Annotated in this window: 41 protein-coding genes (1 of these 41 cut by a window edge); 20 read left to right on the top strand and 21 right to left on the bottom strand. The window is 36.5% G+C overall.

The window, feature by feature from the left end; all coding sequences use genetic code 11:
• From AC0L3Q_RS16355 to AC0L3Q_RS16345, 3 genes are all read left to right on the top strand, one after another.
• Positions 1–342, top strand: partial view of a DUF885 domain-containing protein gene (locus AC0L3Q_RS16355; RefSeq protein WP_473281076.1) — the 3' end only. Its footprint begins 1,506 nt before the window's first position; only the last 342 of its 1,848 coding nucleotides appear in the window; its start codon lies beyond the left edge, outside the window; the stop codon is at positions 340–342.
• A gap of 352 nt (positions 343–694) precedes the next feature.
• On the top strand, positions 695–4,405 hold the full coding sequence (locus AC0L3Q_RS16350) for an amino acid adenylation domain-containing protein (RefSeq protein ID WP_473281074.1): 3,711 nt from the start codon (positions 695–697) through the stop codon (positions 4,403–4,405).
• Between the two features lie 216 nt (positions 4,406–4,621).
• Positions 4,622–6,598, top strand: coding sequence for a tetratricopeptide repeat-containing sensor histidine kinase (locus tag AC0L3Q_RS16345; RefSeq protein WP_473281072.1), 1,977 nt, complete (start codon positions 4,622–4,624; stop codon positions 6,596–6,598).
• Positions 6,599–6,615: 17 nt separating this feature from the next.
• Here the strand turns inward: AC0L3Q_RS16345 and AC0L3Q_RS16340 are convergent, their stop codons facing one another.
• The 6 genes from AC0L3Q_RS16340 to AC0L3Q_RS16315 form a co-directional block, all read right to left on the bottom strand.
• Positions 6,616–7,908, bottom strand: a complete 1,293-nt coding sequence (locus tag AC0L3Q_RS16340) for an HlyD family secretion protein (protein ID WP_473281071.1) — start codon at positions 7,906–7,908, stop codon at positions 6,616–6,618.
• Between the two features lies 1 nt (position 7,909).
• Positions 7,910–10,114: a peptidase domain-containing ABC transporter gene (locus tag AC0L3Q_RS16335; RefSeq protein ID WP_473281069.1), complete on the bottom strand. Its 2,205-nt coding sequence runs from the start codon at positions 10,112–10,114 to the stop codon at positions 7,910–7,912.
• Positions 10,115–10,322: 208 nt separating this feature from the next.
• Positions 10,323–11,774: an alpha-amylase gene (locus tag AC0L3Q_RS16330; RefSeq protein ID WP_473281067.1), complete on the bottom strand. Its 1,452-nt coding sequence runs from the start codon at positions 11,772–11,774 to the stop codon at positions 10,323–10,325.
• 24 nt (positions 11,775–11,798) lie between these two features.
• Positions 11,799–12,947, bottom strand: coding sequence for a SusE domain-containing protein (locus tag AC0L3Q_RS16325; RefSeq protein ID WP_473281065.1), 1,149 nt, complete (start codon positions 12,945–12,947; stop codon positions 11,799–11,801).
• Positions 12,948–12,980: 33 nt separating this feature from the next.
• On the bottom strand, positions 12,981–14,645 hold the full coding sequence (locus tag AC0L3Q_RS16320) for a RagB/SusD family nutrient uptake outer membrane protein (RefSeq protein WP_473281063.1): 1,665 nt from the start codon (positions 14,643–14,645) through the stop codon (positions 12,981–12,983).
• A gap of 12 nt (positions 14,646–14,657) precedes the next feature.
• Positions 14,658–17,582, bottom strand: a complete 2,925-nt coding sequence (locus AC0L3Q_RS16315; protein ID WP_473281061.1) for a SusC/RagA family TonB-linked outer membrane protein — start codon at positions 17,580–17,582, stop codon at positions 14,658–14,660.
• 329 nt (positions 17,583–17,911) lie between these two features.
• Between AC0L3Q_RS16315 and AC0L3Q_RS16310 the strand changes: the two genes are divergently transcribed.
• The 9 genes from AC0L3Q_RS16310 to AC0L3Q_RS16270 all read left to right on the top strand — a co-directional run bounded on the left by AC0L3Q_RS16310 (position 17,912) and on the right by AC0L3Q_RS16270 (position 30,038).
• Positions 17,912–18,952: a LacI family DNA-binding transcriptional regulator gene (locus AC0L3Q_RS16310; protein ID WP_473281060.1), complete on the top strand. Its 1,041-nt coding sequence runs from the start codon at positions 17,912–17,914 to the stop codon at positions 18,950–18,952.
• A gap of 114 nt (positions 18,953–19,066) precedes the next feature.
• On the top strand, positions 19,067–20,419 hold the full coding sequence (locus AC0L3Q_RS16305; protein WP_473281058.1) for an MFS transporter: 1,353 nt from the start codon (positions 19,067–19,069) through the stop codon (positions 20,417–20,419).
• A gap of 12 nt (positions 20,420–20,431) precedes the next feature.
• Positions 20,432–21,094, top strand: a complete 663-nt coding sequence (pgmB, locus tag AC0L3Q_RS16300) for a beta-phosphoglucomutase (RefSeq protein ID WP_473281056.1) — start codon at positions 20,432–20,434, stop codon at positions 21,092–21,094.
• A 15-nt stretch (positions 21,095–21,109) separates the two neighbouring features.
• A complete protein-coding gene (locus AC0L3Q_RS16295) occupies positions 21,110–23,416 on the top strand; it encodes a glycoside hydrolase family 65 protein (protein ID WP_473281054.1) in 2,307 nt (768 codons plus the stop codon).
• 101 nt (positions 23,417–23,517) lie between these two features.
• A complete protein-coding gene (locus tag AC0L3Q_RS16290) occupies positions 23,518–25,374 on the top strand; it encodes a glycoside hydrolase family 13 protein (RefSeq protein WP_473281052.1) in 1,857 nt (618 codons plus the stop codon).
• 167 nt (positions 25,375–25,541) lie between these two features.
• Positions 25,542–26,786 carry an alpha-amylase family glycosyl hydrolase gene (locus AC0L3Q_RS16285; protein WP_473281050.1) on the top strand — a complete coding sequence of 415 codons (1,245 nt, stop codon included), beginning with the start codon at positions 25,542–25,544 and terminating at the stop codon, positions 26,784–26,786.
• Between the two features lie 272 nt (positions 26,787–27,058).
• The gene (gene pfkA, locus AC0L3Q_RS16280) at positions 27,059–28,045 is read left to right on the top strand and encodes a 6-phosphofructokinase (RefSeq protein WP_473281048.1); all 987 of its coding nucleotides are present in this window, start codon (positions 27,059–27,061) and stop codon (positions 28,043–28,045) included.
• 48 nt (positions 28,046–28,093) lie between these two features.
• Entirely contained in the window at positions 28,094–29,095 is a 1,002-nt protein-coding gene (gene gap, locus AC0L3Q_RS16275) for a type I glyceraldehyde-3-phosphate dehydrogenase (RefSeq protein ID WP_473281046.1), read from the top strand.
• Between the two features lie 73 nt (positions 29,096–29,168).
• The gene (locus AC0L3Q_RS16270) at positions 29,169–30,038 is read left to right on the top strand and encodes a BadF/BadG/BcrA/BcrD ATPase family protein (RefSeq protein WP_473281044.1); all 870 of its coding nucleotides are present in this window, start codon (positions 29,169–29,171) and stop codon (positions 30,036–30,038) included.
• Positions 30,039–30,056: 18 nt separating this feature from the next.
• Here the strand turns inward: AC0L3Q_RS16270 and AC0L3Q_RS16265 are convergent, their stop codons facing one another.
• From AC0L3Q_RS16265 to AC0L3Q_RS16245, 5 genes are all read right to left on the bottom strand, one after another.
• Positions 30,057–31,871, bottom strand: a complete 1,815-nt coding sequence (locus AC0L3Q_RS16265) for an ATP-binding protein (RefSeq protein ID WP_473281042.1) — start codon at positions 31,869–31,871, stop codon at positions 30,057–30,059.
• Between the two features lie 7 nt (positions 31,872–31,878).
• Positions 31,879–32,463, bottom strand: a complete 585-nt coding sequence (locus tag AC0L3Q_RS16260; protein ID WP_473281040.1) for a DUF4202 domain-containing protein — start codon at positions 32,461–32,463, stop codon at positions 31,879–31,881.
• 72 nt (positions 32,464–32,535) lie between these two features.
• A complete protein-coding gene (gene nirD, locus AC0L3Q_RS16255) occupies positions 32,536–32,913 on the bottom strand; it encodes a nitrite reductase small subunit NirD (protein WP_473281038.1) in 378 nt (125 codons plus the stop codon).
• A 12-nt stretch (positions 32,914–32,925) separates the two neighbouring features.
• Positions 32,926–35,442 carry a nitrite reductase large subunit NirB gene (nirB, locus tag AC0L3Q_RS16250; protein WP_473281037.1) on the bottom strand — a complete coding sequence of 839 codons (2,517 nt, stop codon included), beginning with the start codon at positions 35,440–35,442 and terminating at the stop codon, positions 32,926–32,928.
• A gap of 163 nt (positions 35,443–35,605) precedes the next feature.
• Complete coding sequence (locus tag AC0L3Q_RS16245) at positions 35,606–36,925, bottom strand: alginate export family protein (protein WP_473281035.1); 1,320 nt, start codon at positions 36,923–36,925, stop codon at positions 35,606–35,608.
• Between the two features lie 252 nt (positions 36,926–37,177).
• On the opposite strand from AC0L3Q_RS16245, the gene AC0L3Q_RS16240 reads away from it, so the two are divergent.
• Positions 37,178–37,867 (top strand): response regulator, encoded by a 690-nt coding sequence (locus AC0L3Q_RS16240; RefSeq protein WP_473281033.1) that lies wholly within the window; start codon positions 37,178–37,180, stop codon positions 37,865–37,867.
• A gap of 11 nt (positions 37,868–37,878) precedes the next feature.
• Here AC0L3Q_RS16240 and AC0L3Q_RS16235 read toward each other — a convergent pair whose 3' ends face one another.
• Positions 37,879–38,706 carry a type IV pili methyl-accepting chemotaxis transducer N-terminal domain-containing protein gene (locus tag AC0L3Q_RS16235; RefSeq protein ID WP_473281031.1) on the bottom strand — a complete coding sequence of 276 codons (828 nt, stop codon included), beginning with the start codon at positions 38,704–38,706 and terminating at the stop codon, positions 37,879–37,881.
• A gap of 380 nt (positions 38,707–39,086) precedes the next feature.
• On the opposite strand from AC0L3Q_RS16235, the gene AC0L3Q_RS16230 reads away from it, so the two are divergent.
• Genes AC0L3Q_RS16230 through AC0L3Q_RS16215 form a run of 4 tightly spaced genes read left to right on the top strand, consistent with a single transcriptional unit; the run spans position 39,087 to position 43,359 of the window.
• Positions 39,087–40,490, top strand: a complete 1,404-nt coding sequence (locus AC0L3Q_RS16230) for a CmpA/NrtA family ABC transporter substrate-binding protein (protein ID WP_473281029.1) — start codon at positions 39,087–39,089, stop codon at positions 40,488–40,490.
• Positions 40,491–40,550: 60 nt separating this feature from the next.
• Entirely contained in the window at positions 40,551–41,648 is a 1,098-nt protein-coding gene (locus tag AC0L3Q_RS16225; RefSeq protein ID WP_473281027.1) for an ABC transporter permease, read from the top strand.
• A gap of 10 nt (positions 41,649–41,658) precedes the next feature.
• Positions 41,659–42,522, top strand: coding sequence for an ABC transporter ATP-binding protein (locus AC0L3Q_RS16220; protein WP_473281025.1), 864 nt, complete (start codon positions 41,659–41,661; stop codon positions 42,520–42,522).
• A gap of 15 nt (positions 42,523–42,537) precedes the next feature.
• A complete protein-coding gene (locus AC0L3Q_RS16215) occupies positions 42,538–43,359 on the top strand; it encodes an ABC transporter ATP-binding protein (protein WP_473281023.1) in 822 nt (273 codons plus the stop codon).
• Positions 43,360–43,664: 305 nt separating this feature from the next.
• Here the strand turns inward: AC0L3Q_RS16215 and AC0L3Q_RS16210 are convergent, their stop codons facing one another.
• The 8 genes from AC0L3Q_RS16210 to AC0L3Q_RS16175 are packed head-to-tail and all read right to left on the bottom strand — an operon-like array spanning position 43,665 to position 50,833.
• Positions 43,665–45,449, bottom strand: a complete 1,785-nt coding sequence (locus AC0L3Q_RS16210) for a cytochrome c biogenesis protein (RefSeq protein WP_473281021.1) — start codon at positions 45,447–45,449, stop codon at positions 43,665–43,667.
• On the bottom strand, positions 45,446–46,849 hold the full coding sequence (locus tag AC0L3Q_RS16205) for a cytochrome c biogenesis ResB family protein (RefSeq protein WP_473281019.1): 1,404 nt from the start codon (positions 46,847–46,849) through the stop codon (positions 45,446–45,448). The genes AC0L3Q_RS16210 and AC0L3Q_RS16205 overlap by 4 nt, the downstream gene beginning before the upstream one ends.
• 5 nt (positions 46,850–46,854) lie before the next feature.
• On the bottom strand, positions 46,855–47,214 hold the full coding sequence (locus AC0L3Q_RS16200) for a hypothetical protein (protein WP_473281017.1): 360 nt from the start codon (positions 47,212–47,214) through the stop codon (positions 46,855–46,857).
• 12 nt (positions 47,215–47,226) lie between these two features.
• Positions 47,227–47,949 (bottom strand): cytochrome c3 family protein, encoded by a 723-nt coding sequence (locus tag AC0L3Q_RS16195; protein ID WP_473281016.1) that lies wholly within the window; start codon positions 47,947–47,949, stop codon positions 47,227–47,229.
• A 5-nt stretch (positions 47,950–47,954) separates the two neighbouring features.
• The gene (locus tag AC0L3Q_RS16190; protein WP_473281014.1) at positions 47,955–48,995 is read right to left on the bottom strand and encodes a 2Fe-2S iron-sulfur cluster-binding protein; all 1,041 of its coding nucleotides are present in this window, start codon (positions 48,993–48,995) and stop codon (positions 47,955–47,957) included.
• A 12-nt stretch (positions 48,996–49,007) separates the two neighbouring features.
• A complete protein-coding gene (locus AC0L3Q_RS16185) occupies positions 49,008–49,490 on the bottom strand; it encodes a hypothetical protein (protein WP_473281012.1) in 483 nt (160 codons plus the stop codon).
• An 8-nt stretch (positions 49,491–49,498) separates the two neighbouring features.
• Positions 49,499–50,353 carry a c-type heme family protein gene (locus AC0L3Q_RS16180; protein ID WP_473281010.1) on the bottom strand — a complete coding sequence of 285 codons (855 nt, stop codon included), beginning with the start codon at positions 50,351–50,353 and terminating at the stop codon, positions 49,499–49,501.
• A gap of 51 nt (positions 50,354–50,404) precedes the next feature.
• Positions 50,405–50,833, bottom strand: coding sequence for a globin family protein (locus AC0L3Q_RS16175; protein ID WP_473281008.1), 429 nt, complete (start codon positions 50,831–50,833; stop codon positions 50,405–50,407).
• Positions 50,834–51,364: 531 nt separating this feature from the next.
• Here AC0L3Q_RS16175 and AC0L3Q_RS16170 point away from each other — a divergent pair.
• The 3 genes from AC0L3Q_RS16170 to AC0L3Q_RS16160 all read left to right on the top strand — a co-directional run bounded on the left by AC0L3Q_RS16170 (position 51,365) and on the right by AC0L3Q_RS16160 (position 57,040).
• Positions 51,365–54,883, top strand: coding sequence for a molybdopterin-dependent oxidoreductase (locus tag AC0L3Q_RS16170; protein ID WP_473281007.1), 3,519 nt, complete (start codon positions 51,365–51,367; stop codon positions 54,881–54,883).
• A gap of 2 nt (positions 54,884–54,885) precedes the next feature.
• The gene (locus AC0L3Q_RS16165; protein WP_473281005.1) at positions 54,886–56,331 is read left to right on the top strand and encodes a rubredoxin; all 1,446 of its coding nucleotides are present in this window, start codon (positions 54,886–54,888) and stop codon (positions 56,329–56,331) included.
• A gap of 379 nt (positions 56,332–56,710) precedes the next feature.
• A complete protein-coding gene (locus tag AC0L3Q_RS16160; RefSeq protein WP_473281003.1) occupies positions 56,711–57,040 on the top strand; it encodes a hypothetical protein in 330 nt (109 codons plus the stop codon).
• A gap of 125 nt (positions 57,041–57,165) precedes the next feature.
• On the opposite strand, the gene AC0L3Q_RS16155 is transcribed toward AC0L3Q_RS16160, so the two are convergent.
• Complete coding sequence (locus AC0L3Q_RS16155) at positions 57,166–57,591, bottom strand: lipocalin family protein (RefSeq protein ID WP_473281001.1); 426 nt, start codon at positions 57,589–57,591, stop codon at positions 57,166–57,168.
• Between the last annotated feature and the right edge of the window lie 80 nt (positions 57,592–57,671).

Raw genomic sequence — 57,671 nt, 5'->3', positions numbered from 1 at the left:
ATGGAACTTTGGAGAGCATGTAGATTAGTTGTAGATACCGGGATTCACGCTAAAAAATGGACGAGAGAAGAAGGGATAAAGTACTATGCTACAAATACTCCTAACGCAGAAAGCGATGCTATCAAAATGGTAGAAAGGCATATTGTAATGCCTAGCCAGGCTACTGCATATAAAATAGGAATGAATAAAATTCTGGAATTGAGAGAAAATGCAAAGAAGGAATTAGGAGAGCAATTTGATATTCGGGAGTTTCACGATGTTGTGCTCACAAATGGAGCAGTTCCGCTTAATGTGCTAGATAATTTGGTAGATGAATGGGTAAAGAGTAAAGAAACAAAATAAGAATACACACAAGAGTGAAATGCTTTGTTGAGAAAGTAGATTGTTTATCAAAACAATCTACTTTTTTTATGCGTAGTTTTTTTGAAACCAAACGTAAAGTAATTTTAATAACAATACTTATGATTGATCTACGATATGTAGTGGTAAAATGTTTCCTATAATTCAACTATAATTGTGAAAGCCTTGTCTTGGTTTTTAAAAAATAAACAATTGAAAATTAGTAATTTATTTTTTTGTCTATTCATTGTCTGTCTCTTTTAAAGACTAGTTGCTACAGGTCTACTTAATGTATACTTCTATTTTGGGATGTGTATCCATGTGCTCTTTATATTTATAAAAACAATATATACCAATGGATAAATTAACTCAATTTTTAAACGAATTATCGACCAATACAGAACAATTGGATCGTTTTAATTCAGGCTCGGATAAGACCGAAATCGCTAGTAATCGACAGCGTATGTTGGACGCAGCAGGAGTGCAACACACAGAAGAAATAATAGGCATGAACCCCGAGGGTTTGCAAAATTTAATGAACAAAAAACTTGCTCAAAAAACTGACGACAATTTAGAAACAACAATTTGTGGTTTGATCGTAAAGCAAATGCTCAAGTATCCAGAACGAATTGCAATTATTGATAGAGAGACAAAAATCAGTTATAAGGAGCTAATGATACGGGCTGGTGAGGTTTCCGGAGAACTCATTAACCGAAAGGTAGCACCAGGATCGCTGGTGGGTGTGTGTATGGACCGGACTTGGGAACTGGTTGCTGCTCTGATTGGAGTAATGCAGGCTGGATGTGCATATGTACCTTTGGATCCGGCATATCCTCAGGATCGCGTTAAATACATGTTGGAGCATTCTCGTGCCGTGGCAACTATTGTAGATAATGAGGTTTCTGCCGAACTATGTAGTAGTGTGCAAGAACAATTGCGAATCAATAAATTAGCCGGACATATCGATCATTCGGTAAGAGCCTCAGGAAACGATTTGGCTTATGTAATTTATACTTCAGGTTCAACAGGGAAACCAAAGGGTGTAGCGGTAGAACATAAAGGTTTTGTTTGTCTTCGTCAATCTATGCGAGAACTATTTAGTGATGAAGAGTTGAAAGGTGTTTTTGCAGGGGCTTCAGTTTGTTTTGATACCTCGGTAATGGAAATTATGGGGACCTTATCCCTGGGGGGAACCATTATTTTAGCCAAAAATGCATTAGAGTTGACCAAACTTCCTGCTGTAGATGAGATCAGAGTTTGCGTAATGGTTGCCTCGGCAATGCAGGCTTTACTAACAACAGAAAAATTACCTAAGGGGTTGAAATGTTTGGTTTTTGGAGGAGAGGCACTCAAGCCTTCACTAGTCGCACAAGTACATCAGCAAAAACCAGATGTACGTGTTTTGAATGCATATGGACCTACCGAGGATACAGTCTATTCTACTATCGCTGAAGTTTCTCCTGGGACTGAAGTAGTCACTATTGGCAAGTCTGTACCTAACTCACGTGCTTACATTCTGGATGAAGCTTTGCAACCTGTTACCACTGGAGTAGCAGGAGAATTGTACCTGGCGGGAACCAAGCTTGCACGCGGTTACCTGTATGATGAAGCGATGACCAAAAAACGATTTATTGACATGGCGCCAAATGATCTGATTTCAGATAATCGCTTATACAAAACGGGAGATTTGTGTCGCTGGACAGAAAATGAAGAGATCGAATTTCTAGGAAGAGTAGATCAACAAGTAAAGATTAGGGGATATAGAATTGAATTGGAAGAAATCGAATCCACACTCGAGTCTATGGAAGGTATTGATGCCGCCGCAGCAGCAGCCGTGGATGGAGGTTTCGGTCAGAAAATACTAGTAGCCTATATAGTAAGCAACGATAAGATAGTAACCGAGGCGGAAGTTAAATCATATGCATCAAAGCGACTTCCAAAGTATATGGTTCCTCAAGTCATAAAATACTTAAAGGCTTTACCACTTTTACCAAATGATAAGCTAGATCGCAAAAAACTAATGAACTTAGAGGAGAAAACTAGTTCCAAAAAAGACTCCACAAATCAAAGCGTTGTTCAAAATTTGATGGATTCAAACAATGAACAAGAAAGGACGATATTGTCAATTGTTCAGAATGAGGTAGCGTCTCTACTGAATTTGGGCGATCCGACACAAGTATCACCGAATGATGCATTTGATAACCTGGGACTCGATTCCTTAACCACATTAGAGTTTAGTAGTAGACTCTCTAATTTACTAGGCCGAGAGTTGTCGGCTACTGCAATTTTTGAGCATTCCACTCCAAATACATTAGTGAATTATATTACTACTATGATGGGAAGTGGTGATGCAAATAGTTCTACAAATGGGTCAAAAACTGTATTTACGGATACATTAGCTAGTTTTCAAACACATATTCGGTCAAGTCACCCTACATTTCAAGCTGCGAAAGCATCGGCTTGGGACGCGACAGATAAAAGTAAGCTGGTTCAAGAAGTCTTACATATGGTCAATAATGATCGCAGAAATCCGTATAGTAAAGTATTACGAACAGGAAGTGCTACCAAAGGTATTGTGGGTGATGCTTATAATGATGAAGAGCAAGAAGCTATTATATGGACAACGAACCTGTATCTCGGCTTGAATCGCGATCAAAAAGTTATGGAGGAAGCTTCTGATGCATTAGCGCGTTTTGGTACCGGAATGGGAACCTCTGCTGCGGCTTCAGGGATGACGAATCAACACTTGGAGTTCGAAACTGAGTTTGCCGATTTGGTTGGCAAACCTAGTGCATGTTTGTTTCCAACAGGGTATACCGCTAATGTTGGAGCAATAGCAGGATTATTAGGAAGAAATGATGTCGTTATTATCGATCAACTCTGTCACGCATCTATTGTAGATGGCGCACGTCTTTGTGGAGCTACGGTTCGAACCTTTCAACATAATAGTGCGTCTGATTTAGAGGAAGTCCTTAAATCTGAAATGTCTCCATATCGTACAATTTTAGTCGTATTAGAAGGTGTATATAGTATGGGAGAAGGGGCCGCACCAGTTGCAGAGATCGTTCGAACAGCAAAGAAATATAATGCACTTGTTCTGGTGGATGAAGCGCATTCTTTTGGTTTTTATGGTGAAAATGGAGCAGGCATTTGTGCAGCTCAAGGTGTTACCGAAGAGGTAGATTTTATTATGACAACACTCAGTAAAGCCTTGGGGAGTCTCGGAGGAGTAGTCGCTGCCAGTCAGGAACACGTTGATCTTTTGAAGTCGTCTTCTAGAGCTTACATCTTTCAGGCCTCAATTAGTCCGGCTGATATGGCTGCTGCCCTTACTGCATTAAGACGTCTTCGTTCTGATGATGCTTTACGAGAACGATTATGGGATACGACCCGTTACATGCGTAAACAATTTGAAGATGCTGGGTATGATTTGGGAACTGGAGACGGACCTATCGTTACTCCGCACTTTAGTGACAAAGATAAACTGTATGCCATCGTACAAAACTTATATCAGCAAGGTGTTCAAACTTCAGCAGTAACGTATCCGATTGTCGAAAGCGGACGTGGCCGTTTGAGACTCATCTGCTCGGCAGCCCATACTCGTGAAGATGTGGATAGAACCCTGGCAGCTCTTATTGAGTCAGAACGCGAAGTAGATGAACAACTTACCATTAAGCAAAATGAAACAAAAGATTCGAACATATCAATGTCTGATATCGAAGCTTGGGCCAATGGATTTTCCTTGTATCTAAAACGATCCACGGCCGTTGTTGCTGCCCCGACGCCAAACCTGACTATATCTGTTAAGACTTCTGAAGCATCTGAGCCAGTTGCAATCTTAATTAAAGATGGACAGATTACAATAAATACAGATGAGGGTTGTGATTTGCCTTCTTGCTCATTGGTTATCACTGATAATGATGCAGTTTTGGTATTACAATCGTCTGATGTACAGGGATTACTTCATTGTATTTGCAAAGGAACCTGTGTTTTGAAGGGACAAGTCGAACCATTTATTTGGTTTATAGGACGAATGGTAGATCATAGAAATAGTACGCAGAACTAGATCAATTAAAAGATTAGTGGTGTTAAATATTTATAAGTGGGTTAAAGGCCTTTCTCTTTGAAAGAAAGGCTTTTAACCAAATTAAAATCTTGTTTTTATGGTAAAACCTCAAAAAAATGAAAGAATAATACTACAAAATTATAAATAATTGTAAAATTTGTGTATTTTGTGGACTAAATATGCTTTTTGTCATATTTAACCCCCAAAATGAACACAATGAAGAAGATAACTTATCTACCAATCTTGTTATGCCTTGCATGCCTATCTGGTTTCGCCCAAAACCAGTGGTCTGCGGTAAACCTTTCCGAAATAGGGAGCGTAAAAGATTCCGTACTCTACGACACAGCCGTCAATAACTTGCAAGAGTTTGTAACTCAAGACCAATTGGATAGAGCACAGCCTCTGGCAGATCAGCTGATTCAGTTAGGTTTTGATATCGACTATAAAAGAGGACTCGCTATGGTGTATCGACAAAAAGGACTGATTAGCGATAAATTATATAGAACTACAGAATCCGAAACTAACTTCGAAAAAGCGTCTAAATACTTTAAAGACATCAATGACCTTAACGGCTTAGCCTCGGTTCGTAATGATAGATTTATTATTGAACAGAGTAAGGGAAACCTAGAGAAGGCTGCTGATTATCTAATGGAAGCGAAGTTATGTAGAGAACAACTTAAAGATAGTATTGGTTTATCTAGTATTTACAACAACTTGGCTATTGTATATAAGGATCTGAAAGATGTCGCTTCTTCGGAAGAGTACTACTTAAAATCTATAGCACTTAGGAAAAAATTAGGATTAGGAGGCCTAGGCTTGGTACTGAACAATTTGGCGTTATTATATACTGAAAATGGTAAGCTTTCTGAAGCTAAAAAATTACTTTCAGAATCGCTTCAAATTAATAAAAAAGAAAAAGACCTTAAACATGAGGCGCAATCCTATAGTATTATGGCTAAAGCTGCTATGTATAGTAAGGAATATGCAACAGCAAAAAAGTACTATGATACAACACTATGTGTGGGAACCCGAGCCAACTATAAGTTGATCGTAACTAATGCGAAGCAGCAATTGGGTATTATTGCTTTGGAGCAGGGAGATTTTGCGAAATCAGAAGCTCTTTTGCAAGAAGCAAGGGGCAAATTTGAAAAAGCTAATATTACAGCGTTAATCTTAAAAAACTATAAATATTCATTCAAACTGGATTCTACCAAAGGTAATCTGTTGGGTGCTTTAGGATGGCAAAAGAAATATCTGGAACTTTCGGATAAGAGAATGTATGACATTGCTGCAAAAAAGATTGAAAAAACAAAGGCACACTATAAAGCTGAACTAGAACAGCTTAAACTAATTGAAGAACAGGAAAAAAGAGAACGAGAAACTGCAGCACAATTGTTTCAATTTCGTTTGATTGCTTATATCGCTAGTGCGGTTGTGTTGGTGGTTCTTATCTTTTTAATTATGATCATAAGAACAAGAAATGAGAGAAAAAGATTAATAGCCAAGCTGGATAATTCCAATCAGGTAAAAAATAAACTGTTTTCAATTATTTCTCACGATCTTAAGAATGAGATTAGTGGCCTGGAAGGTACTTTAAATCTTTTGAAGGAAAATTCGATCAGTGATAAAGAATTTAAAGAGGTGGTTCCGCTTTTGGCAAGTGGTGCTCATCAAACATCTATTTTATTACATAATCTGCTGAATTGGTCAAAGTCTCAATTAAAGGAATTAAACGCTAATCCTACTACTTTTGATATTTCAGAAGTGATTTCGGATAAGTTTACGTTTTTTGAACAAAAAGCCAAGCAAAAGAATATTCAGTTGATCAATAACTTGAATCCAACAAAGATTTATGCCGATCGGGATATGTTTGGTATTGTCGCCCAAAATCTTATTGCTAATGCTATCAAGTTCTGTAACCCGGGAGATTCGATTTCCTTACTTTCGGAAGATAAAGACAATCATTACGAGATTCGATTTAAGGATACTGGGATTGGTATTAATCCACAATTTATTGATAAATTATTTGCTGAAGACACTTTTACCACTCCTGGTACACAAAATGAAACTGGTACAGGTCTGGGATTACGTATTTGTAAGGAATTAATAGAGCTAAATCGAGGTAAAATTGATGTAACCAGCGCTCCGGGAGCAGGGAGTACATTTCTTATTTCGTTACCTAAAGCTGCATAACTATTGCGTGGGAGAAATTATTTATCCATTAAGTTTCTGAATTGATAGAAAAAGCGTTCTATCAATCTTAGATCCTCGGTAACAATTTCTACAACACCTCTCATTTCTTGCCTAAAAGGAATCTCCTTATCATAAGTAGTAATGAGTTTGTCTGGAAGCGCAACGTCAATAAGATATAAGCCATCCTTGTCAGGCAATAGTGAAATATAACTCACTTCACCTTTTAAGGTTCCAAATTCGTCGTCTGGGAAGTTTTCTAATCGAATATTGGCTGTTTGTCCGATTTTGATTTTTCCAGAGTTTTGGGAAGGAGCTTTGATTCTTGCCAGATACGATGATTCTTCTATAGGAACGACTACAAAAACGACATCCCCGGCGGTTACGGTTTGGTTGGGATTACGGTAATTTAGGAATGAAACACGACCATCCATATCCGATTTCAGGACATATTGCAATTCCCAATCTCTTATACTTGTTTTTAATTGATCAAAAGATTGAAGTACTTTCTTAAATAAATTAATTTCTTCCTTTTGTTTGTTGATCTCTGTTCCTCTTGAGTTTTTGGTGGCATTACTAATGTTCTCAGTAATTTGTGATATTTGAACGTCATTGTTTTCATAATCACGTTTTGCTCTCAAATAATCCAGCTCTTTATTTTCATAGGTTTGCTGAGAAATGACTCCTTTTTCATACAATTCTTTTTGTCGCTCTACGTCTTTCTTCTTAAAATCAAGTTCTGCGCCACCTATTTTCTTTTGTGCTTTTAGGCTTTCTAATCTTCTATAAGATTCGGATAAAGCAGCCTCATTGGCAATTACTTCGTAATTAAAAGGTTGATACTGCTTATTTAATTGATATTCAGAATAACTATTTTCAAACAAGGCAAAATTGGTCTCTATATCTCCCAAAAAAAGGAATCGTAATTTATCTATAGGGAAGTAGAAGGATTGATTGTCTAATTTTGTGGTATCAATAATAGATTTTAGGTAAAAAACATCCTTGTAATTGGCTGTACTACGCAATATAGCCAGAGGAGTATCTTTTGGAACAATTTGATTATCCTCTACCAATATGGTTTCTATTTTTCCGTTGATCTTAGCATACTCTTTTTGAGGTGGGATTTGAGTGGTTACAATGGCTTCTGCAGGAATAACATCGGGATATTTGATCAACCAGGATAAAAACAACAAAAGTATCACTAATCCCAGTATAAGCAGATTCCCCCATCGTATCATCCAATGAGGAACCCGAGTTAAAATCTCTTGTACTTCTTCGCTTCTTAATTGTATGTCGTCTAAGTCTTCTGGCATCTTACTTTCCGAGTTCTAATTGATTTTTAACTAAATGATAATAGTTTCCTTTGTTTTTGATCAGTTCTTCATGGTTTCCAACTTCTACTATTTGTCCTTTATCCAGAACCACAATTTGGTGCGCATTCTTTACGGTGCTCAATCGATGGGCAATGACCATTACAGTTTTGTTTTCGAAAAAGGCATCGAGGTTTTCCATAATTACCTTTTCATTATTGGCATCTAGGGCAGAGGTAGCTTCGTCAAAGAATAAAAATTTAGGGTTTTTGTACACGGCACGAGCAATAAATAAACGCTGCTTTTGCCCAGTACTTAATCCAACACCTTCCATACCGATTTTGGTGTTATATGATAGGGGAAGGGATTCTATAAATTCTTGAATATTTGCCACTTTTACCGCATGAGCAAGTTTTTTCTTATCTACATAATCTTCTCCTACAGCAATATTATTGGCGATAGTATCATTAAATACATACCCTTCTTGCATTACCACACCAAAATGATCTCTCCAGGATTTTTGTGAAACTTGTTTTAAATCATAGGGCCCTATAAAAATTTGTCCTTCATCGGGTTCATAGAATTTAAGCAACAGCTTCATCAAAGTCGTTTTTCCGCTACCACTAACTCCAACTACAGCTGTAATCTTGTTGGCCGGGACAGAGAGACTGAGTTTTTCCAAAACAGGTTTATCAGATCCAACATATCTAAAGTCAACTCCCTTTACATTAAAGCTAGAGTTCTCTGGAATTTCTCTAATCTTTTCATCACCTACTTGCTCTTCATCTTCCTTGTTATGGATTTCTCCCAAACGTTCCAAAGAGATCTGAGCATCCTGCAATTCTCTTAAAAAGTTAATCAATTGTGCAATGGGAGCATTTAGCTGACCAACAATTGCAGTGATGGCTAACATCATACCCAGTGTAATTTCTCCATCGATTACAAGTTTGGCCGAAAATACGGTAATAATGATGTTTTTAAGTTCATTAATGAATGATGATCCAACACTTTGGTATTGCTCAAGGGCTAGGTTTTCTATGGATATTTTAAATAACTTGGCCTGAACAAACTCCCAGTTCCATCGTTTTCTCTTTTCAGCATTATGCAGTTTTATTTCCTGCATTCCATTAACGAGTTCAATCACTTTACTTTGCTCTTCACTGATTTGCGAAAATCGCTTGTAATCTAGCTTTTTTCGTTTTTTGAAAAAGATCAGTATCCAGGCAAAGTAAAAAACACTTCCAATTGCAAAAATTCCAAAAATGGATAAACTGTAGTAGATGAGTACAATACTGAACACAATTAGATTTACCATCGAAAACAGCACGTTTAACGAAGACATGGTCAGTATTTGTTCTATTCTTTTGTGATCGTTGATACGCTGCAACAAATCTCCGGTCATTTTTACATCAAAATAGGAGATAGGTAGATTCATCAATTTGATAAAAAAATCAGAAATCAATGAAATATTAATACGAGTACTTAAATGTAATAAGATCCAACTTCGTAGTACTTCGATTAATGTTCTACCAACAAAAAGCGATAACATTGCAATCAATACGAGATATACAAAGTTAAGGTCTTGATTTTTGATACCGACATCAACAATACTTTGTGTTAAGAACGGAGTGATCAGTTGTAATAAACTTCCAGCAGTCAATCCTAAAGCCAACTGAAACAGAAAAGCTTTATATTTGAAAATGTATTTGGATATAAACTTAAAACCGAATTTCTCATCATTTTCATCAACATTATCACTGTAAAAGTTTGGCGTAGGCTCAACGAGTAGGGCTACACCTTCTTCAGTGGTTTCGTCTGCATTGTTTCCAATCCAGGCTCGAATAAATTCTTCCTTTGTGTAAGTAATCAAACCATGAGCAGGATCGGATACGTAAATCGTCATTCCTCCATTTCTATGGTTTTTGATTTTATAAACAACTACGTAGTGCACTTTGTTCCAATGGACAATACAGGGTAGTGGGACTTCATCTAATTTGATTAAAGATAACTTTACGCCAAGAGATCGAAACCCAATCGCTTCTACTGCTTCACTAAGCCCTAGTAAGGAACTTCCTTCTCGAGTGGTTTCGCTTAAGGTTCTTAGTTTTTCGGTATTAAGAATTCTTCCATAATGCTTAGCAATTATCTTAATACAAGTGGGTCCGCAGTCTTTGGATTCGGCTTGTTTGTAAAAGGGAAATTTAGGCATTAAGTATTTTTAAATTAAATTGATTTTGTGTGATTAGCCATCTACAAAGTAAAGTAAATCTTTTTGATTTTACTATCTTAAAGAGAATAGTGGGACAAAAGATAAAAATAATGAAGAATATACTTTCTGAAAAATGAAAAAAGAGCGCTAAAAAAGCGCCCTTTAAACATTATAGTATTAGCTAACTATTAAAAAAAGAATCTAAGTATTATTCTTTGGTAATTGACCATACAGAATAACTTCCAGGAGGTGCACTCAAAGTAGCATTTCCTTGAGCATCTGCAGTAGGCGTAGCTCTAGAGTTATCGGTATAATCAACTAATTGTTTACCAGCCCAATTGGTCTGTACGGTGCGTTGTTTTGTTTGTCCACTGATATTCATATAAAGAATCAAACCAGGATTATCTCCGCTTCCGCTTCTTTTCATAATGTACTCATCTTTGCTGGCTTCAATAACTTCTACATCACCAACAGCTAATGAGTTATAAATTTGAATTAAAGTATTGAGTTGACCTTTGAATGCCTGGTAATCCAGGTAGAAAACAGTAGGATAACCGTCATGAGTAAGAATATAAGAATACGCTAATAGTTTCTTACCATAACTAATTCTGTTGTCCGGATTTGGATCTTTCTCTGTATCATGATTTGCAGTAAAAGTTACAGCATTACCAGGATCCAATTTTCTCAACATATTACCAACATCGCCTAAAGCAGTAAGATCATTGGCTCTATCTAGGGTTTCATCTAATCTGTAAAAGCAAGCAAAATCAAATGCGGCAGATCCTGAAGCATCAACCCAGTCTTTTAAGACCTGTTGGTTACCATCAAAGTTTTCTCCTACCGAGAACCCTCCAACTTTGTCGTTCCATGCCGTTACCCATTTAGGAGCAAAACTCTTTACATAGTCAAAACGCCATCCGTCAAAACCAAGAGATCTATAGAATTCTGCTACAGAATCGTCTCTACCCCATAACCATTCTTGTACATAAGGTACTGCGTGACTCAGATCTGTTTCTGGGAAAAATAAAGCTTCTTCATCAGCATCAACAACTCCATTAGGGTGGAAATGATCAAAAGTTCTGTTGAATTTACCCGAGGCATTTCCATTTTCTTCATTGAATAATGTAAATACTTCTGCACCTCCTCTAAATGGATTTGCTTGTAATCCTCCACCAGAATTATGTCCCATAACCACATCAGCAACAACCTCAATGTCATTCGCATGTGCTTTTTGGATTAAGTCTTCTAATTCTTGTCTTGATCCGAAACGAGTTTCTACATTTTCAGAACCTCTTTGGCTGAATTCTCCTACATCAAAGTAGTCCATTGGGTCATATCCCATAGAAAATTCACCTGAAGCACCTTTACTTGGAGAAGGTAACCAAATTCTATTTACACCGGCATCAGCCCATTCTTCAATTTCTGAAGCAACTTGATCATACCATCCTCCAATAGGTTCTACATCCCAATAGAAAGCTTGCATAAATACTCCTGCATCTTCCTTTTGTAGTTCAGTAAGATCCATTTTTAAGGATTGACTGGTAATAATTGGTTCTCCTGTATTGGGGTTATCATCATCTTCACTACAAGCTGTGAAACCAAGAACCATTCCCCCAATAAGGAGGATGGTTTTGGCTGATATATTTTTAATGTTTTTCATTTCAACGGTTTAAATTTCTAAAATTTAATTTCTAGGAACAAAGATGTAACGTCCATCTAAGTCATTGAACCAGATGTCATAAGTTCCTGCAATAACTGGAGTATCAGGAGGGTTTCCTTCTGTAGTTGCCTGTCCTGTAAGTGGAGTAGAACCACCCCAGTTTCCTGGCCAGTCATTACTGTGTCTAAACTTAAGAGCTCCATCAAAAAGAGTCACATTTTCAGCATACCAAATATGAGGATTAAAAGGAGACTGAATCAAGTCTGTGTCATCTCCACCCCATCCGGTATCATCACCTGTTCTTGCAGAACCAATGAAACCAATAGTAGTATATTCTGTAGCTCCGGTAATATCGATAGCGTTCAATTCGTGAGTAAGCTCATCGATATTAACGATTAACTCATAATATCCAGAAGATCCAATAGTAAATGCTCCTGGATCACCACCAAGGATATCGCTACTCGTAAATCCACCACCATCAAGACCCCATTGTGGCTGCCAGAAACCTTTGTTTTCTAACAATTTGAACTCGTTCTCACCGTCATTAAATTCAAAGAAACCTCTGAAATAGAAGATATTTGAGTTGTCCGGGTCTCTAAATAAGTAAGTGTTAGTAGCTCCATTGTTCCAGTCATCGTTGTTTGCTACACCATCTTTGTTCGTATCTACCGTGTTACCTACAAAGAATAGATTCTTTGTAACAATAATTGTAGAATATGGTGTAACAGTTAAAGCAATTGGGTTAGAGATAATTGATGCTCCTCCATTAGTTCCTAATGAAGAAACAACTCTTAACTCAAAAGAAGCTTCATTATCTGCCTCTAATCCTAGAAGAATAGCCAAGCTGTTTAGCTCACCTATAGTCCAAGAATAAAAACGATCAGTAGTTACTGCTACTTCAAGAGGAGTTGCAAAATCGGTTCCTGCTGCAGCTGCTTCGATGGAGTAGCTAATAGGTGTATTTACATTATACTGAGCATCTTCCCATACCAAAGTAAATCCTTGTAGGTCCTCATTCTCTTTACTAAGAGCAATCGTAGAGTTGGCAGAAACTATTAATGGTCCTTCGGTTTGTTCTTGTTGAAGAACAAATGTTGGGTCTTCATCTTCGATACATGCATTGAAGCATAGTGCAGCTACAAATGCAAAGAGTAAAATTGATATCTTTTTCATGACTGTATAATTTGAATTTTTCATAGTTTAATTTTAGAATCCAGGGTTTTGCCCTAAGTTTGGATTTGCTGACCTGCTCGATTCCGGAACAGGGAATAATTGAAAGTTTTCTGAGATAGATGAACCATTTTGTGGTCCACCTTTGTATGACCAGTTATAGGTTCCACCTGTGTAAAGACCAAATCGGATAAGATCTTGTCTTCTGTGTCCTTCCCAGTGTAGCTCTCTTGCACGCTCGTCAATAAGGAAATCTAACGTTAGATCTGCGTCAACGATATTTCCTGAAGCATCTCCAAAAGCTCTTTCTCTTAGTTGATTTACGAATCCTAAAGCAGTAGTACGATCACCGCCACCACCTCTTAATTGTGCTTCTGCATACATTAAGAATACATCTGCCAATCTAAATAGTGGGAAATCAGTATCTACGAAGGTTGCATCTTTTCCAGGCTCTCCTGCAGAAGTAATGTTAGAAAACTTAGCTAACAAATATCCGCCAGAAGTATCAGCGATATCTGCGATTTCGATAGGACGTTCTTCATCGGTAACCACATTTCCATCATCATCCAGTTCGATGTCTCTAGAAACTACAGTATTTCGAGTATCGTTGGCAAAAAGAGCATCATTAACGAATAATTCTCCAAACTGTCTTCTAATACGATATAAGTTTCCAAATCCACCAACACCCAGAGATTCTGGAGTAGGTTGGAAACCTGCTCTTGCATTTTGTTGACCCTGGATAAGAATACCAGCTCCTCCAAAGTTTCTAACCGATGTACCATCAGCGATTACAGGAAAGATAACTTCGTTTTGAGCTCCGTTGGTATCGTTATCTGCGTTAAAGTTGTTCAGATAAACCGGATTTAAAGAGTATCCACTATTGATAATTTCTTGACAAACAGTCAAACAATCTGCAAAACGTTGATTTTCTGCACCGAGATAAACTCCTGCATTTAGGTATAATTTTGCAAGAATCATTTTCGCCACTCCTTTGTTAACTCTTCCGTATTGAGAAGAATTCCCTGGAGCAACATCTAATAAATCAGCATCAACTGCTAACAATTCAGATTCGATATAGTTGAACAATTCTTGTCCAGCTATTTCTGGTACTCTTGTAAATCCAACTGCATCGTCTTCTGTAGCAAAAGGTGCCCTTCTGAAAAGGTCTAATAAATGATAGTTCGCCAAAGCTCTTAATACACGTGCTTCTGCACGGTAAGCTCTGATTTCATTTCTTAACTCACCAGATACACCTCTTTCATCAAGTTTACCATCTGTAGTTTGACGTAAAAACTCATTAGCTAAAGAAATCTGGAATGTTGCTCTGGCCCAAAAACCAAGAACTACAACGTTATTAGCATCCCAGCTGTTTCTTTGTACCTGACGAATTCCTGGATCGTTTTCGAAAGTCCAAATCGTTTCGTCGGTAGATAAGTTTTGAAGGTTAAATAAACCTCTTATATATTGCCCGGTTCCTGCATCGATTCCTGCGATATTAGATTGTCCAGGACCATCTAAACCTACTACAGAAAGGTTTGCATAAACACCGGCGATAGCACGATCATAAGCATCAGGAGAACTAAATACATCCTCTGCTAGTAAATCATCATCATCTTCTAATTCGATATTCAAATCGTCTTCACAAGAAGCGAACATACCGATGAAAAGAAATGCGTATAAAAATATCTTATAAAATTTCATTTCCTTAATTTTTTAGTATTTATAGTTAATTCCTAACAAGTACGTACGTCCTCTAGGGAAGATCGTATTATCCACACCGTTGTTTTGTATTTCTGGGTCTAGACCAGAGTAGTCTGTGATTACAAATGCGTTTTGTACACCTGCCCAAAAACGAAGACTAGAAACACCTTTCATCACATCTCTAAGTGTATATCCCAAAGTGATGTTATCCATTCTTAAGAAAGAAGCATCTTCTACATAAAAATCTGATAGGATTACATCTGATGTGTTTTGGAAATTAGTGTCTAATACGCTTACTGGAGTATTGTTGAATACATTTCTAAATACATTTCCTAGTTGTGCGTTTGAGGAAGCTACGTTATTGTAAATTTCGTTTCCTAAACTCGCTCTCATATTGAAACTAAAGTCGAAGTTTTTGTAATTGATACTAGACTGTAGTCCCATAGTAACATCTGCTACCGCATTTCCTGAAACGTAACGGTCATTATTGTTAATTACACCGTCCCCATTCAAGTCTGCATAAGCACCTTCGATCGGTCTTCCGTTTTCATCATAAACTTGTGCAAACGTAAAGAAAGAGAAAGGATCCTCACCTTGTCTCTGGATCTGGATGGTGTTTCCAGTTCCTCCGCTAATACCAGTAGTTAAAATATCCTGACCAAATGCCAATTCTTCAATTTCTCGGTCAATGTAAGTAGCGTTAAAACTTACATTCCAGTTGAAATCATTTTTTCTGATCACATCTGCATTGATCGCAAATTCAATACCTTCTGTAACGAATTTACCAATGTTTTGGAACCCTTGGTTGGTAAAGTTAGCAGCATCTGGTACCGGCGCTTGAGAAAGTAAGTCGTCTGATTCTTTTCTAAATACGTCTACAGAACCACTAATACGATCGTTGAAAAAACCATAATCTAGTCCAATGTTATATTCTGAAATTTTTTCCCATTCGATATCTTCATTTCGAAACTGGGCTTGAACGATGTTTACTACTTCTCCGTTAAGAATATATTGAGTGTTTGGACTACTACCTCTATATCTTTCTAAGAATTCGAAAGCCGAAGGAATATCTTGCTGTCCAGTAATACCATAACCTAAACGAAGTCTTAAGTTACTTAATACATTAGAGTTTTTTAGGAAATTTTCTTCGCTAATCTGCCATCCAAAAGAAGCAGAAGGGAAGTAACCAAATCTGTTGTCTTCACTAAACCTTGAAGTACCATCACGACGAATAGATCCAGTAATAAAATATCTATCGTTGATTTTGATATTAGTTCTTAAGAAGTATGCTAATAAAACAACATCAGGACTGATAGTTTCTTCTGGTTGAATATTTGGATCTCTTTGATCACCTGTAGTAAAGATTTCTGTTTCGAATTTTTGGTAAGAATAACCTCCTGTAGCTTCGATATCAAAAGCACCTACTTTTTTGTTGTATACCAAATAAGCATCTAATAATCTGTTTTCTGTAAGAAAATCAGTATCCGATTTAAAACCGTTGAATTCTCCTTGCGCAGAGTTAAAAGTGTTTGCACTTTCGGTAGAACGTTCTTCAAACCTGTCCGTTTCACTAGAATCGAAACCTAAGTTTAATACAGCACGTAGATCAGGAAAGAAATGCAATTGATAATCGAATTTTGCATTACCATAAAACCTTCTTACGTTGGCAATATCTCTTGTTTGTAACAACTGTGCTACAGGGTTTCTTTGTACGTTTGCTTGTGCAAAACCTTCGTTATTCAGATATTCAAAAAACCCTCCATAAGGTGAAGTAGCATCAAAAACAGGTTGTGTAGGATCAAAAGTAATCGCTGAACCTTCAACACCAGGAGCAAATCTGTTTTTCTCAAAACTCAAATTTGCATTCACATCCACTTTTAAATGATTGTTGAATAGTCTTGGGTTTAATGCAAGTGACATTGCTGTTCTTTCAAACTTTGACGTTCTTCTTAAACCTTCTTGATCAGATCTACCTAATGTAAAACGAGTAGGTAATACCTGCATAATAGATCCACCCACAGATAAGTTATGATTGGAAGAGAATGCATCTCTATAAATCTCATCTTGCCAATCGGTGCTTGCTGATCCAAGATCAGCTAATCTATCCGGAAAATTTTCTGCAATAAACGTTCGGTACTCATCAGCAGAAAATACATCAACTACTTCATTTGCCGTAGTAATGTTTGTTTGTGAGTCCAAGCTAATTTGTAAATTCTTTTTTCCCTTTTTGGTAGTAATGATAATTACCCCGTTTGCTCCTCGGTTACCATAAATGGCCGCTGCAGAAGCATCTTTAAGAATCGAAAATGATTCGATGTCATTTGGATTAATTGCAGATAATACAGATCGTGAACCATTATTCGTGTCTCTCGGGTCGTTTAATGGTAAACCATCTACTACAATAAGTGGATCGTTTGATGCGTTTAAAGAGGCACCTCCTCTAATTCTGATTTGTGAGTTTCCGGCAGGACCTCCATTGGTGTTGATATTAACACCGGCTACCCGACCGTTAAATAAATTTTCTGCAGTTACGTTGTTACCAGTATTAAAATTCTCTGATGTAACAAGAGCAACTGATCCCGTAAGATCCTTTTTTCTTGCAGCACCATAACCGATAAGAACAACCTGTTCTAATTCTGCAGCATCCTCTTCTAAAACCATGTCTATGGTAGCTTGACCTGTATACGTCACTTCCTGAGGTATAAAACCTACATAGGAGAATACGATAACATCCCCATTGTTAACATCGCTCAAAGAATAAAGACCATCAAAATCGGAAGAAGTTCCGTTTGTGGTCTCTTTGACAATGATATTTACACCCGGAATGGGTTGACCACTTCCCGCGTCAGTAACTGTTCCCGAGACAGTCGACTGGGCAAAAAAGCTCATTGGTATCAACCACAATAAAAACAATGCGCTTTTAGTAAATGTTTTCATAAAATTAAATTAGTTTTTGATTGTTTTAAGTCTTATATTTTCACTTTCTGCATCCAAAGTATGTAAATTTTACGTTAAATCTTCAAAGCCAGTGTAGTCGAAACCTTACGAAAACGTTTGCGTGTGGAAAACTTTTAAAATTCCCTTAAAATTTTAAGTTTTATTGTGTTCATATAGCATAATTTCGCGCCAAAATTTAAGGAGTAAACAAAAAAAGGAAGAAGGGATCATAAATATCAAAACGTCTTGATGCTTTTGATATCTTTAATATACAAATCAATGGGGATGATTTTAAAGGGGATAATAAACGCTAACAAATAACAAAAAGGATGAAACAAAAAGTTACACTAAAACAAATTGCAAAAGAACTGGATGTTTCCATTTCTACAGTGTCCAAAGCCCTAAAAGACAGTGTGGAGATTAGTTTGGACACTCGTCAAAAGGTAAAAGCTTTCGCTAAGCTGTATAACTACAAACCAAACAACATTGCATTAAGTCTAAAGAACAGAAAAACTAAAACCATAGGAGTTATTATTCCTGAAATTGTACATCACTTTTTTACAACAGTAATAGGAGGTGTAGAAAAAGTAGCCAACGAAAAAGGATACAATGTAATTATATGTTCTTCTAATAATTCTTTTGATAAGGAGGTGATCAATATGGAAATGTTGGCAAGTGGGAGTGCAGATGGCTTTATCCTATCAGTAGCCAAAGAAACCCAACTCAAAAAAGATTATCACCATATAGAAGAAACGATGAGTCAAGGGATGCCAGTGGTACTCTTTGATAGAATTATTGATGAAGTGGTATGTGATAAAGTAATTATAGACGATGCCAAAGGAGCACAAACAGCAACAAATCATCTGCTCTCACTAGGGTGCAAGAAAATTGCTATCCTAACTACAGTCGACTATATAAGTGTTGGTAAACTAAGAACAAATGGATACCTAAGAGCGCTTAGAGCCTACGATATTGAAGAAAATGAAGAGCTTGTATTGAAAATAGAGGATATTGATAATTGTGAATCTGAAATCCATGATTTTCTCGAAGGGAAAGATGTGGATGCTGTATTCGCGGTAAATGAATTATTTGCAGTTTCGGCAATTAAGGTCCTTCATGCACAAGGAAAGGATGTGCCAAATGATGTAGCTGTAATCGGATTTACAGATGGGATTCTTTCAAAACATTTCATCCCAAGTCTAACAACCATTAGTCAACATGGAGAAGATATGGGTGTGCGAGCGGCCAAGCTCTTAATAGATAAGTTAGAGGGGGATGAGACTATGACAGAGGAGTATCGAACGGTAATAATAGATACGAGTTTGGTTCAGAGAAAATCCACAAAAAAAGTAAAGACTAACGATTCATAATTAAAAAAATGTAATATCTTTGGAGCCTATCAGAACTTATATTTTCACTTTCTACATTTAAATAAGTTTTGATAAGTCTTGCGCTTATCAGTGTAATAATTAAATATTCACTTAATGAACAAGCGTAAATTAAGTTTCTGGGAAATCTGGAACATGAGTTTCGGTTTCCTAGGGATACAAATGGGTTTTGCTCTTCAAAATGCAAACGCCAGTAGAATTTTACAGATTTTTGGTGCAGATGTACATGAGCTGTCCTGGTTTTGGATTGTTGCTCCCCTGACGGGATTAATCGTTCAACCTATAATAGGATATTACAGCGATAAGACATGGACCAGATTAGGTCGAAGAAGACCTTACTTTCTTACTGGAGCTGTCCTGGCGTCTTTAGGACTGTTACTCATGCCTAATGCCGACATGTTTACAGCCTTTATGCCAGCCTTATGGGTAGGAGCAGGAATGCTAATGATCATGGACGCTTCGTTCAATGTGGCTATGGAACCTTTTAGAGCCTTGGTCGCAGATAATTTGCCATCGGATCAAAGAACACTTGGGTTCAGCGTTCAGACGGCACTTATCGGTTTTGGAGCTGTAATTGGGTCTTGGTTACCCTATGCATTTGTGAATTGGTTCGGAATTTCGAATGTTGCCGAAGAGGGAAAAGTACCTCTGCATTTGTTGCTATCCTTTATTATAGGAGCAATTGTTTTGATCGGGAGTATTTTGTTAACTGTTTTTACTACCAAAGAATATACTCCAGAAGAACTCAAAGCTTTTGAAGAAGAATCTGATGATGAGGAGTCGGAAGAAACGTCTTCCTTACTAAATATCTTTTCGGATTTCAGGAAAATGCCTTTAACTATGAAACAATTGAGTTGGGTGCAATTCTTTTCCTGGTTCGCATTATTTGGGATGTGGGTTTTTTCTACTCCTGCGATAGCACACCATGTATATGGATTACCTATAGAAGATCATAGCAGTAAAGCTTATCAAGATGCCGGAGACTGGGTAGGTTTCTTATTTGGTGTATACAATGCAGTTTCTGCAATTTTCGCTTTTTTCTTACCAGCAATAGCCTTAAAAATAGGAAGGAAGCTTACACATTCTGTATGCTTAGTCATAGGAGGTGTCAGCTTCATATCCATGTATTTCATTTCTAACGAAATGCTATTGATCATTCCTATGATCGGAATTGGATTTGCCTGGGCCAGTATTTTGGCAATGCCTTATGCTATTTTGGCGGGAGCGATCCCAGCGAGAAAAATGGGAGTGTATATGGGGATATTTAATTTCTTCATTGTGTTACCTCAAATAGTAAATGCATTAATAGGAGGTCCATTAGTGAAGTACTTTTATAATGGTAATGCTATGTACGCCTTAGTAATAAGTGGAGTGTCCTTTATTATAGCAGCCTTATTGGTGACTAGAGTAAAAGATGTAGATGATAAAGTAATTTTAAATAAAAGCTAAGATAAAAGAAACATGAAGAAAGCATTTATTTTTGATTTGGATGGTGTTATTGTTGATACAGCAAAATATCATTTTTTAGCCTGGCAAAATCTAGCCAATAGCCTAAGTATTTCTTTTTCTGAAGAACAAAATGAACAACTAAAAGGAGTTAGCCGAGTACGATCTTTAGAAAAAATTTTAGAATGGGGTAATAAGACCATTTCAGAAGAAGAATTTACAAGATTAATGGCAGAAAAGAATGAGGAGTACCTAGCCTATATTTCCAAGATGGATACCTCAGAAATTTTACCAGATGTCCCAAGAATACTTAATTATTTGATTTCAAAAAATCAAGCAATTGCTTTAGGTTCGGCAAGTAAAAATGCACGAATAATTTTAGACAAAGTAGAACTAACCAATAAATTTAATACTATCGTAGATGGTACAAATGTATCCAAAGCTAAACCTGATCCAGAGGTGTTTTTGATCGGTGCAAAAGCTTTAGACATTGCTCCAGAGGATTGTGTGGTTTTCGAAGATTCTGTTGCAGGTGTGCAGGCTGCAAATATTGCCAATATGATCAGCATCGGAATCGGAGACGCCAAAGTGCTTCATGAAGCAGATTATGTTTTTAAAGACTTCACCGAAATCAAAGAAGAGTTTTTGGATGCATTACTAACTACCGAAAAAGTTTAACAATTTTAGAAGAAGATGAATCAGGATTATATAAAACCAGATAACTGGTCGATTATTGAAGAAGGATTTGATGTAGAACGAGTTAAATCCTCAGAAAGCCTTTTTAGTATCGGTAATGGTGCTATGGGACAACGAGCAAATTTTGAAGAAACTTATACAGGTCCCACTTTCCAAGGAAGCTATATTGCTGGGGTATATTATCCAGACAAAACCCGAGTAGGATGGTGGAAGAATGGGTACCCAGAGTATTTTGCAAAAGTACTTAATGCACCCAACTGGATCGGTATAGATGTCGAGGTGAATGGAGAAAAACTGGACCTACATCAATGTAAGTCTGTTACCAATTTCAGGAGAGAACTTAATATGAAAGAAGGATGGTACCAACGTACATTTACAGCGGTACTTGCTAATGGCACGGAAATAGAAGTAAAAGCAACACGATTTCTTAGTCTGGATCTAGATGAGGTAGGTGCTATTCGTTATGAAGTAACTCCAATTAATAAGGAAGCTAAAGTGGTATTTACACCATATTTGGATGCCGGGATTACAAATGAAGATACCAACTGGGACGATAAGTTTTGGGATACCTATGATTTGTCTCATAATGGCAATACTGCTTATATCCTATCCAAGACGATGAAGACAGAGTTTCATGTGTGTACCGGAATGTTAAATCAGTTGTTTGTTGCCAACGAACAAGTAGATGCTAGTCCGAAAGCCGAGACCAGCGGTACTTCTGTAAGATTGTCTTATGAGGCTCAGGTAGCCAAGGGGCAAAGCACGCATCTGGTTAAATTTGGAGGGTATACGGTATCCTTAAATCATAAAAACGAAGATCTGGTTTCTGCCAGCGCAACGGTGCTGAAGCAAGCGTCAGAATCTGGTTTTGATGCTTTGTTAGACCTGCAAAAGAAAGCCTGGTCCAAGATTTGGGAAATGGCAGATATCGTTATCGAAGGAGATGTAAAAGCACAGCAAGGGATTCGTTTTAATATCTTTCAATTGAACCAAACCTATTTAGGAAAAGATCCTAGATTGAATATTGGTCCAAAAGGATTTACAGGCGAAAAATATGGAGGAAGTACCTATTGGGATACTGAAGCATACTGTCTTCCATTTTATATGGCTACCAAAGATCAGATGGTGGCAAGAAATTTGCTTACCTATCGTTACCATCATTTGAATAAAGCAATAGAAAATGCAGAAAAACTTGGGTTTACCAATGGCGCAGCATTGTACCCGATGGTGACCATGAATGGAGAAGAGTGCCATAACGAATGGGAAATTACGTTTGAAGAAATCCATAGAAATGGGGCAATGACCTTTGCTATTTACAATTATGTGCGATACACAGGAGACTACAGCTACATTCCAGAAAAAGGATTGGAAGTAATGATTGGTGTAGCACGTTTTTGGCATCAGAGAGCAACGTTTTCTGAAGAGAAGGAGAAATATGTTATTTTGGGAGTAACTGGTCCAAACGAGTACGAAAATAACATCAACAATAACTGGTATACAAACTATTTAGCCAAATGGTGTATCGAGTATTGTGTAGAAAGTCTCGATAAGGTAAAAGAAGAATATGCTGCAGACTACAAAAGGATTATAGAGGCTACGAATTTGCATCAGGAAGAAATTGATGGAATGTTGAAGGTAGCAGAGCATATGTATTTCCCTTACTCAGAAAAGCATCAGGTATTTTTACAGCAAGATGGGTTCTTGGATAAGGAACTGATCACAGTATCCAATCTAGATGCTTCTCAACGACCAATCAATCAATATTGGAGTTGGGATAGAATCCTGCGTTCTCCTTATATCAAGCAAGCGGATACCTTGCAAGGGATGTATATGTTTGAGGATAAGTTTACTAAAGAAGAAATGGCAAAACACTTTGATTTTTATGAACCATATACGGTTCATGAATCTTCTTTGTCTCCTTGTGTTCATAGTATTATAGCAGCTTATCTAGGTAGAATGGATCAAGCGTACACATTTTACTTGCGTACATCCAGACTAGACCTTGATGATTACAATAAAGAAGTAGAAGAAGGACTGCATATTACCAGTATGGCAGGAACCTGGATGAGTATTGTAGAAGGTTTTGGAGGATTAAGAATTAAGGAGGATAAGCTTTCTTTTACTCCAAGAATTCCTAAAGAGTGGAAAGGGTATACTTTTAATGTGAACTTCAGAAATCAAATCTTAAAAGTGAGTGTTTCTCAAGAAGGGACATCTTTTACTTTAGAAGGAAATCAGGAATTGACCATTTGTGTGGATGGTAAAGAATTTACCATTTCTCCAGATAGTTTAATAACGGTGTAATCAATACCTATTGATTGAATATAAAAACACCTCAAGAGCTTTGGTTTTTGGGGTGTTTGTTTCTAACCAATTACCATTAATCATTTTAAAAACTTAAAACAATGAAGAATATAGTACTAGTTCTATGCTCTTGTTTATTGTTTTCAATCACTTACGGACAAATAGACAAAATAGAACCTCCTTTTTGGTGGAGTGGAATGCATCTTGACCAACTGCAGTTGATGTGCTACGGGAAAGACATTTCTAAATACGATATACAGATAGAAGGGCTTACCATAACAGAGGTGAAAAAAACCGAAAACCCAAATTATGTGTTTGTTACTGTAGATACAAAAGGAATACAACCTGCTACTTTTTCTATAGATTTTAAAGAAAACAATAACATTGTGTTTTCTCAACCCTATGAATTGAAACAAAGAAGAGAAAACTCCAAAGATCGCAAAGGTTTCGATAGCAGTGATGTCATGTATTTGATCATGCCGGATCGATTTGCTAATGGTGATTCCAAAAATGACTCTCATCCAGATACTGTGGAGAAGGCCGATCGATCAAATCCAGGTGGACGCCATGGAGGAGATTTACAGGGGGTAATTGACCATTTGGATTATCTCAAAGATCTCGGAGCAACGGCCTTGTGGAGTACTCCTTTGTTGGAGGACAACGAACCAGTGTACTCATATCATACTTATGCACAAAGTGATCTATACAAAATCGATCCAAGATACGGTACGAATGAAGATTATAAACGCTTGGCTTCAGAAATGCACAAGCTGGATATGAAACTAATTATGGATTATGTTACCAATCATTGGGGGTCCAAACACTGGATGATTCAAGATTTGCCAACCAAAGATTGGATTCACCAATGGCCAGAAGGTTTCAGAAGAAGTAATTATCGAATGACTACGCAGTTTGATAACAATGCAGCTCAAGTTGATGCCAAAGGCTGCATGGATGGCTGGTTTGATACCACAATGCCAGATATGAATCAAAGCAATCCTTTATTGCTTAATTACATTACACAAAATGCTATTTGGTGGATAGAGTATGCAGATCTCGGCGGGTTTAGAGTAGATACCTATTCCTATAATGATAAGGATGGTATCGCACAATGGACCAAGGCAATTATGGCGGAGTATCCTAATTTTAATATTGTAGGTGAGGTTTGGATGCATAATCAGGCTCAGATTGCGTATTGGCAAAAAGACAGTAAAATTGGAGCAATTAATGGCTTTAATTCACATTTACCTTCGGTAATGGATTTCACCCTTCATGATGCATTAATGGTAGTTTTTGATGAAGATGAAGGCGCATGGGACAAAGGTATGATCAGAGCTTATGAAAATTTCACAAATGACTTTTTATATCCAGATATTAATAACATTCTGTTGTTTGCTGGTAATCACGATACCAATAGAATAAATGAGATCTATCAAGGAGATATTGATAAGTACAAAATGGCCATGACCTTGGTATTTACCACACGAGGTATTCCGCAGATCTATTATGGAGATGAAATCGGAATGCTAGGAAATCGTGACAAAAAAGGAGATGGTGATATACGCAGAGATTTTCCAGGAGGCTGGCAAGGTGATCAACAAAATGCCTTCTTGCCAACGGATCAAAATAAGGGAAGAACCAAAGATCAGGAAGCCTTTCATGCATTTACCAAAAAAGTATTGAACTGGCGTAAAAATGCTTCATCCATTCATGATGGAAAATTACTTCAGTTTATCCCATTCGATAATGTATATGTGTATTTCAGATACAATAAGGAGCAAACTGTGATGGTCATCATAAATAATAGTACCAAGGATCAAAATATCGATGTAAACAGATTTAAAGAAGGAATACAAGCTTTCAAAACGGGGACCGATATTATTACTGATAACAATATTGATATTACCGAGGATTTTAATATTCAGGCTAAAAAATCCATGATACTAGAGTTGAAATAAAAGAATAAACCTAATAGAATTAAAGAGATAATGAAAAAACTAGCAATAAGTTTAGTCACCCTGGGAGTATTGTTTTCCTGTGGAAAAGAAAAAAGGAAACCGTAGCGGCCAAAACCGAAGTAAAAGAAGAAGTAAAGCAAGAACTTCCTCCTGTAGATAATGCAATGATGGAGAACGCTGTTATATACGAAGCTAATATTCGTCAGTATTCTGAAGAAGGATCGTTTAAAGCATTTACCAAAGATATCCCGGTGTTGAAACAATTAGGAGTAAAAGTGCTTTGGGTAATGCCGATTTATCCTATTTCTACTACCAAAAGCAAAGGGCCTTTAGGAAGTTATTATGCGATTTCTGATTATACCAAAGTAAATCCAGAATTTGGAACCTTAGAAGATTTTAGAGATTTGGTAAAAACAGCACATGATAATGGTATTTATGTGATTTTAGATTGGGTAGCAAATCATACAGGATGGGATCACGTATGGTTAAAAGAGCACCCGGATTATTATACCAAAGATAAAGAAGGGAATATTACACATACGGTAGATACGGACTGGACAGATGTTGCTGACCTCAATTACGATAATCAGGAGATGCGTGAACAGATGAGAAAGGATATGATGTATTGGGTAAAAGAGGAAGGCGTAGATGGCTTCCGATGTGACGTAGCTGGAATGGTGCCTGTAGATTTTTGGGAAAAAACAGTAACTGAGCTAAAGAAAATCAAACCTGTATTTATGTTGGCAGAAGGTTGGGAACCTGAATTGCTGGACAATGCCTTTGACATGGGATACGGATGGGATACGCACCATAAAATGAATGATATCGCGCAAGGAAAAGCAGATGCTAAAGAATGGGATAAAAGAATGGCGCAAATTGACTCTTTGTATGAAGAGGATGATATTTTGATGAACTTTACTTCCAACCATGATGAAAATTCCTGGAATGGTACTGTAGATGAAAGAATGGGAGATGCCAAAGAACTGTTTGCTGCACTTTCGTATGTTGCACCGGGTATGCCTTTGATCTATTCAGGTCAGGAATATGATATGGATAAAAGGTTACTCTTTTTTGAAAAGGATACTATCATTAAAAAGAAAGGGAAATTCTTTCCATTATATGAAAAACTAGGAAAGCTTAAAAATACCAATCCTGCTTTGCATGGGGGAAAAGAGGCAGCGTCCTATACCAGAATTACTACTTCTGATGATAAAAAGGTGTTGGCCTTTGCAAGAGAAAAAGATGGTAACAAAGTTGTGTTTGTAGCCAATATGACCAAAGAACCAGTTGCATTTACATCGGATTATACAGGTAAATTCAAAGACTACTTCTCTGGAGAATCTATGGAAGCAACAGCAGACCAAAAATATGAACTGGATGCTTGGCAATATTTAATTTTGATTCAAGAGTAATCAAAAAACGAAGTGTTAATTTATCAAACGGTCTGTTTTTACAGACCGTTTTTTGTTATTTATACATTTTTAAACAAAAGTTGAGGTCTATAGATCAAAATAATAGTAAAAAACGATCCGCTTTGATATATTACTTTAATCTTAACGATATTCCTGAAAATGTGTTAAAATATCCTCTTTATTGTCGGTAAATACTGAATTTATTAACCGAAAACGTTTTAGTTTTTTAGCAAATTAGGTTATTATGGTCATTAACGATAGTTTTGGCTGTAATGACAAAAAAGGTTAAAAATATCGCAGTATTAACTTCGGGAGGAGACGCTCCTGGAATGAATGCAGCCATTCGCGCAGTGGTCCGTTCTTGTAGCTTTTATCAGATCAATTGTTTTGGTATCTATAAAGGATATGAGGGGTTAATTCATAATGAAATTGAAGAGCTGAATGCACGTTCGGTACGAAACATTATTAATAAAGGAGGAACTTTCCTGAAATCAGCACGGTCTGCAGCATTTAGAACCGTAGAGGGCAGACAAAAAGCGTATGACAATCTGGTAAAAAATAATATAGATGCTCTTGTAGTAATTGGTGGAGACGGAAGTTTTACTGGAGCGCTTAAATTGTCTGAAGAGTTTAACTTTCCTGTAGTAGGTATTCCTGGAACTATCGATAATGATATCAACGGTACTGATTATACGATTGGATATGATACAGCACTGAATACCGTAGTAGAAGCCATAGATAAAATTCGTGATACGGCAAGTTCTCATAATCGCTTATTTCTTATTGAAGTGATGGGAAGAGATGCCGGAGATATCGCTCTTAATGCAGGTATAGGTGCAGGTGCAGAAGAAATTCTTATTCCCGAGGAAGATATGGGGGTAGATCGATTAATCGAGTCCCTCAAGAAAAGTAAAAAGACTGGTAAAACCTCTAGTATTATTGTTGTAGCAGAAGGAGATAAATCAGGGAAAAATATTTTCGAACTGGGGGAGTATGTAGAAGAACACCTTCAAGATTACGAAGTAAGAGTTTCGGTATTGGGACATATTCAAAGAGGAGGAGCACCAAGTTGTTACGACAGGGTATTGGCCAGTAAACTGGGAGTAGGAGCAGTAGAGGCTTTGTTAGAAGGTAAAAGTGAAGTCATGATAGGAATTGTACATAAGCAAGTGACCATTGTTCCGTTGACTACGGCATTGGATAAAAGGATTCATAAGCATGATGGGCTAATTAAAGTAGCAGATATCACTTCGGTGTAACTATATAACCACATTTAAATCAAAATTAAAACAACTAAATTATTAGATATGAGTACGTTAAAAATTGGAATTAACGGTTTCGGAAGAATTGGAAGGATTGCTTTTAGAATAGCTTCAAAGCGAGATAACGTAGAGATTGTAGCCATAAATGATTTACTAGACGTAGACCATTTGGCTTACTTATTAGAATATGACTCTGTTCACGGTAAATTTGATGGAACAATTGAGGTGAAAAATGGGAACCTTGTTGTAAATGGAAAAGAAATCCGTGTAACCGCAGAACGCAATCCAGAAGATTTGAAATGGGATGCAGTTGGAGTTGATGTAGTTATGGATTGTACTGGAATATTTACTACACTGGGAACGGCAGATGCTCACCTTAAAGCAGGAGCGAAGAAAGTTGTGATTTCAGCACCTTCAAAAGATGCTCCTATGTTTGTAATGGGAGTAAATCATAACGACGTAAAAGATTCTGATACTATTGTATCTAATGCTTCTTGTACTACCAATTGTTTAGCACCATTAGCCAAAGTTATTGACGATAATTTCGGAATTGAAGAAGGATTAATGACTACAGTTCACGCTTCTACGGCGACACAGTCTACAGTAGATACTCCTTCAAGAAAGAATTACAGATTAGGTCGTAGTGCCTTAAATAACATCATTCCTTCTACCACAGGAGCTGCAGTTGCCGTAACCAAAGTAATTCCAGCGCTTCAAGGAAAATTAACCGGAATGGCATTTAGAGTGCCAACTGCAGATGTTTCCGTAGTGGATCTTACGGTAAAAACTAAAAAGGCTGTGTCTTACGAGGAATTGAAAGCTGTAGTAAAAAAGGCTTCAGAAAATGAACTAAAAGGTATTTTAGGATATACAGACGAAGATGTTGTTTCTCAAGATTTTGTTGGAGAATCACAAACGTCTGTTTTTGACGCTAATGCAGGAATTGCACTTAATGATAATTTCTTCAAATTGGTGTCTTGGTATGACAACGAATATGGTTATTCTACAAAATTAGTAGACTTGTCTACTCACGTAGGTAACTTATAGGACATAATATTTTCATGCCCCAAACCAATTTTTGGGGCATTATTTTCTTGCTAACAACAAATAAATTTTCAAAATGATTTTATTAGCCGACGGAGGTTCTACTAAATGCGATTGGATTCTGCTAGATGGATCCGGAGAAATTGTTTTTAAAACCCGAACAGAAGGGTTGAATCCAGCTGTATTCGAAAAATCTCTACTCGAGAAAAGAATTCGAAGTAATAAAGAACTTTCTTCTAATAAAGAAAAAATTGATACGGTACATTTTTATGGAGCCGGTTGCGGTACTGTAAAACCAGCGGCTATGCTTAAAAAAGTATTTGAAGAATTTTTTGTTAATGCAGAAGTTGTTGTTAAAGAAGATATGGTGGCTGCGGTCTATGCAGCTACTACAGAACCAGGTATTGTTTGTATTTTGGGTACGGGTTCTAATAGTTGTTATTATGATGGGGATGATATCCATATGTCTGTGGATTCTTTAGGATATATCCTTATGGATGAGGCTAGTGGTAATTATTTTGGAAAAAAGTTGATCAGGGATTACTATTACAAAAGAATGCCTCCAGAAGTTGCTGCAGAGTTTGAGAAACGTTTTGACTTGTCTTCTGATGCGATCAAAGAGAACTTATATAAAAGAGAAAATCCAAATACCTATTTGGCGTCTTTTGCAGAGTTTATTTTTACCAGCGAACGTAATGGATACTTTTATAAGGTGCTTACCGAAGGTATTCAGGAATTTGTAGAGAATAGAGTATTATGTTTCCCTGAAGCTCAAAACGTACCTATTCATTTTATTGGCTCTATCGCGCATTTTAGTGAAGATATTATTCGTGCTGCAGTATGGCCTTACCATCTTACCGTAGGTAATATCGTAAGAAGACCAATTGATGGGATTATCGATTATTATCGCAACGAAGTGATCAAAACCAAAACAGATAAAGTATAGAAGATTATTACTTTTCCATTATAATGAAATAGGGTAGTTGAGGGTAACTCTGGTTCCTTGACCTGGGATAGAGTTTAAGAAAATGCGACCATTGATATAATTCATGCGCTCTTTCATAAAAAATAGGCCCATACCACCTTCAGCGTTGTTCACTGGTTTTGTGGGCACTTTACTAATGTCAAACCCTTTTCCATTATCATCAATGGTAATACTCAATAGGGTTTCAGAATGATTGAGATTAATCATTACAAATTCAGAGTTAGCATACTTAATAGCATTGTTTACTGCTTCTTGGGTAACCCTATATAGATTGGTTTCTACTAAGGTGTCAAATCGTTGGTCAAAGTTAGAGGGGTTTTCAAAAATAATATTCTTACCCGTAAGTTTGGAAAGCTCTTTTGCCATTTTTTGTAGGGCAGTAGGGATGCCATAATCCTTTAACTCAGGTGGAGTAAGGTTAAAAGTAGCCATTCTGATTCCCTGAATCAGATCATTTGATAATTGTTTTAGTCCTTCAATTTTTTGCTCAGATTTTTCAATATTAGATAGATTGATAGACTCAATATTCAGTTTAAGAGCGGTTAGCATTTGCCCGATGCTGTCATGGATTTCTTTTGCAATTCTTTTTCGTTCTTCTTCTTGTGCCTCTACGATTTGACTGGCATTCGATTTTTGAAGCTCCTCTTTTTCTTTATAGCGGGAGGCATTAAGCCGTTCAATTTCAATTTGAGCTTCTTTTCTTTTTGAAATATCAGAGCACAATACCAACCGTTCAGAATTACCAGACTCTTTAAAAACGGTAAGAATAGAAACATCTAACCAGATTTTTTGTTGGTTATGTGTTTCAAATTCAAATTCTTCATTGAAGACACCTCCTTTATTTTGAGCAATAAGCCGTAACAACCTGTTTTTTTGTACTTCGTTAAGTCCAATAAGATCTGCAAGATTTTTCTGCGAACTATCTTGTTCGACGCGCAAAAGTTTAGCAAAGCGATCCCCTATATTTTTTACAATCCCTGATTCATCTGTACGAGCATAGAGTAAGGTTTGATCAATGGCTTTGGTAAGCGAAATTAACTCTTGTACATTTTTCTCTTGATTTTTTCGCAATTCCTCTGCTCTGGATGCCATCTCTTCAGATTTTTTTTGAGATTGCAAAAGTTTTGAAATGGTGTTTTTTATGCTAAATGTGGTGGGTCTAAATAGCAGGAAAAATTCTGAGATAAGGATAAGAATAATGAAACCGAATAAGATGTATTCAATTCTTTTAAGACTAGATACTTTTTGTTGTGCTTCTTTTTCGTATTTAAAAACTATAGCATCCATTTGTTCCAAAAAGAGAGGCTCGTTAGTAACGATAGCATTGAGGTGATTTGTGAATTGATCGGGTTGTATAGAATCTTTTCTAGCAAGATCAATGGCTTGTATGCTATTGATATAAATGGTCTCAAACGAAGGTTGCAAACGAGCAAACATTCTTTCGATTTCTGTACTGTCGGTATTTTTTTTGGTCACAGATGCATTATACTGTGTCAGTATTTCATGAGATTGTCGCCAGAGTTCAAGAGTAGATTCTAGATTCTTGATATGTTCTCTTCTGGTGTTGGACACTTCTACATTAGAGAGTATCAACGCCTCTTTGGTCAACTTCTGACTCAACATTCGTTGTCTTCCTGAGATATTTATGATTCTTGAATCATCGATCTGCGCGTTGAGATACTGTTGAATAAAAAATTGCCCTCCAATTGTAAACAAAGCTATCGCCCCCAGAGCAATAATGTAGATTTTACTTAGGCGATTAAAAGTTTGATGATCTAAAGAATCTCGTTTCAACGGTAAATTAGGCTATAGCTTGTTTAACCAAAGCTAAGGCTTTTTCAGAATATGATAGTTTTAATGCGGCTTCATGTCCTTTGACAGACATCTTTCGCCACGTTTTTTGTAAAATATCGATCACTTTTTCATCAGAGTGCTTTACCATAAAATCCTCATAATAGTAGGATAAGAATACCAGGCAAATCACATCTTCCAGGGTTTGAGTACCTTCATCTTTCTTGAGCTTTTTCTTTTGAAGTAAGAAAGAAACTCTTTCTATGACTTCTTCATCATAACCTACTTTGGTCAAAATTTGAGAAGCCTTTTCTGCATGAAATTTCTTAAGTTCCTCTCTCCATTTCAAATATCCAACACGATCCATAGGGTAGCTGTTTCTGGGAATTTCCCATCTGCAGATGTGTTGTGCTCTAGCTGCTAATTGTAGCGCTTCAGAAGCACTAGGATCAAAGCTATCCAAGGTGGTAGACATACGTTGTCCATAGATTAATTCTTTGGCAACCCATTGTCCATTTACCTCTTCCTGGTTAGGGTCTTTGGCATTGGCTTCATCAAACAGAGAAAGTGCTTCGGTTAATTTATTGGTCGGCATAAAAGTGATGTGTTATACTACAAACAAATTTATGTTTTTTCTTAATTAAACAAGCATTGTTACCGAATATCTTTATTCTGAAAAGCCAATATAAACAAAGCCATCTTCTATTTTTACCGGGTATGTAGCAATAGGTTCCAAATCTCCATTTAGATTTTCACCACTTTTCAAAGAAAATGTCTTTTTATGCATGGGGCAAGCTACTTTGGGAACGCCACCTTGATCCCCAATCATTCCTCTGCTCAATACCATTTCCATTTTGTGTGGGCAAACATTTTGGCAAGCGTACCATTCTTGCTTTCTTTCAAAATTGAATACGGCTATTTGTTTGTTGTTGTATTTGATACATGCACCTCCGTTTTTAGGAAAATCGCTTACTTTGGCTGCTTTGAACCAAACCGCTACTTCGTTGACGGTAGTGGTTTTATAGATTTCTAAAATTTCTTCCATGATACTTTTCTTTTATTTCCAGGGCTCAGGCATTTTTTGATCTCTTAAAGGAACAAAAACCAGATTGTCATCGGTTTCTTCGCTATTTACAAAGTGATTGAAGCGTTTCATAATTTCTTCATCTTGTATGGCTTGTGTCCATTCACATTGAAAAGAACCTACCAATCCACTCATTTCTTTTTCCAGGTCTTCTGCTAAGCCCAGAGAGTCCTCAATAACTACTTGTTTTAGATATTCAATACCTCCTTCTAACTTATCCAACCATTTTGCGGTTCGTTGTAATGGTGCTGCCGTTCGGATATAGAACATTAAAAAACGATCCAAGTATTTGATCACGGTTTCGTTATCGATTTGTTCCGCCAATAATTCGGCATGCTTTGGATTGGCACCACCATTACCGCATACGTATAGATTCCATCCTCCTTCTACAGCAATCACTCCAAAATCTTTACAACGGGCCTCTGCACATTCTCGAATACAACCCGAAACTCCGCCTTTTAATTTGTGTGGCGATCTAAGGCCTTTATAACGCTCTTCTAATTCGATAGCAAAGCTTACGCTTTCATCCATTCCGTATCGACACCAGGTAGATCCTACACAACTTTTTACAGTTCTCAATGATTTCCCGTAGGCGTGTCCGCTTTCGAAACCATGATCGATAAGATCTTTCCATATTTTAGGCAATTGATCCAAACGCGCACCAAAAAAGTCAACGCGTTGTCCTCCTGTAATTTTGGTGTATAGATCATATTTCTTCCCGACTTCTCCCAGTACGATTAGTTTTTCGGGAGTGATTTCTCCTCCCGGAATCCTTGGCACTACAGAATATGTACCGTTTCTTTGGATATTTGCTAAAAATCGATCGTTAGAATCTTGAATAGGAGCTTCTTCGTTGGCGGTGTCTGCATAAATACTGGCCATAATAGAAGCAATTACAGGTTTACATGTTTCACATCCATCACCTTTTCCAATATGATCGAGTACTTCGTCGTATTTTCTGTATCCTTTTAGTTTAATGATGTCATACAGTTCTTGTCGGTTATATTCAAAATGTTCGCAGATGGTATCTTTTACTTCTTTACCAAGAGACTTTAATGTAGCGTCTACTAGGTCTTTTACCATAGGTTTACATCCACCACATCCGGTTCCTGCTTTTGTACAAGAAATAACATCTCCTAGATCATTACAGCTTCCATCTTGTATAGCTCCGCAGATAACTCCTTTGCTTACACTTTCGCACGAGCAAATTTGCGCATCATCTGGTAAATCCATAACATCTCCTAGCAAAGAATCTCCATCTCCGCCACGACTACCTAGAATCAAATCCTCCGGGTTTTCAGGAAGGGCCATTGCCGTATTGTATATCTGAAATAAAGCATTGTAATCTGAAGAATCTCCGACCAGAATACCTCCCAACAGTTGAGTGCCATCTTGAGATACATTTATTCTTTTGTAGATTCCTTTGCGTTTGTTTTCGTAGACAATAGTATCAATATCTTCATTTTCGGATAAGGCATCACCAAAACTTGCTACTTCGGTCCCAATCAATTTTAACTGAGTAGACATATCGATATGATCGGCCATATATTTCTTTGTATCCGAAGTGATATGAGATACTGCTACATCTGCCATGTCGTATCCAGGAGCTACCAGTCCGTATATCATATTATTGTATAAAGCTACTTCTCCAATGGCAAAAATATTATCATCGGAAGTTTTCATGGTGTTATCGACAATCACACCCCCTCTGATACCCGTCTCGAGTTGACATTCTTTGGCTAGCTCATCTCTTGGACGAATTCCTGCAGAAATGACTAACATGTCTACATTGAGTTCGGTGCCATCGATATATTTTAGACCTTCAATGGCCTTTTCTCCTTTAATATATTCGGTTTGTTTGCTTAGATGCACTTCCAACCCAAGCTCTTCAATTTTGGTTTGCAACATATCACTTCCTCCCTGATCAAGTTGTCTAGGCATCAATCTAGGAGCAAACTCTACCACATGTGCGTCCAAACCGAGTTCTTTTACAGCATTTGCAGCTTCTAAACCTAATAAACCACCGCCAAGAACTGCGGCTTGTGTTTTTCCTTCTGATTTAAGTTTTTTGGTATATGCAGCAATAGCTTCAAGGTCTTCGATAGTACGATATACAAATACTCCTTCTTTTTCTACTCCTGGTATTGGAGGTACAAAAGCTGAAGAACCTGTGGCTAAAACCAAATAATCATAAGCGTATTTTTCTCCTCTATGATTGGCAACCGTTTTTTCTTCCCGGTTGATTTCGGTGATCATTTCAGAAATATGAAGATCAATACGATGTTCTTTATACCAGGTAGCAGAAGACATGCTGAGATCTTCTTCAGTTTTTCCAGCATAATACTCGCTTAAGTGTACACGATCATAAGCTCTTCTGGGTTCTTCCCCAAAAACGGTTAGTTGAAAATCACTGTAATTTTCAGAGGCTACAAATTTTTCGCAAAACTTATAACCAACCATTCCATTACCTATAACTACTACCTTCTTCATAAATTACGTATTTAAAAACCAAAATTAAGTATTAATACGTATTTTATTGATAAGAATTACGTAATTATCCGTAGGTAAATTTGAAAATTCCAAAAAAATAAACACCAATCCCTGCCAAAAATATTTTTTGACAGGGATTGGAAACTGTAACAAACTTGAAAATTTATAAGTTTTCGGGAGCGGGTTTAGGGCTCCACTTTAATAAGTTCGGTTTTACAACTAGCATTGCCCATGCCCAGTTTTGTGTACTTGCTGGGTCAGCTACGCCTTTTAGGATTTCCATAGAATCTGAAGCAAACATATGAGAGTATCCTATCTTCAAAGTAGCAAAAGGAAGTACTTTTTGAGTGTATACCAGATCTACTTCTGTTCCTAAATAGTCATCAATTCCTTCACCCAAGCTTTCTGCAGCTGCAAAATAGTGGGCTTTGATCAAAAGACTTGATTTTTCTCCGGTTTTGATCACTGTTTTCCCGTAGAGATCATTCAATCCTACATTATTGGCATGGTTCCCTACAAAAAAGTAATCCATATATCCATTGAACTTGTGATTGGTACCAAAAATTGGGAAGAAAGATTCTATTTTCCCATCGGTTCCTCCATTTTCATCTCCGCTTAAAGTCTCAAATCCAAGCCCAAATAATGTTTTCCCTGGCTTATAGGTAAGTTCTAATAATGCATTGTAAGCAGATAGCTCGATATCCTCGGTAAAGTCCCCTGTTTGCCCATAGATATTGGCTGCAATTGAAAATCCTTTTGCAGGTTTGGCTACCAAATGGGTACCAAAGGTTTGTCTGCGTACGGTACCATCTACAGGTGTTTGTCCATCATTAGGATCTAGATTTTGGTAAGAGTTATTAGCAATTAACAAACTTCCAGAGAATTTCTCCCAGTCTTTATGCAACCAGGCATAGATCATTCCTTTATAATCGAATACTGCTCTTACATTTCCTCCATTATTAGGATCAAATAGTGTGGTTTGTGTTCTCACACCATTTTGGTTAAACGCAAGACCTATATCTAGTTTTAACCCTTTGTCATTGGCGTATTTTAGTAAGGCCGCATCGTGGAATCGACCTTGCATTGCCCAATCCAATCCTCCAAAGATTCGTTGATCATCATAGGACAAGGCTTGTCTTCCTAGTTTGGTAGACCATCCTTTTCCGAATTTGAAATCAATCCAGGCTTGCGCCAATGAGAAGCTATCATTCCCATCGACTGGTGCAATTTGTGGAGTATCTCCCCAGATACTTACATCTTGCACGCTTATAAAGGCAGAGAATTTTTCTTGTTTGTATCCTAGTTTTAATCTAGAACGTTGCTGTACAAATGTTCCGGCATCCAAACCATCAGGAATTAGCGTGCCAAAACCATTTAAATATTCCAATCGAGGTCTGATATCTGCGTCGATACTGAATTCTTGTGCTTTCCCCTTTGTTGCCAAAATGAATAATAATAAGGCAAAGTATAATTTGTTTTTCATTTGAATAGTTTTTGTTGGCATACTATATAAGATATGCAATTGTTGTTCTGTTAGTTCTATTAACGGATTATGTTATCATTAAAAATATGATGTAAAACTAAGTATTAATACTTAATTTTTAAGTTTTTATTAGATAAAAATACGTACTTTTAATTTTCATTTTTCTAATTTTTTGTATCAACTTTTGAAATATTCATATATTTGATTTTGCGTTTATTGAGGTAAACGCGTAAAAGAAATAAGTCAAAGTTTATGGTTAAAATAGTTTTAGTAGACGACCATTTTATGGTAAGAGATGGGATTCGTGCCATCCTTGAAGAAGAGGATTTATACGAAGTGGTTGGCGAAGCCGCCAATGGTTCCGAAGCTCTTACTCTAATTAACTCCTTACAGCCGGATATTGCCATCTGTGATATCCGAATGCCAGAAATGTCGGGTATTGATATGGTGCAACAAATGGTGTCGAAGGAATTGCCTACCAAAACTATTATGTTATCTATGCACGACTCAGATGAATACATTTTGCAATCTATTAATGCCGGAGCAGATGGATATTTGTTGAAAGGTGCCAGTAAAGAAGAGTTCCTTAAGGCGCTTACCGTGGTTAGCAATGGTGAAAAGTACTTTAGCGGTGATGTTTCTTCTATTCTTGTTAAAAAGATCAAATCCGAAGGTATTGTGGGTACTACTCAAGCTGTAGAAAGTGAAACGCCCTCGAATATGTCTGACAAAGCGGATAATAATCCTTTTGATCTTACCAAAAGAGAGCGCCAGATTCTGCAGTTGGCGATATCTGGTAAAACAAATAAAGATATTGCAGAAGAGCTTAATATTAGTAAACGTACTATAGAAGTGCATCGATTTAATTTAATGAAAAAAATGGGTGTCAAAAATGTGCTTGAGTTAAGTAATAAGGCCAGGTCTTATGGTCTGATTTCTTAGAAACTCCATATTTATTTTCCCGCTATTACTTCATAAGTTCCTGTAATTTTATTGAAACTTTTGGTTAGGTCGTTAGTAGTGTTGTATACCTCTTCAAGAGGAAATCCACCATCCAGAAAAGATCGTTTATTTAATTGAAATTTTTCCCAAACAGACATTACTAATCCCAATTCTTCTTCAATTTCAGAATTATTATAACTACTAATTAACAAATCTCCTATTACACTATCGAATTCATCAAATACAGAAGTCAATGTTCTTCTGAATTCTGTCTTTTTATCAACAAACATGGTGAGTCCTGTATAATACAAGCATAATCGTTGCGAAAGCATACGTTGTTTACCAGATACATTAATAGTATTTGTTAACTCTTGACTCTTGTTTTTGAAAAATTGATTACTATAATTTGAACTCGCTTCTATACTAAGTACTAGATCATGACAAGCTTTCAATAATCTAGTGTTAAGATTCATAATCTGCAAAGAAGTGGCAGTACTAGGAGCAGACTCAATAAGTGGTTTAAACTCTGTCCAGATCTTTTGAACATTCTTAATAGATAATTTTACAGCCGATCCGGTAGCATTTTGATTGAGAATGGAAAGCTGTTTTTCAAATATAAATTTACTTGAGTTCAATTCCTTTTTAATGCTTTCGTTAACAATGCCTTTTGAAATAAGTAAATACGCTTTGGACATCTTCTGGGAAAGCATTCGTTGTTTACCAGAGACATTAATGGCCTTGTTGTAGGTGATTGATCCAAAGTTTTGAGATTGAGAAAAAAGAAACAATGGGGATATCAATGTCATTAATAGAACAATACATAAAATTTTCGTTTTCATAAGCAGTAATTTAATTTAAGGGTTATAGCTTTTTTAAGTAGTAGTACTTATTTTTTATAAGGTAAGTAAAGACTGATGTCTTTGTCAGAATTTGGAGGCAAATTAGGAATTTATCTTCAGATATCTTGATGTGATAACCGCAGTATTTTTACGCAAATAGCTTATTTGTAATGTTTTATAAATTAGCTCTACTTCTGTTTTTAAAGATGTATAATTTTTCAAAGTTAAAATTATTGAATCTGCAATTAATGATATTGATAATTTATATATACGTAATAATTTGTTAAATACTTATTTTTTAAAATTAAATTTACTTTTAAATAAGTAATAATACTTAGTTTTGACATGTTCTATTAGCGAATTTCACAAAACACAGAGTTATGAAAAAATTACATGTCAATATTATGATGCTTGCTGTAGCCATGTTTATGGTAGCATGCGGAGGTAAAAAAGAAAAAAGTATTGCAGCTAGTGATACTAGTGAAAAGGAAACTTCTTCCGAATTACTTATAGAGAAACCTCAATTAACATTTGGATTCATTAAACTAACGGATATGGCACCATTGGCCATCGCCAAAGAAAAAGGGTTCTTTGAAGACGAGGGACTTTTTGTATCGGTAGAGGCACAATCTAACTGGAAAAATGTTTTGGATCGTGTAATAGATGGACAATTAGATGGGTCGCATATGCTTGCTGGTCAACCTATTGCTGCTGGAGCTGGATTTGGAAGACAGGCAGAATTGGTAACTCCGTTTTCTATGGATTTAAATGGAAACGGGATTACGGTATCTAATGATGTTTGGTCAAAAATGAAACCTAACGTACCCGCGGATGAAGACGGGAAACCAATTCACCCTATTTCTGCAAAGGCGTTAAAACCTGTAATCGATGGGTATAAGAATGATGGAAAACCATTTAAAATGGGAATGGTATTTCCAGTATCTACACACAACTACGAGATCCGTTATTGGTTGGCGGCTGCAGGGATTCACCCGGGGATGTATTCAAAAGATAATATACAAGGACAGATAGATGCGGATGTATTACTTTCTGTTACTCCACCACCGCAAATGCCAGCAACTCTTGAAGCTGGAACTATTTATGGATATTGTGTAGGAGAGCCTTGGAACCAACAAGCGGTTTTCAAAGGTATTGGAGTGCCAGTAACTACAAACTATGATATCTGGAAGAATAACCCGGAAAAGGTATTTGTAATGACTAAGAAGTTTATTGAGAAATATCCTAATACAGCTGTAGCTGTAACTAAGGCATTAATTAGAGCAGGTAAGTGGTTAGACGCTCCTGGAAATCGCAAAGAAGCAGTTAAAATTCTGTCCATGCCTGAGTATGTAGGAGCAGACGAAGTGGTACTTGCAAATTCTATGACAGGAACTTTTGAGTTCGAAAAAGGAGATAAAAGACAAATGCCTGATTTTAATGTGTTCTACAGATATGATGCTACCTATCCTTTTTACTCTGATGGCATCTGGTTCTTAACACAAATGAGACGTTGGGGTCAAATACCGGAAAGTAAGCCTGCAGAGTGGTATCACGAAAAAATCAAAGAAATCTACAGACCAGATATTTGGACCAAAGCGGCAAATCTATTGGTAGAGGAAGGGCATTTGGAAGCTTCAGAATTACCAAAAACAGATGGGTATAAGCCAGCTACTGCCGATTTTATAGATGGGAAAACGTATGATGCCAAAGATCCGGTAGGATACATCAACAGCTTTTCAATAGGAAATAAAGAAAACAGCAAAGGAGTAACAAGTGTCCAATAATAAAAAGGAGCTTCGGCTCTTTTTATTTTCCTTCAGAAGAAAACATTAAAAATAAGACGGATGAAAGATAAATCGATTCATATACTGAATTTTGTAGGACTAGGATTTTTTGAACCTGCAATACGTTTGGCTGCTGGAGAAGAGGTCAAGAAAAATATAATTGCACTGCTTAAAAAGGTTTTATTACCTGTAGTGTCTGTTGGGTTATTTCTTATTCTTTGGCACTCTGGAGCAACGTATTTGTATAATGTTGAGAAAGATGCCCGAATCGAGAAAGCTTTGGCAGATAGAGGAGAAGCAGCTGCTTTGGAAATGGAAACTTGTATAGATTCTGGTGATATCAGTTGTCAACCAAATACATTACCGTCTCCTGCCCAAGTTTGGACTGCCTATAAGTCTTTATTGGTAGATCATAGAGTGATTTCAGAGAAAAAAGATGCTTTTTCTGAAAAAGTTGCGGCCACCAATGCTAAGAGAAAAGCTCAGGGATTGGCACCGATCAAATATACGGGTAGACCTTCTTTTGTGGATCAGATTTTTACCAGTTTAAAAACCGTGTTTGCTGGTTTCTTGTTAGCGTTTTTGATAGCAGTACCTATTGGTATCATGTTAGGATTAAGTGCTACATTGCGATCCTCAGTAAACTGGCTGATACAGATTTTTAAACCAGTATCTCCTGTAGTATGGTTGTTGTTGGTCTTTATGATCGTTAAAACACTGACAAAGAATTCGGATTCTGATAGTTCTTTCATTATTTCATTTATAAGTGTAGGCTTGTGTTCTATGTGGGCAACTCTGGTCAATACAAGTATGGGAGTGTCATCTGTAGATAAAGACTATATCAATGTAGCCAAAGTGTTACAGTTAAGTGTTGGGCAAAAAGTTTTTAAAATCATACTACCATCATCTTTTCCGTTGATTTTTACAGGACTACGTATCACGCTTTCTGTAGCTTGGATGGTACTTATCGCAATCGAGTTATTAGCACAGAGTCCTGGATTAGGATCTTTCGTTTGGGAAGAGTTTCAGAATGGAGCCAATGACTCTAATTCAAAGATTATCGTAGCTATGTTTGTTATCGGGATCATTGGATTCTTGTTGGATCGCCTAATGTTGACGATTCAGAAGTTTGTGACATTTACAGAAGAAACCGCATAATCTTATTGTTATGGCGTATATAGAATTAAGAAATGTATCCAAATCATTTGGTACAGGTAAAGATAGAACAGAAGTCCTGTCTAATATCAATCTTGAAATAGAAGAAGGAGAGTTTGTAGCCATTGTTGGGTTTACCGGAAGTGGAAAGACAACTTTAATCAATTTGATTTCAGGATTAATGATGCCAGACGAAGGGCAAGTGTTATTCAAAGGAGAACCAGTTACAGGTCCTAGCCACGAACGTGGAGTAATCTTTCAGAATTATTCGTTACTTCCTTGGTTAAATGTGAGGAATAATGTTGGGATGGCGGTAAAAGAAGCGTTTAAGAAGATGACCAAAAAAGATCGCTCCAAAAGGGTAGAGGATTATGTAGAGATGGTAAATCTTTCTCCTGCGATCAATAAGCTTCCAAAGGAGCTATCAGGAGGAATGCGGCAACGAGTTTCGGTAACTAGAGCTTTATCAATGAGCCCGGATGTGATTCTTATGGATGAGCCGCTAAGTGCTTTGGATGCTTTAACAAGAGGGAATCTACAACAGGAAATTCTAAAAATTTGGAATCAGGATAAAAAAACCGCGCTACTTATCACCAACGATGTAGACGAAGGTATTTTGATGGCGGATCGTATCATTCCGTTAAAACCTGGTCCAAAAGCAACCTTAGGTCCAGAATACAAAATCAATCTGGAACGTCCTAGAGATAAGACCGCTTTAAATCACAATGAAGAATATAAAAAACTTCGAAATGGTATCATGGAGTATCTGATCCAAATAGGAGAGCAAAGAGCTTCGAAAAAAGAGAATACTTACACATTACCAGATATCAGTCCAAAAATTAGATTTAAGCCTTTTAGTAAAATTAGTTTTAGCTAAACAAAAGAATGTAGCATGGAAACACTAGAGAAAAATAGCATAAGACGAACAGATAATGGGCTGTTTGAAGACAAATATATGTTGGATATATCAAAGCTTACAAAGATTTATCCAACTCCAAAAGGAGACTATGTGGTATTGGATGATCTGGATCTTAAAATTAAACATGAGGAGTTCATTTCCATCATAGGTCATTCTGGTTGTGGAAAATCTACGTTGCTTACCATGATCGCTGGTTTAAATCCAATTTCTAGAGGTACTATAGTAGTTAATAACCAAACTGTTCGTGGTCCTGGTCCTGACCGAGGAGTGATCTTTCAGTCACCAAGCCTTTTGCCATGGATGACTGCATACGAAAATGTAATGCTAGGAGTAAAACAAGTTTTTGCCCACGGGACCAAAAAAGATCGGGATGATATTGTTAAATATTATCTGGCAAAGGTGGGACTTGAGGATGCCATGCACAAAAAGGCAAAGGAATTATCTCAGGGAATGCAACAACGTGTCGGAATCGCTCGAGCATTTGCTATCAAACCCAAAGTATTGTTACTGGATGAACCTTTTGGTATGCTAGATTCTTTAACAAGAGGAGAGCTACAAGATGTGCTTATAGAAGTGTGGAATCAGGAAAAGATTACAGCTATTATGATTACTCATGATGTTGATGAATCTATATTTTTGGCAGATCGGGTAATTATGATGACCAGTGGGCCAAGAGCCAAGGTGGGAGATATTCTTGAAATTGATTTTGAAAGACCTCGCTTACGAAAAGATGTTTTGGATCATCCAGATTACTATAAGTATCGCGAGCATTTGATTAACTTTTTGGAACACTAGCATTGATCAGCTAATAAATTTCTTTACTTATTTTTTTACTAAAATTTTCCCCCTTTCTTATACTATTTAAGTATTATTGGTATATTTAGAATAGAATTGGGGGAATATTTGTATTTAGAGCCGTACACATTTATATTTTTGGATATAAATAGTCTCTTGCACCTAAATATCAAATCTACCCTAGATAGCATTAAATAGACAATAATAACGATACTATTTTTTACCTGATAACATAAAAATATTTCAAAATTTAGTGTTGAAACCTTAAAGAACAAAGTAGCTTTAAGTGTTTCTTGTGTTGCCGGTTACAATTTTATTGTAACCGGTTTTTTGTGTCTTTTGATAAGATAAGGGAGTAGGGATATGGTAACGAATACTATTAATATCACAAAAATCCAATTGGGTATAGGAAAGGCATCTCCTTTGGCATACGAATGCAGGCCAGATAGGTAATAATTTACCCCAAAAAATGTCATTAGTATAGATGCTATTGAAAATAGCGAACAAACATTATAGATGTAGATATAGTTTTTTGGAAATATAATTCTGATGTGTAACACAAAAGAATAAATGATAATGCTTATTAAGGCCCAGGTTTCCTTAGGATCCCATCCCCAATACCTGCCCCAGGATTCGTTTGCCCAGATACCACCCAAAAAAGTTCCGATGGTTAACATAAAAAGACCAATGGTAGAGGTAATTTGATTGATGTCTGTAAGTCTTTGGATTGAAGCATTTATGGCATCCTTTCGTATTGAGGGAATAGAAGCCAATGAAAGTAGTGTCAGCGTTATAAATGAAAGTAACGAACTTAATCCCAAAAAACCATAGCTTCCTGTAATTACTGCTACATGAATAAGCAGCCAATAGGATTTTAGAACGGGCACAAGGTTGGTGATTTCAGGATTCATTAGGCTTCCATGTGCGATACCTAGTAAACAAGTTGCTATAATACAAGATACCGCTGCTGTAAATAGATCTGCTTTAGAAAAAAACAAACCTGCAAGAAGTGTAATCCATGATATAAAAATTGAAGCTTCGTAACCATTGGTCCAAGGAGCATGACCAGAAATATACCACCTCAAAATTAACCCGAAGCCTTGGTAGCAAAATAGTATAAATAGGAATATTAATAAAGTGTTATTGATCCATTGCAAGTGTTTGGTTTTTTCTTGAATGAAAATGTCAACGAAGGCAAATACCAAAAGTATTACACCTAAAAGGGAGTAACCAATAAGACAAAAAAGGAAAAGTGGATGATCATTATACCAGATTTCCCAATTTACTTTTGAAATGGAGATCAAATGACTTTTTGCCTTTTGTTGCTGAAACCCCTTCACTAACTGAATCGTTTCATTGGCATCGAACCAATTTTGTTGTTCGATACTTTCTTGAAGTTGATTAAAATATTTTTTTGAAAAATTGAGAAAAAGAATAGCATCTTCTTGTTCAAAAAGTACCTCTTTATTAGCGGGAGAGTACCATCTGTTGTCAGGGTCATTGTTTTTGGGGAAAATCCTCAGGAAATGACCGCCAAAAATCCCTAGAGAAATGTTGATGCGTTCGTCGATTTTGATGATTTCTTTATCAAATGTAGTTCTCTTTCCGGGAGCTTTGCTGTACGCATGATCAACAAATGACTTTATTTTGTAATTTCCGGAAAAGTCAAAAAATTGAGAAGGAGAAGTATATCCGTTTTGATTTATTTTTAGTTCTTTTTCTAAGGTGTGTATGACTTTTTTGTTGATTTTAATGTATTCGAGAAGCTGCCAGGAGTCTGGTTTAAACTGCATCCCCAAAAACACTTGAACAGGAGATAGTTTTTGTTTTTCATTGTTATCGTTGCTATAGCTAAAACTGCTTTTTCCATGTGTTTTTCTCAAAAGTTCTAATGCTAATGTGTGGATAGGCTTAATTCTGCCCTGAAAATCTTGAACTTGAAGGGTTGAGAACAATTTTGCGTGATCTGGATCTATGTGTTGTCTCTCTATTAATTCCAGAGGGGTTAAACTATGCAGTTGTTGTGCCACTCCAACAGTACTAGAGATCAAAAATGATAAGAAAATATATGTAAAAACTAATGCTCTCAATTTTTCTGTTTTATGGTGGTGAGTATAGTGCCAAAGTGAGTGCTTTTCCATAATAGAGAACATAGCATTCCGGCACCTAGCATTGCGTATCCGATATAAGTAATCAAGGTTCCCCAGTAATCGTGATTTACCGACAGAATAGTTCCTAATTCGTCTGGAGTATATGCAGATTGAAAAAACCGATACCCTTTATGATTGAGCACATTATTCATAAAGATGGTATACTCAAAAGAAGAGGTGTTGTCTTTGATCTCCAGGTTGCTATAAAAAGCAGAGGGGCTATCTGATCCAGGATATCGCTCCAGAGTAAAATCTGAAAGATAAAGCGAAAACGGAAGCTTAATTATTTTTGATCCATATCTGAGGCGTAAGTGAATCCCATTAATATAGGTGCTTAATGGTGAATTTACGTAACCTGGACCTCCAATAAGTGTGATTTCTTTTGTTTTGTTTTCTGAAGAAAGCTCCAAAACAACTGCAGACTCTTCATTTTTTTTATCGCTATTCCGTTCAGTAGAAATTAGTTTTTTCTCTGTGTTCTCAACGATTTCATTGAATACAAAAGAAGTTCCGTTGCTATTATTTAGTACCTTAAATTGTAAAGGAATCAAACTATCGATAGGATACGTGCCTGATTTGTTTGCGATCATGTCAAAATAATCAGTTGTTTTTGGGTATTTAATATGCCATTGGTTGCTTTCTTTTTTGATTACAATATCATCTGCCAATGTGTTTTCGGAGTCGAAAGAAATAGGGATACCATGGATCGTTTCCCGAGTTCCCTGAGTCACATAGAAATCCTTTCTTTCTTGGTCTTTTGAGATGACGAGATGTAGATGTATCTTTCCCGATTGTACATTTTCTAGCACGTACTTTGCTCTTGGAATGAACTTCTTTAATTGTATCTTGATTTGTGAATTGCCAATGTCTATATTTTCATTCAATTTATTGGTGCCAAGCTCGCTCATCAGTAAGGGATTACTGATAAAATTTTTGGTAGTGATTCCATCACTCGCCTGGACCTGTAGATAATTGTCTACAGAAATCATCTCGTCATTGGTTTCGCCTTCTCTGATGTTTATCAAGGCTTCATATCCTCTATACCTGGTTACACCTGCTCCAAGTATGATAATGATAAACGCAAAGTGAAATAAAAAAATAGGTGCTTTTTGCCAGCTCAAGAGGTTGTATTTGTAAATATTTCCAACAAAATTGGCTCCTAGTAATAAAATCAAAATTTCAAACCATTTTGCATTATAGATTAAAGCCTTGGCTGTTTCTGTGTTGTAGTCATTTTCTATAAACGTGGCTACTGCCATAGCTATGGCTAAAACAAGTAATAAAACGCCAGTTACTTTATTTGAAAACAATAGGTTAAGGAATCGCTTTGCAACATTCATTGTATCTATTTCTTCATTCCTGTTGCGACCCATTTTTTGATCAATTCGATATCGCAGCTATCGATTTTTACTCCCTTTCGGTAGGGCATTGCAATGTATCCCTCTTGGTGAGCGATAGAACCTACCAACTGTCCGCTTGTTCCCATTGCCTTTAAGCTTTCGTAAGAGAAAATTTTAACTCTTGATGCCTTCTCTTTATAGACATCTTCTGCATGACATAGATAACACTGGGTTTCTATTAGAGATGCGATTTGTGAGGTGTAAGTTATTTGATCAGGGATTGGGCAAGAAGGAGTATTGTTGCAACCAATCGTGAGTGAGAGTGTGCCTATGAGCAGATAGCGAAGTGATTTTTCTTTTTTCATACAAAAATGTTGTTACTTGATATCTATATATTTCTTCTTTAATGCTAACCACTGTTCTTCAGATAAAGGCTGGTGGGTCTTTTTATCAGAAAATGGATCAATGCCTCCTTGCAAATAATTTCGGATTTTTTCGAGGGGAATAGTGTCCTTCATTTTGATAGCAACCTGATATACGTGGTTACCATGAAAGTCATGACATTGAAGACAAGTACTCCATTGTTTTTGGGCAACTAATACATCATGAGGGACGTCTATAGGGTCATTTTTTACCTCCAGATCATAGTGACAGTTCATGCAAAAATTAGCATTTTGTAACACTACTCGGGTGTCATTGTGTTCTCTATGGCAAGTCTCGCATTGGGTAGCGTTAATGTTTGAAATGGCTTCTTTGAATCTAGGTTCTAAAAAACGATGAGTAGGGTGCCTATCGTTGGGGCGATCATGACATTCTAGACATTTTTTGTTATCCACATTTTCTGTTCCGAAATCTGCTTGAGAGTTTCGTATACCAAAGGTGTAGGCGATGTTTGATTGAAATTGTTGCCATAAATTTCCTTTGGCATCAGTATGACAAGTTTCACAGGATAAGCCTTCGTGACCTGTATTAAGAGGGCCTAGGCTTAAAAAGGTTTCAGATTGTTTTAAAGGAAGTATGATGTAGATTACCATTCCGATGCTAATTCCGATTAATGAACCGATATATTGTCTTTTTCGTAAAGGGTTTTTTGAAAACATAGAAATTAATCGTTCATAAAACTTATTCCAACATTCTGTGATCTGGGAAAGCTAATGCAAGTGAGTACTTGGCCTTCTGCTACTTCTTCTTCGGATAAAAGATGTCCATCAATCATTTTGATGTCCCCAGTTACACATTTTGCTTTGCAACTGCTGCACATTCCCGACCGGCAGGAGTAAGGGAGTAGGATGTTATTGGACAATGCCGCTTGAAGTATGGTTTTATCTCCGGGCACCTCAAGACTGTGTTTTTTGTTGTCAAAGTACAAAGTGACATTGCTTACCAAATCTTTGACATTACTTGAAGTGACAAAATCAAATCTAAACGCTTCCAGTTTAATCTTATCCCGAGAAATACCATTATTACCTAATATTTTTTTTGCTTGATCCATAAATCCTTGTGGTCCGCACATCATATACTTTCCTTCAGGAAAACTTAATTCATGCTTTGCTAGCAGCTCTTTGGTGAGTTCTTCATTAAGTAAGTCTTGATGATAATTATGGATTTCTATTTCATTTTTTTCAAGAACATGTTCTACAGCAAAATTGTTTGGGTATAGTTGACTTAAATCTTCCAGATGCTTTTTGAAAATAATCGATCGTTCATCTCTATTGGCATAGATCAATAAGATTGAAGATAAAGGTTCTTTTTCTAGGACGGTTTTAATGATAGAAAAAATAGGGGTGATTCCACTTCCTGCAGCAAATAGAATGTATTTATGCGAAGCACTTTTGTCTGGCTCTACATAAAAGCTACCAGCAGGTTTTTCAATTTCGATTTTTTGACCAGCTTTCAAGGAATTACATATGTAATTAGAAACCAATCCTTCTCTAACCTTTTTTACCGTTATTTTTAAAAACTTATCGGTTACCGGACTACTGCTGAAGGAGTATGCTCTTTTTTCAATTTTGTCTTTTATGGGGATTTTTACCGTTAGAAACTGACCTGCTTTGTATTTGATCTTGTTAAAAAAACTATGATTTTTAAGTACTACGCTTACAGCGTCTTCGGTTTCTGGAATAATCTCTTTGACAGTTAACATCATAATATTCAAATTTTATTCATAGTAAAACACCATACCAATGTGAAACATCGTAATGAATGTGATCACTATTGATAGAGCAACATGGGTAATCATCCAGGATTGGAAAATCCAGTTTTTTTGGCTTTTGATCACATCTAAGTTTATGGTTCCTAAAATCATATTAGTAAAAAAGATATACGATAGAAGAGCGAGATATCCATATCCAAATTCTAAAGCATGTAGATAGAAAAAGATGGGGGAAATTACGCCAATCCATTTGTGTAATTGGGTGTATTTTAAAGAATGAATTCTTAGTTTTTTCGAAACTCTCACTACAGTCAATACCCATTGGAAAGCAATTAGAATTGTGATCAATAGTCCCGACCATCTTTTATAACTTTCGCTTAGTTGTACTGTGTAAAGCCACTCCCATTTTAGATCTAATGCATATTGTAAGATGTACAGAATGAAAAGTAGGATACCTGTATAAAGAAGACTTTGCGTCCTATTTGTCATTCGTTTACTTAATTTAAGTTAGCTGCTATTTTGACATCTTTTTCTGATAACAAAAGCTCAAGAGTTTTGTAAGAGGTTAACTTTCTAACACTGTCTATAAAAACTTCTGCTGTGGGTAGGTAAAAACCTTCTGATGGCCATTTCGTACCAATTTCCGGTTTTGTGCTATCTACCTTGAATTTTGAAATTTCAGCCAGATAAGCGTTGTAGATTGCTTTTGTTCCATTTCTATATGCTTTGACTACGGCAATAGTTTCTTTTAACGAAAGCGAATCAGAAGGGTATTGCCAGGTGGTAGCCCCCATTACATCACCTAGTTTCCAATCTGTTTTGGTGGTGTTTTTATGATCGTTATGACAATTTACGCAGGGAGCAGCAACCGCCAAATCTGCAAACATCGAAGTGTATAGTTTTTGATCTTCTTCGTAGAAATGTTGTGGTTGTTGATCCTTTTTAATTTTCTCAAATAAAGAAGCCTGTTTTCCCTGAAATTTGTTCGATGCGTTAATAGGAAAATCAGAACCCAAATATAATCCAAGTGGGACAGGACTTTTTCTGATGTCGGAAGAAATTCCTCGTAAAAATAACGCCGGTAAAGGTCCAGCCTCTACATCTTCGTCCTGCCAATCCTCGTCAAATTTCAAACCTTGTTTTTTACCTGCTCCTACTATACCTTTAGTGTATAAGGTTCGGGTGACATCGTTTTCTTCGGCAATCATAGTGAGTACTTCCTCTACCTTAAATATTTTATTGGATGTTAAGGAGGATGAAGGCTCTTCAGGAACACCCCCACAGGATGTCAATACTATTGATAAAAATAGAGTTAACTTTGATAGAAGACTTGTTTTTTTTAGAAGATTCATTGTGTGATTGTTTTTGTAGTTAGCTATTTTTCAAATGATGAGCAAGCTGTTTTATGAAACAGTGTCATAGGCTGCACTTTTCATTACGGTAGCCATTGTTGTATAAACATCAACCCAAGCTTGTTTTACTTCCGGAGTGAAGTTTTCTTTTAGGCCAATCTCTAATGTGTCTAATAATGCTGTGCCTACTGTATCGTAATGAGAAGGTTCAACCTTATATTCTACATGTCTTTTTCCTAAGCCTTCAAGAATCGGGACTAGTTTGTCCAATGCTTTTAAACCTGCAACTGCAGAGGCGAGCATGGTCATCAATTTATTTCCTTGTCCCTTCATGGCTTCTTTATTGTCAGAAGGGAATAAATCTTTCAGTGCTGGATCAAGTTCGAAAAGACGGTTGTAGAAAATTTCTGCAGCGGTGTCTGCAATAGGGGCAACTTTACTAAATGAGCTTTGTACTAATTCAATGGTTTCTTTCTTCATGACTATTATGTGTTTTAATTTTATAAGTATAAATACTTAATTGTTGATTAAAAGTATAGAAAGAAAACAATTGAAGCAAATATGATATTTTTAATAAAATGTGTTTTATGGTATGTGAATTAGGTAAAAATGCGTTTAAATTGTTATTTTTGTTTGATTTTTAACTTTTTTATTAAATATTGTCTAATATTGATATTTTGATTTTGAGGCCTTTGTAAAAGTAAGTATTAGTGCTTATTTTTTTATTTTTACGGAAGTGTAAAAAATTAGAGGTGTTTTTTGAGAATTTTTCATGGAGTTATGAAATTGTAAATGTGTGAAGCTTCCAAGTTTTGTTTAATCAATAGTTAGAAAACTGTTTGATTTTTAATTAATAAAGAAGCTTATTTTTTTAGGTATTTATTTTATTTTATCAAACTTTTACCAATTTGATAATTCTATTTTAATTCAGGGTGGTTGTTTGCTGAAAGTTGATTTTTTTTAAGTAATAATACTTAGTTTTGTGGTGATCTATTAGTTTAAGAGACTTATATGGCGTATAAAACTTACAAAACAACCTGTTCTTATTGTGGGGTGGGTTGTGGTATCATTGCAAAAAAAGATCCTAAGGGAGTAATAACAGTTGAGGGAGATAAAGATCATCCCGTTAATCGTGGTATGTTGTGTACCAAAGGGATGAATTTGCATCATGTGGTTCAGGATAAAAGTGATCGAATTTTATATCCTGAGATGAGATGGAGTAAAGGACATGAACGTCAAAAAGTGTCTTGGGACCAGGCAATGGATAGAGCTGCTGCTGTGTTCAGAACGATGATCGATAAATACGGTCCGGATAGTGTTGGTTTTTATGTGTCTGGACAGTGTCTTACCGAAGAATATTATCTGGTAAACAAATTGGCAAAGGGTTTTATAGGAACTAACAATGTAGATACGAATTCGAGATTATGCATGAGTTCTGCCGTAGTTGGTTACAAACAGGCATTAGGAGAAGATAGTGTGCCAATTTCATATCAGGATATTGAGCTTGCGGATTGTTTTATGATTGCTGGAGCAAATCCAGCATGGTGTCATCCTATTCTGTTCAGGAGAATCGAAGCGCACAAAGAAAAAAATCCGGATACCAAAATTATTGTTGTTGATCCGAGAAGAACCCAATCTTGTGATATTGCTGATCTTCATTTGCAGATTCTTCCTGGGACCGACGTGGTATTGTATAATGCTATTGCAAAACGATTGATCGATAAAAGGAAGATTGATAAAAGCTTTATAGCTAACCATACTGATAATTTTGAAGCGCTCAAGGTGTCACTTCAGGATACTAGTCTAAGTGAGGCAGCCAAAATCTGTGGAATTTCAGTAGTAGATATCAAAAAAGCGGCATCTCTTATTAGTAATGCAAAAGGATTTATTACACTTTGGGCGATGGGACTGAATCAAAGTTCTATAGGGGTGAATAAGAACAACGCGCTGCTTAATCTGTCCTTGTTAACCGGGCATATCGGGAAACCAGGCTCAGGTCCTTTTTCCCTTACAGGTCAGCCCAATGCAATGGGAGGAAGAGAAGTAGGAGGTATGGCTAATCTATTAGCAGCTCACAAAGATTTGGCTAATGAAACGCATAGAACCGAGGTGGCAAATTTTTGGGGAGGAAAAGAAATATCTCCTAAACCTGGATTAACCGCTACCGAAATGTTTGATGCTTTGGAAAGTGGTAAATTAAAAGCAGTTTGGATAATTTGTACCAATCCATTGGTGAGTTTGCCTAATGCGAATAAAGTAGAAAAGGCTTTAAAAAATGCAAAGTTTGTGATTGTACAAGATATATCCTATCGATCAGAAACAACAGAATATGCGGATCTTCTCTTACCAGCTGCAGGTTGGGCAGAAAAAGAAGGTACAATGACCAATAGTGAGCGAAGAATTACGTATTTAAATAAGGTAATTGATCCCCCGGGAGATGCACTAGCTGATGCCGAAATTCTTTGGAACTTTGCACGAAAGATGGGGTATCATGGATTTGATTACAACTCCGTTGAAGAGGTGTATAAAGAACATTGTGCGCTAACCAAAGGGACCAATATTGATATTTCTGGATTGAGTTATAGTCGTTTGAAGGGAGAAGGGAGTTTTCAGTGGCCGGTGCCTACAAATAACCATCCAGGAACATCACGTTTGTTTTTGGATAAAAAATTCTACACCGATACGGGGAATGCCAAGTTTGTGGTGCCTCGATTTACAAAACCTACATCAGAGTTGCTTACCGAAAAGCACCCTTTAATTTTAACTACTGGTCGTGTAAGGGATCAGTGGCATACCAGAACCAAGACGGGTAAAGTAAATAGATTACTTACACATATTCCTGATCCTTACCTGGAAATGAATCAGGTAGATGCTTTTTTACGTGAGCTTAAAGATGGGGATGTTGCCGTTGTAGAAAGTAAAAGAGGGAAGGTGCAGGTAAAAATAAAAGTCAGTGATAGTATCAATAGAGGTGTTGTTTTTCTTCCGATGCATTGGGGAAAAGTACTAGGGAATGACTTTGGTAGGGCGAATAATCTTACTACAAGTATTGTAGATCCAATATCCAAAGAGCCTGATTTCAAATTTTCGGCTGTGCAGGTTTCTAAATATATCAAACCAAGACAAAAAATATGTGTTATAGGAGCTGGTACAGCTGCATACCGCTTTATACAAACCTATAGAGAGCATAATAAGGAAGATGAAATCGTGGTGTTTTCAAAAGAGCCTTATCCTTTTTATAATAGAGTGTTGTTGCCAGAGTATGTGAGTGAGGAGTTGAAATGGGAACAACTTCAGAAAATGAGAGAAGGAAGTATGGAGTCTTTGAATGTAACCTTACTTACGGGTAATCCTATCGAAGAAATTAATCGGGAGGAGAAATATATTGTAGATGGTAATGGAGAAAAACATACTTATGATGTGGTGTTGATGGCTACAGGAAGCAGAGCGTTTGTTCCCAAAGAAGTGCCGATTCATCTTCCAGGTAGGTTTACGATGAGAAATAGAGGAGATGCTGATCAATTGAAGAATTATTTGGACGAAACTGGCTTACCAGAAAATCAACAGCATGTTACCATAGTAGGAGGAGGGCTTTTGGGATTAGAATTAGCTGCTGCTCTTCGGAAAAAAGACATTAAGATTACCATTGTGCAACGAGGAAACCGTTTGATGGAGCGTCAATTAGACATTGTAGCGAGTAGGTTATTGGCTGAAGATGTCATAGAAAAAGGGATCCAAATTCATTTTGATAATGAAGTTGATACCGTGTTTAATCTCGAAAAAGGAGATTTGCAGGTCAACTTAAAATCTGGAAAATCATTTAATTGCAATGCAGTAGTGTATTCAATTGGGACTATCCCTAATATTGATTTGGCCAAAAAGATAGGTGTAGATTGCAGACGTGGTATTCTGGTAAATCAGTATTTACAATCTAGCGATCCAAGCATTTTTGCGATTGGAGAAATCGCAGAATTTGAAGGTAATCTGTATGGTATAACTGCTGCCGCTGAGCAACAGGCAGATATTGTCGCCAAATATTTGTTGGGAGATTATGCTGCTATTTACAAAGGTTCCGTGTTTATGAATATTCTGAAGTTTGAGGACCTTGATTTATGTAGTATCGGTAATATCGATATGCCAAAAAATGATCCTCAATATGAAGAGGTAGTTTTTATGGATGTTAGAAAGCGGTTTTACAAAAAGTGTATTGTAAAAGATGATCGACTTCTTGGTGCCATTTTGATGGGAGATAAAAACGAGTTTGCAGATTTTAAGCGTTTGATTGAAGAAAAAATAGAACTCTCTGAAAAGAGAGAAGAACTGCTTCGTTCTGCGCATTCTGGAGAGCCTGTAATCGGTAAGTTGATTTGTTCTTGTAGTCAGGTGGGAGAAGGTAATCTGGAGCAAGTTATAGCTTCTGGATGCTCTAGTTTTGCGGATCTTTGTAATCAAACAGGAGCTGGGTTAGGATGTGGAAGCTGTAAGCCCGAAGTAAAACAGGTGTTGAATGGTATGTTGCAAAATGCATAATTATGGGAGAAAAGGTGTTATTACATAGAATTGATGTAAAAGGTGGTGTATTGTCACCAGTAGAGTTGCAACATATTATAGAATATGCAGAAGAGCTGGGTTTGGATATGTTTCATTTTGGGTCAAGACAGGATATTATTTTCCCATTAAAAGATAAGCAAGGAAATTTAATCAGTGCCCATGCTTCTTTTGATGCTGCTTTTTTTGCGTCAGAGAAGCAACAGAATATCAGTTCTTCATACGTGTCAATGGATGTGCTGAATGCCACAGTTTGGTTAAGAGGGACTACTTATCTGTATATCCTTGAGGAATTCAGGTATACTCCAGGATTAAAGATCAATATTGTTGATCCAAAACAACAAATGGTTCCTTTATTTACAGGGGATTTGAATTTTATAGCCTCAGAACACGAGGATTATTGGTATTTGTTTTTGAAGCTTCCAGGGTGGGAAGAAGTATACTATCCTGCACTTATTTATACCTGGGATATTGCTAAGATTGCAAAAGAAATAGAACGTGTTTATGAAGAGGTGGGTGAAGTAGACGCTCTTTTTCAACAGCTTAATAGTACTGTAAATACCAATAATAGAATCATAGAGAAACCTTTACAAGTACAATTTAGTCCCTTTCCGTATTATGAAGGAATGAATAAAATGGGGATCAGTCAATATTGGTTAGGCTTGTATTGGAGGAATAATCAATACGATCTTAAATTTCTAAAGGCGCTTTGTGAGTTCTGTGTAGAACATAAGATTGGTAAAATATGTCTTACTCCCTGGAAATCCTTTATAATAAAAGGAATACCGCGAGAAAGTAAGCTGACCTTAGAAAAATTATTGGGGCAATTTGGGATCAATGTTCGTCACTCTGCTTTGGAGTTAAATTGGCATTTACCTGTGGATAATACAAAGGCCTTTGATCTTAAGAAGTTTTTAGTTATGAATTTTGATCAAAATGACATTAGTACTTATGGGTTAACTTTTGGCATTACTGCTGATAGAAATCAAAGTCATTATTTTACTTCCATTATGATAGAAGAAAATAAAACATCGCAAAATTTGACAGACTTTGTAGTGAGGCCTACCTATAATGTATTGCATGCCAAAAACTTTGATCCAAATACCAGGAAATATATTGCATATGCCCAGGGTATTGACCAAATGGACTTGCCTGGATTGTTGTTAGAACTTACAAAAACTTATTTCCGAAACCTGGGAGTTCCTTCTTCAGAACAATCTTCAAGTTCTGATGCTAATAAAGAGGTGTTAGAAATAGAAGTATATCAATGTAGTAATTGCCATACGATTTATGATCCATCTGTGGGAGATGTGGTTCAGGAAATCGACGCGGGAGTAGCGTTTGATGATTTGCCTGATGAGTATTGTTGTTCGGTTTGCGAATCCCCGATAACGTATTTTAAAAGCATGATACTGGCGATAAATGCCTAAGGGTGGGTGCTGTTGTTTGTTTTTGGGAAAAAGAATAGTTTTTGCTTTTCTAATTGTTTCTATCTCCAATTTTTAATCGCTATTTGTTTGAAAAAAATGAAATTTCTGCATTTGCAAATTAGTAAATGCATAATTTAGGCTATTTATTTTTTTCAAAATGTAATAATTTGATTCACACCCTATATTTTTTAGGGTATTTTTTATAAATAACCTTTAAATATATAAATTTGCTATGTAAATAATGGGGGTATAACTAATAAAAGTTTAATTTTTTAATAACAACCCCTAAAATTTATAAGACGTGTTTTTTTTGAATAAAGTATGGTTTCAATAAAAAACATAGTAATCAAATACAAATTAGTAACCAAATTTTATGCTTATGAATTTAGAAGAAGTTATTATGGCATCAATCGCAGAGTTTTTAGATGTAGAAGTTCATAGAGATACTGAAACATTGGATTTATCTTCCAAAATAGAAATTGTGCAGAAACGAATGGTCGATAAAATAAAAAATAACCCCAATTTACCTTTTGTCGGGACTACTACCTCAAATTATGAATATGAGATGTTTTTTAGCAGTAACCCAAATGATATGATTAAAATCGATGGTTGGATACCTATCGAAACAGACAAAATTGGTAAAGCCGATAAGATATCAGAATATATCGAAATAGGGTTATTACGAAAAATAGAAGTAAGTTATAGCTAACAAACATTAGTTATACCGGTTTCTGAAAGGCATGCAGTTTTACATTATATCAACCACAATAAATATTAAATTGCATAATTAGTTTTTAAGTTTTAGGTCATAGTGAACACTATGACCTTTTTTTATTACCAATGAAAATCTCTGTTTTTTACAGTGATATTTTCGGGAACAAAAGTATCTACAAAAGTACTAGTGGTAGAAAACTGTTTATGTCTAAATTGAATTTTTAACGTATCCTCTTCTAATTGTAAAATCTTAAAGTATTTGTAGTTTTTATCAATCTTTAGGAGTTCAGGAAACTGCTCACTCGTTTGTTTGATATACGAAATCCCTTCTTTGTTTTGAATGAATTCCCACTGTCCACTCAAAGTTGGACCACAATTTTCTTGTTTGCCATTGTTATCTTCAAAGGTTTTGTTGGATTGGTAAGTAATGCGATAGGTTAAAAAACAACCAGTCATATTCATTCGTATCCCATCGTTATAGCGCCAGGCAAGTTTCCAGGTCTTTTGAGTTTCTCCAGAAAGCGCTTGCGATGCATTATCAGGCAAGATAAAAGGTTTCTGCTTTGAGCAGGAAATAAGACTTAAACTCACAGCAAGTAATAGGAGGAATCTATATACAAAAGGAT

The organism is Aquimarina sp. KJ22-3, assembly GCF_055808215.1.
The sequence above is the reverse complement of the archived record's forward strand: the minus strand, read 5'-3'. Positions and strand labels throughout refer to the sequence as shown.

Coding starts and splice junctions, on each gene's coding strand:
- AC0L3Q_RS16350 (WP_473281074.1), top strand. CDS start 695: ATGGATAAATTAACTCAATTTTTAAACGAATTATCGACCAATACAGAA.
- AC0L3Q_RS16345 (WP_473281072.1), top strand. CDS start 4,622: ATGAAGAAGATAACTTATCTACCAATCTTGTTATGCCTTGCATGCCTA.
- AC0L3Q_RS16340 (WP_473281071.1), bottom strand. CDS start 7,908: ATGCCAGAAGACTTAGACGACATACAATTAAGAAGCGAAGAAGTACAA.
- AC0L3Q_RS16335 (WP_473281069.1), bottom strand. CDS start 10,114: ATGCCTAAATTTCCCTTTTACAAACAAGCCGAATCCAAAGACTGCGGA.
- AC0L3Q_RS16330 (WP_473281067.1), bottom strand. CDS start 11,774: ATGAAAAACATTAAAAATATATCAGCCAAAACCATCCTCCTTATTGGG.
- AC0L3Q_RS16325 (WP_473281065.1), bottom strand. CDS start 12,947: ATGAAAAAGATATCAATTTTACTCTTTGCATTTGTAGCTGCACTATGC.
- AC0L3Q_RS16320 (WP_473281063.1), bottom strand. CDS start 14,645: ATGAAATTTTATAAGATATTTTTATACGCATTTCTTTTCATCGGTATG.
- AC0L3Q_RS16315 (WP_473281061.1), bottom strand. CDS start 17,582: ATGAAAACATTTACTAAAAGCGCATTGTTTTTATTGTGGTTGATACCA.
- AC0L3Q_RS16310 (WP_473281060.1), top strand. CDS start 17,912: ATGAAACAAAAAGTTACACTAAAACAAATTGCAAAAGAACTGGATGTT.
- AC0L3Q_RS16305 (WP_473281058.1), top strand. CDS start 19,067: ATGAACAAGCGTAAATTAAGTTTCTGGGAAATCTGGAACATGAGTTTC.
- pgmB (WP_473281056.1), top strand. CDS start 20,432: ATGAAGAAAGCATTTATTTTTGATTTGGATGGTGTTATTGTTGATACA.
- AC0L3Q_RS16295 (WP_473281054.1), top strand. CDS start 21,110: ATGAATCAGGATTATATAAAACCAGATAACTGGTCGATTATTGAAGAA.
- AC0L3Q_RS16290 (WP_473281052.1), top strand. CDS start 23,518: ATGAAGAATATAGTACTAGTTCTATGCTCTTGTTTATTGTTTTCAATC.
- AC0L3Q_RS16285 (WP_473281050.1), top strand. CDS start 25,542: ATGGAGAACGCTGTTATATACGAAGCTAATATTCGTCAGTATTCTGAA.
- pfkA (WP_473281048.1), top strand. CDS start 27,059: ATGACAAAAAAGGTTAAAAATATCGCAGTATTAACTTCGGGAGGAGAC.
- gap (WP_473281046.1), top strand. CDS start 28,094: ATGAGTACGTTAAAAATTGGAATTAACGGTTTCGGAAGAATTGGAAGG.
- AC0L3Q_RS16270 (WP_473281044.1), top strand. CDS start 29,169: ATGATTTTATTAGCCGACGGAGGTTCTACTAAATGCGATTGGATTCTG.
- AC0L3Q_RS16260 (WP_473281040.1), bottom strand. CDS start 32,463: ATGCCGACCAATAAATTAACCGAAGCACTTTCTCTGTTTGATGAAGCC.
- nirD (WP_473281038.1), bottom strand. CDS start 32,913: ATGGAAGAAATTTTAGAAATCTATAAAACCACTACCGTCAACGAAGTA.
- nirB (WP_473281037.1), bottom strand. CDS start 35,442: ATGAAGAAGGTAGTAGTTATAGGTAATGGAATGGTTGGTTATAAGTTT.
- AC0L3Q_RS16245 (WP_473281035.1), bottom strand. CDS start 36,925: ATGAAAAACAAATTATACTTTGCCTTATTATTATTCATTTTGGCAACA.
- AC0L3Q_RS16240 (WP_473281033.1), top strand. CDS start 37,178: ATGGTTAAAATAGTTTTAGTAGACGACCATTTTATGGTAAGAGATGGG.
- AC0L3Q_RS16235 (WP_473281031.1), bottom strand. CDS start 38,706: ATGAAAACGAAAATTTTATGTATTGTTCTATTAATGACATTGATATCC.
- AC0L3Q_RS16230 (WP_473281029.1), top strand. CDS start 39,087: ATGAAAAAATTACATGTCAATATTATGATGCTTGCTGTAGCCATGTTT.
- AC0L3Q_RS16225 (WP_473281027.1), top strand. CDS start 40,551: ATGAAAGATAAATCGATTCATATACTGAATTTTGTAGGACTAGGATTT.
- AC0L3Q_RS16220 (WP_473281025.1), top strand. CDS start 41,659: ATGGCGTATATAGAATTAAGAAATGTATCCAAATCATTTGGTACAGGT.
- AC0L3Q_RS16215 (WP_473281023.1), top strand. CDS start 42,538: ATGGAAACACTAGAGAAAAATAGCATAAGACGAACAGATAATGGGCTG.
- AC0L3Q_RS16205 (WP_473281019.1), bottom strand. CDS start 46,849: ATGAATGTTGCAAAGCGATTCCTTAACCTATTGTTTTCAAATAAAGTA.
- AC0L3Q_RS16200 (WP_473281017.1), bottom strand. CDS start 47,214: ATGAAAAAAGAAAAATCACTTCGCTATCTGCTCATAGGCACACTCTCA.
- AC0L3Q_RS16195 (WP_473281016.1), bottom strand. CDS start 47,949: ATGTTTTCAAAAAACCCTTTACGAAAAAGACAATATATCGGTTCATTA.
- AC0L3Q_RS16190 (WP_473281014.1), bottom strand. CDS start 48,995: ATGATGTTAACTGTCAAAGAGATTATTCCAGAAACCGAAGACGCTGTA.
- AC0L3Q_RS16185 (WP_473281012.1), bottom strand. CDS start 49,490: ATGACAAATAGGACGCAAAGTCTTCTTTATACAGGTATCCTACTTTTC.
- AC0L3Q_RS16180 (WP_473281010.1), bottom strand. CDS start 50,353: ATGAATCTTCTAAAAAAAACAAGTCTTCTATCAAAGTTAACTCTATTT.
- AC0L3Q_RS16175 (WP_473281008.1), bottom strand. CDS start 50,833: ATGAAGAAAGAAACCATTGAATTAGTACAAAGCTCATTTAGTAAAGTT.
- AC0L3Q_RS16170 (WP_473281007.1), top strand. CDS start 51,365: ATGGCGTATAAAACTTACAAAACAACCTGTTCTTATTGTGGGGTGGGT.
- AC0L3Q_RS16165 (WP_473281005.1), top strand. CDS start 54,886: ATGGGAGAAAAGGTGTTATTACATAGAATTGATGTAAAAGGTGGTGTA.
- AC0L3Q_RS16160 (WP_473281003.1), top strand. CDS start 56,711: ATGAATTTAGAAGAAGTTATTATGGCATCAATCGCAGAGTTTTTAGAT.